Annotated in this window: 51 protein-coding genes and 1 pseudogene (1 of these 52 cut by a window edge); 41 read left to right on the top strand and 11 right to left on the bottom strand. The window is 67.9% G+C overall.

Annotated features, from left to right (window positions below; all coding sequences use genetic code 11):
• Positions 1 to 7 precede the first annotated feature (7 nt).
• Both VXD91_RS00495 and VXD91_RS00500 read left to right on the top strand, forming a co-directional pair.
• Positions 8 to 601 carry an ATP-dependent Clp protease proteolytic subunit gene (locus VXD91_RS00495; RefSeq protein ID WP_346414475.1) on the top strand — a complete coding sequence of 198 codons (594 nt, stop codon included), beginning with the start codon at positions 8 to 10 and terminating at the stop codon, positions 599 to 601.
• A gap of 11 nt (positions 602 to 612) precedes the next feature.
• Positions 613 to 1,248 carry an ATP-dependent Clp protease proteolytic subunit gene (locus VXD91_RS00500; protein WP_318985673.1) on the top strand — a complete coding sequence of 212 codons (636 nt, stop codon included), beginning with the start codon at positions 613 to 615 and terminating at the stop codon, positions 1,246 to 1,248.
• A gap of 57 nt (positions 1,249 to 1,305) precedes the next feature.
• Here the strand turns inward: VXD91_RS00500 and VXD91_RS00505 are convergent, their stop codons facing one another.
• Positions 1,306 to 2,658, bottom strand: a complete 1,353-nt coding sequence (locus VXD91_RS00505; protein ID WP_346414366.1) for a hypothetical protein — start codon at positions 2,656 to 2,658, stop codon at positions 1,306 to 1,308.
• A gap of 201 nt (positions 2,659 to 2,859) precedes the next feature.
• On the opposite strand from VXD91_RS00505, the gene VXD91_RS00510 reads away from it, so the two are divergent.
• From VXD91_RS00510 to clpX, 5 genes are all read left to right on the top strand, one after another.
• Positions 2,860 to 4,074, top strand: a complete 1,215-nt coding sequence (locus tag VXD91_RS00510) for a hypothetical protein (protein WP_346414367.1) — start codon at positions 2,860 to 2,862, stop codon at positions 4,072 to 4,074.
• Positions 4,071 to 4,565 (top strand): hypothetical protein, encoded by a 495-nt coding sequence (locus VXD91_RS00515; protein ID WP_346414368.1) that lies wholly within the window; start codon positions 4,071 to 4,073, stop codon positions 4,563 to 4,565. The genes VXD91_RS00510 and VXD91_RS00515 overlap by 4 nt, the downstream gene beginning before the upstream one ends.
• Before the next feature lie 19 nt (positions 4,566 to 4,584).
• Positions 4,585 to 5,706 (top strand): BTAD domain-containing putative transcriptional regulator, encoded by a 1,122-nt coding sequence (locus VXD91_RS00520; RefSeq protein WP_346414369.1) that lies wholly within the window; start codon positions 4,585 to 4,587, stop codon positions 5,704 to 5,706.
• A 44-nt stretch (positions 5,707 to 5,750) separates the two neighbouring features.
• Positions 5,751 to 6,404, top strand: coding sequence for an RsiV family protein (locus VXD91_RS00525; protein ID WP_346414370.1), 654 nt, complete (start codon positions 5,751 to 5,753; stop codon positions 6,402 to 6,404).
• 341 nt (positions 6,405 to 6,745) lie between these two features.
• The gene (clpX, locus tag VXD91_RS00530; protein ID WP_346414371.1) at positions 6,746 to 8,026 is read left to right on the top strand and encodes an ATP-dependent Clp protease ATP-binding subunit ClpX; all 1,281 of its coding nucleotides are present in this window, start codon (positions 6,746 to 6,748) and stop codon (positions 8,024 to 8,026) included.
• A 52-nt stretch (positions 8,027 to 8,078) separates the two neighbouring features.
• Here clpX and fdhD read toward each other — a convergent pair whose 3' ends face one another.
• Both fdhD and VXD91_RS00540 read right to left on the bottom strand, forming a co-directional pair.
• The gene (fdhD, locus tag VXD91_RS00535) at positions 8,079 to 8,903 is read right to left on the bottom strand and encodes a formate dehydrogenase accessory sulfurtransferase FdhD (RefSeq protein ID WP_212812326.1); all 825 of its coding nucleotides are present in this window, start codon (positions 8,901 to 8,903) and stop codon (positions 8,079 to 8,081) included.
• Positions 8,891 to 11,194: an FdhF/YdeP family oxidoreductase gene (locus VXD91_RS00540; RefSeq protein ID WP_212812325.1), complete on the bottom strand. Its 2,304-nt coding sequence runs from the start codon at positions 11,192 to 11,194 to the stop codon at positions 8,891 to 8,893. Before VXD91_RS00540 ends, fdhD begins: the two co-directional genes overlap by 13 nt.
• A gap of 330 nt (positions 11,195 to 11,524) precedes the next feature.
• Between VXD91_RS00540 and VXD91_RS00545 the strand changes: the two genes are divergently transcribed.
• The 24 genes and pseudogenes from VXD91_RS00545 to VXD91_RS00660 all read left to right on the top strand — a co-directional run bounded on the left by VXD91_RS00545 (position 11,525) and on the right by VXD91_RS00660 (position 39,528).
• Complete coding sequence (locus VXD91_RS00545; RefSeq protein WP_346414372.1) at positions 11,525 to 12,904, top strand: MBL fold metallo-hydrolase; 1,380 nt, start codon at positions 11,525 to 11,527, stop codon at positions 12,902 to 12,904.
• A 20-nt stretch (positions 12,905 to 12,924) separates the two neighbouring features.
• The gene (locus VXD91_RS00550; RefSeq protein ID WP_346414373.1) at positions 12,925 to 14,127 is read left to right on the top strand and encodes an FAD/NAD(P)-binding oxidoreductase; all 1,203 of its coding nucleotides are present in this window, start codon (positions 12,925 to 12,927) and stop codon (positions 14,125 to 14,127) included.
• Between the two features lie 34 nt (positions 14,128 to 14,161).
• Positions 14,162 to 14,524 carry a thioredoxin gene (gene trxA, locus VXD91_RS00555; protein ID WP_212812322.1) on the top strand — a complete coding sequence of 121 codons (363 nt, stop codon included), beginning with the start codon at positions 14,162 to 14,164 and terminating at the stop codon, positions 14,522 to 14,524.
• A 67-nt stretch (positions 14,525 to 14,591) separates the two neighbouring features.
• On the top strand, positions 14,592 to 15,371 hold the full coding sequence (locus tag VXD91_RS00560) for a sulfite exporter TauE/SafE family protein (protein ID WP_212812321.1): 780 nt from the start codon (positions 14,592 to 14,594) through the stop codon (positions 15,369 to 15,371).
• A 95-nt stretch (positions 15,372 to 15,466) separates the two neighbouring features.
• Positions 15,467 to 15,619: a hypothetical protein gene (locus VXD91_RS00565; protein ID WP_020102196.1), complete on the top strand. Its 153-nt coding sequence runs from the start codon at positions 15,467 to 15,469 to the stop codon at positions 15,617 to 15,619.
• A gap of 351 nt (positions 15,620 to 15,970) precedes the next feature.
• On the top strand, positions 15,971 to 17,926 hold the full coding sequence (locus tag VXD91_RS00570; protein WP_212812320.1) for a 2-oxoacid:acceptor oxidoreductase subunit alpha: 1,956 nt from the start codon (positions 15,971 to 15,973) through the stop codon (positions 17,924 to 17,926).
• Complete coding sequence (locus VXD91_RS00575; protein WP_212812319.1) at positions 17,923 to 19,005, top strand: 2-oxoacid:ferredoxin oxidoreductase subunit beta; 1,083 nt, start codon at positions 17,923 to 17,925, stop codon at positions 19,003 to 19,005. Before VXD91_RS00570 ends, VXD91_RS00575 begins: the two co-directional genes overlap by 4 nt.
• A gap of 7 nt (positions 19,006 to 19,012) precedes the next feature.
• On the top strand, positions 19,013 to 19,591 hold the full coding sequence (mobA, locus tag VXD91_RS00580; protein WP_212812318.1) for a molybdenum cofactor guanylyltransferase: 579 nt from the start codon (positions 19,013 to 19,015) through the stop codon (positions 19,589 to 19,591).
• Between the two features lie 965 nt (positions 19,592 to 20,556).
• Positions 20,557 to 20,778: pseudogene (locus VXD91_RS00585) on the top strand (transglycosylase family protein); the annotation flags it as partial.
• A 143-nt stretch (positions 20,779 to 20,921) separates the two neighbouring features.
• Positions 20,922 to 21,734: an alpha/beta fold hydrolase gene (locus VXD91_RS00590; RefSeq protein ID WP_212812316.1), complete on the top strand. Its 813-nt coding sequence runs from the start codon at positions 20,922 to 20,924 to the stop codon at positions 21,732 to 21,734.
• A gap of 40 nt (positions 21,735 to 21,774) precedes the next feature.
• Positions 21,775 to 23,754, top strand: coding sequence for an alpha/beta fold hydrolase (locus VXD91_RS00595; RefSeq protein ID WP_346414374.1), 1,980 nt, complete (start codon positions 21,775 to 21,777; stop codon positions 23,752 to 23,754).
• A 9-nt stretch (positions 23,755 to 23,763) separates the two neighbouring features.
• Positions 23,764 to 25,023 carry a trans-acting enoyl reductase family protein gene (locus VXD91_RS00600; RefSeq protein WP_346414375.1) on the top strand — a complete coding sequence of 420 codons (1,260 nt, stop codon included), beginning with the start codon at positions 23,764 to 23,766 and terminating at the stop codon, positions 25,021 to 25,023.
• Positions 25,024 to 25,121: 98 nt separating this feature from the next.
• Positions 25,122 to 25,754, top strand: coding sequence for a DUF937 domain-containing protein (locus VXD91_RS00605; RefSeq protein ID WP_212812313.1), 633 nt, complete (start codon positions 25,122 to 25,124; stop codon positions 25,752 to 25,754).
• 52 nt (positions 25,755 to 25,806) lie between these two features.
• Positions 25,807 to 28,476: a valine--tRNA ligase gene (locus VXD91_RS00610; RefSeq protein ID WP_212812312.1), complete on the top strand. Its 2,670-nt coding sequence runs from the start codon at positions 25,807 to 25,809 to the stop codon at positions 28,474 to 28,476.
• Positions 28,473 to 29,909, top strand: a complete 1,437-nt coding sequence (locus VXD91_RS00615; RefSeq protein WP_212812311.1) for a folylpolyglutamate synthase/dihydrofolate synthase family protein — start codon at positions 28,473 to 28,475, stop codon at positions 29,907 to 29,909. Before VXD91_RS00610 ends, VXD91_RS00615 begins: the two co-directional genes overlap by 4 nt.
• The gene (locus tag VXD91_RS00620; RefSeq protein WP_212812310.1) at positions 29,906 to 30,280 is read left to right on the top strand and encodes a DUF4233 domain-containing protein; all 375 of its coding nucleotides are present in this window, start codon (positions 29,906 to 29,908) and stop codon (positions 30,278 to 30,280) included. Before VXD91_RS00615 ends, VXD91_RS00620 begins: the two co-directional genes overlap by 4 nt.
• 49 nt (positions 30,281 to 30,329) lie before the next feature.
• Entirely contained in the window at positions 30,330 to 30,740 is a 411-nt protein-coding gene (ndk, locus tag VXD91_RS00625; protein WP_346414376.1) for a nucleoside-diphosphate kinase, read from the top strand.
• Between the two features lie 315 nt (positions 30,741 to 31,055).
• Positions 31,056 to 34,010, top strand: coding sequence for an Rne/Rng family ribonuclease (locus VXD91_RS00630; RefSeq protein WP_346414377.1), 2,955 nt, complete (start codon positions 31,056 to 31,058; stop codon positions 34,008 to 34,010).
• A 192-nt stretch (positions 34,011 to 34,202) separates the two neighbouring features.
• Positions 34,203 to 34,526 (top strand): 50S ribosomal protein L21, encoded by a 324-nt coding sequence (rplU, locus tag VXD91_RS00635; RefSeq protein WP_020102181.1) that lies wholly within the window; start codon positions 34,203 to 34,205, stop codon positions 34,524 to 34,526.
• A gap of 18 nt (positions 34,527 to 34,544) precedes the next feature.
• A complete protein-coding gene (rpmA, locus tag VXD91_RS00640) occupies positions 34,545 to 34,802 on the top strand; it encodes a 50S ribosomal protein L27 (protein ID WP_020102180.1) in 258 nt (85 codons plus the stop codon).
• An 80-nt stretch (positions 34,803 to 34,882) separates the two neighbouring features.
• Complete coding sequence (obgE, locus tag VXD91_RS00645) at positions 34,883 to 36,343, top strand: GTPase ObgE (RefSeq protein ID WP_346414378.1); 1,461 nt, start codon at positions 34,883 to 34,885, stop codon at positions 36,341 to 36,343.
• Positions 36,340 to 37,461 carry a glutamate 5-kinase gene (gene proB, locus VXD91_RS00650; protein WP_318985528.1) on the top strand — a complete coding sequence of 374 codons (1,122 nt, stop codon included), beginning with the start codon at positions 36,340 to 36,342 and terminating at the stop codon, positions 37,459 to 37,461. The genes obgE and proB overlap by 4 nt, the downstream gene beginning before the upstream one ends.
• 131 nt (positions 37,462 to 37,592) lie before the next feature.
• Entirely contained in the window at positions 37,593 to 38,216 is a 624-nt protein-coding gene (locus VXD91_RS00655) for a PIG-L deacetylase family protein (protein WP_020102177.1), read from the top strand.
• A gap of 4 nt (positions 38,217 to 38,220) precedes the next feature.
• Positions 38,221 to 39,528 (top strand): FAD-dependent oxidoreductase, encoded by a 1,308-nt coding sequence (locus tag VXD91_RS00660; RefSeq protein WP_346414379.1) that lies wholly within the window; start codon positions 38,221 to 38,223, stop codon positions 39,526 to 39,528.
• On the opposite strand, the gene VXD91_RS00665 is transcribed toward VXD91_RS00660, so the two are convergent.
• Positions 39,504 to 40,343, bottom strand: a complete 840-nt coding sequence (locus VXD91_RS00665; RefSeq protein WP_318985526.1) for an NAD-dependent protein deacetylase — start codon at positions 40,341 to 40,343, stop codon at positions 39,504 to 39,506. The two genes, VXD91_RS00660 and VXD91_RS00665, sit on opposite strands and share 25 nt — an antisense overlap.
• A 58-nt stretch (positions 40,344 to 40,401) precedes the next feature.
• Between VXD91_RS00665 and VXD91_RS00670 the strand changes: the two genes are divergently transcribed.
• Entirely contained in the window at positions 40,402 to 42,444 is a 2,043-nt protein-coding gene (locus tag VXD91_RS00670; protein ID WP_318985525.1) for an NAD(+) synthase, read from the top strand.
• A 306-nt stretch (positions 42,445 to 42,750) separates the two neighbouring features.
• Here the strand turns inward: VXD91_RS00670 and VXD91_RS00675 are convergent, their stop codons facing one another.
• From VXD91_RS00675 to VXD91_RS00690, 4 genes are all read right to left on the bottom strand, one after another.
• Positions 42,751 to 44,358 (bottom strand): DUF222 domain-containing protein, encoded by a 1,608-nt coding sequence (locus tag VXD91_RS00675; protein ID WP_346414380.1) that lies wholly within the window; start codon positions 44,356 to 44,358, stop codon positions 42,751 to 42,753.
• A gap of 92 nt (positions 44,359 to 44,450) precedes the next feature.
• Positions 44,451 to 45,629: a DUF2306 domain-containing protein gene (locus tag VXD91_RS00680; RefSeq protein WP_213020308.1), complete on the bottom strand. Its 1,179-nt coding sequence runs from the start codon at positions 45,627 to 45,629 to the stop codon at positions 44,451 to 44,453.
• A 113-nt stretch (positions 45,630 to 45,742) separates the two neighbouring features.
• Positions 45,743 to 46,993 carry a cytochrome P450 gene (locus tag VXD91_RS00685; RefSeq protein ID WP_212812299.1) on the bottom strand — a complete coding sequence of 417 codons (1,251 nt, stop codon included), beginning with the start codon at positions 46,991 to 46,993 and terminating at the stop codon, positions 45,743 to 45,745.
• A gap of 60 nt (positions 46,994 to 47,053) precedes the next feature.
• A complete protein-coding gene (locus tag VXD91_RS00690) occupies positions 47,054 to 47,920 on the bottom strand; it encodes a ribokinase (protein WP_212812298.1) in 867 nt (288 codons plus the stop codon).
• 56 nt (positions 47,921 to 47,976) lie between these two features.
• On the opposite strand from VXD91_RS00690, the gene VXD91_RS00695 reads away from it, so the two are divergent.
• The 9 genes from VXD91_RS00695 (at position 47,977) to VXD91_RS00735 (ending at position 55,315) form a co-directional block, all read left to right on the top strand.
• On the top strand, positions 47,977 to 49,224 hold the full coding sequence (locus tag VXD91_RS00695; protein WP_212812297.1) for a glutamate-5-semialdehyde dehydrogenase: 1,248 nt from the start codon (positions 47,977 to 47,979) through the stop codon (positions 49,222 to 49,224).
• 12 nt (positions 49,225 to 49,236) lie between these two features.
• Complete coding sequence (locus VXD91_RS00700; protein ID WP_346414381.1) at positions 49,237 to 50,127, top strand: MoxR family ATPase; 891 nt, start codon at positions 49,237 to 49,239, stop codon at positions 50,125 to 50,127.
• 10 nt (positions 50,128 to 50,137) lie between these two features.
• Entirely contained in the window at positions 50,138 to 51,583 is a 1,446-nt protein-coding gene (locus VXD91_RS00705; protein WP_318985520.1) for a VWA domain-containing protein, read from the top strand.
• 70 nt (positions 51,584 to 51,653) lie between these two features.
• The gene (gene nadD / locus VXD91_RS00710) at positions 51,654 to 52,268 is read left to right on the top strand and encodes a nicotinate-nucleotide adenylyltransferase (RefSeq protein WP_346414476.1); all 615 of its coding nucleotides are present in this window, start codon (positions 51,654 to 51,656) and stop codon (positions 52,266 to 52,268) included.
• The gene (gene rsfS / locus VXD91_RS00715) at positions 52,265 to 52,687 is read left to right on the top strand and encodes a ribosome silencing factor (RefSeq protein ID WP_064979345.1); all 423 of its coding nucleotides are present in this window, start codon (positions 52,265 to 52,267) and stop codon (positions 52,685 to 52,687) included. Before nadD ends, rsfS begins: the two co-directional genes overlap by 4 nt.
• Complete coding sequence (gene gpgP, locus VXD91_RS00720) at positions 52,684 to 53,352, top strand: glucosyl-3-phosphoglycerate phosphatase (protein WP_346414382.1); 669 nt, start codon at positions 52,684 to 52,686, stop codon at positions 53,350 to 53,352. Before rsfS ends, gpgP begins: the two co-directional genes overlap by 4 nt.
• The gene (octT, locus tag VXD91_RS00725) at positions 53,342 to 54,094 is read left to right on the top strand and encodes a diglucosylglycerate octanoyltransferase (RefSeq protein WP_346414383.1); all 753 of its coding nucleotides are present in this window, start codon (positions 53,342 to 53,344) and stop codon (positions 54,092 to 54,094) included. Before gpgP ends, octT begins: the two co-directional genes overlap by 11 nt.
• Positions 54,095 to 54,096: 2 nt before the next feature.
• The gene (locus VXD91_RS00730) at positions 54,097 to 54,933 is read left to right on the top strand and encodes a DegV family protein (RefSeq protein ID WP_212812291.1); all 837 of its coding nucleotides are present in this window, start codon (positions 54,097 to 54,099) and stop codon (positions 54,931 to 54,933) included.
• A 175-nt stretch (positions 54,934 to 55,108) separates the two neighbouring features.
• Positions 55,109 to 55,315, top strand: a complete 207-nt coding sequence (locus tag VXD91_RS00735) for a hypothetical protein (protein ID WP_318985516.1) — start codon at positions 55,109 to 55,111, stop codon at positions 55,313 to 55,315.
• An 11-nt stretch (positions 55,316 to 55,326) separates the two neighbouring features.
• On the opposite strand, the gene VXD91_RS00740 is transcribed toward VXD91_RS00735, so the two are convergent.
• The 3 genes from VXD91_RS00740 to VXD91_RS00750 all read right to left on the bottom strand — a co-directional run.
• Entirely contained in the window at positions 55,327 to 56,376 is a 1,050-nt protein-coding gene (locus tag VXD91_RS00740) for a dihydrodipicolinate reductase (RefSeq protein WP_064979341.1), read from the bottom strand.
• Between the two features lie 102 nt (positions 56,377 to 56,478).
• The gene (locus tag VXD91_RS00745) at positions 56,479 to 57,033 is read right to left on the bottom strand and encodes a DUF4865 family protein (protein ID WP_346414384.1); all 555 of its coding nucleotides are present in this window, start codon (positions 57,031 to 57,033) and stop codon (positions 56,479 to 56,481) included.
• A 130-nt stretch (positions 57,034 to 57,163) separates the two neighbouring features.
• A protein-coding gene (locus VXD91_RS00750; protein ID WP_346414385.1) for a helix-turn-helix domain-containing protein crosses the window boundary here: on the bottom strand, positions 57,164 to 57,671 show its 3' portion. The gene runs 65 nt beyond the window's last position; the window shows 508 of its 573 coding nt (coding positions 66-573); its start codon lies beyond the right edge, outside the window; the stop codon is at positions 57,164 to 57,166.

The following is a 57,671-nucleotide window of genomic DNA, read 5'->3' on the forward strand; positions in this document are numbered from 1 at the left end:
GACTGACATGCGTTCAAGCGCACCGGGGCTCAACCTCACGGACTCGGTCTATGAGCGTTTGCTTGCCGAGCGCATCATCTTCCTGGGCTCGCAGGTCGACGACGACATCGCCAACCGGCTGTGCGCCCAGATCCTGCTGCTGACGGCCGAAGACCCGTCCAAGGACATTCACATGTACATCAACTCGCCCGGTGGCTCGATCAGCGCCGGCATGGCGATCTTCGACACCATGGAGTTGTCGGAGTGCGACATCGCCACCTACGCGATGGGCATGGCCGCGTCGATGGGTGAGTTCCTGCTGGCCGCCGGTACCAAGGGCAAGCGACATGCGCTGCCGCACGCGCGCATCCTGATGCACCAGCCGCTCGGTGGCGTCACCGGCAGCGCAGCGGACATCGCCATCCAGGCCGAGCAGTTCCACGTCATCAAGAAGGAAATGTTCCGGCTCAACGCCCAATTCACGGGCAAGAGCATCGAGCAGATCGAGGCCGACTCCGACCGCGACCGCTGGTTCACCGCGCAGGAAGCGCTGGAATACGGCTTCGTCGACCACATCATCACCCGTGCAAACCTCAACGGCGGCAAGGGAGCCTCGAAGTGATCTCCAAGCATCTGAACCCGGAGCTGGCTCCGCAGGCCCGCTACATCCTGCCGCAGTTCAGCGAGCGCACCCACCTCGGTGAGCGCATCGTCGACCCCTACGCCAAGCTGTTCGACGAGCGCATCATCTTCCTGGGTGCCCAGGTCGACGACGTGTCCGCCAACGACGTGATGGCCCAGCTGCTGGTGCTCGAGTCGCAGGACCCCGATCGCGACATCACGATGTACATCAACTCGCCGGGTGGCTCGTTCACCTCGCTGATGGCGATCTACGACACCATGCAGTACGTCCGCGCCGACATCCAGACGGTCTGCCTCGGTCAGGCCGCCTCGGCCGCTGCGGTGCTGCTGGCCGCCGGTACGCCGGGCAAGCGCATGGCCCTGCCGAACGCCCGTGTGCTGATCCACCAGCCGTCGCTCGGTGGCGTCATCCAGGGGCAGTTCTCCGACCTGGAAATCCAGGCCGCCGAGATCGAGCGCATGCGCACCCTCATGGAGGAGACGCTGGCGCGGCACACCGGCAAGGATGCCGCGACCATCCGCAAGGACACCGACCGCGACAAGATCCTCACCGCGACCGGCGCCAAGGACTACGGGATCATCGACACGGTCCTGGAGTACCGCAAGCTCTCGGCCCAGAAGGCCTGAGTCCCACAACGTACGGCGGCCGCCAGCCTGTTCAGGCTGGCGGCCGCTGACGTTTGTTCAGCCCTTGGCTGCGGCAGTCTTCGCGCCGCCGGACGACGCGCCGCCCTTGGCGGCCTTCTTGTCCTTGGCCTTCTTGTCGGTCGCCTTCTTGCCCTTCGTCGAATCGTGTTGCGCTGACGACGAATTGTCGGTGCCGGACTCGGACTTCTCCGGCTTGGTGTCCGGCTTGGTGTCGGGCTTTTCCGGCTTGGTGGCCGGCGCCGGATCGCCACCGGGCTTGGTGGACGCATCGTCGGTCCCGTCCGTCGTCTTGGCCGGCGTCGACGGGGTGCTTGCGGTCGGCGTCGGAGAAGTCCGCTTGGTACGCGACTTGCTGACGGACTTGGTGGGCTTCTTCTCGGTCTGGGTGGACGGCTTCTCGGCGGCGGCGGCGTCGTTCGTGCCGGCGTTACCGGTCGCGGGGGAGTCCGGCTCCGACGCCTTGTCCGTCGCGGCCGTCGCGCGCGGCGTGGTCGACGCCACCGACACGGTGGACGGCAGCTCCGGCTTCACCACTTTGAACGGCAGCGCCTTGCCCGTCACCAGGACCGAGATGAAGTTCGCGACGGCGATGGCCGGTGACAGCGCCGCGAACGCCGCGCCGGCGATGGGCGCGAGCGGAGCGAGTGCCGACGGCAGCTGCAGTCCGGATGTCAGCGCAGACGGCACCGCCGCCAACGTCGAGCCGGCGGCACCGGCCGCATCGGTCACCCGCGTCTTGACGGTTTCGATGGCCTGCTGGACCGGGTTGGCCGCGGTCGGGGACGGGGTCGCGGCGGCGGACTCCGGGCTCGCGGTTGCCGCTGCCGGGGCGGCGGCAGCCGGGACCAGCGCCGTCACCACCTGAGTCAGGTTCGCGACCAAGTCGTATGCGAACGTTCCCACCACCTGGAACGGGAGGGTGAACGCATACGACACCAACGCGATCGGTAACCACGGAAGGTAGAAGGGATCGGTGGCCGCGCGATTCAGCATCACCAGCGGTATGGAGATCACGGATACCGCGGTGCTCTTGGCCGCCTCGACCACGGCCACCCCGAGGGCTTTGATCACGTCGACGACGAGACCGCCGGCAGTGGCCAGAGGGTCGGTGGCGGCCAGGGGCACCGGCCCCGCGAACGTGTCCGTCGCCGCGGCGGCCGTGATCTGCTCGCGCAACTCCTGCTCGCGGGTTGTCATCTCCTGGACGAACGCCGCGAACTGGACCGCGCGACTATCCAGGCGCGGGGCGCTGATGGGCGCGGCGTGCGACTGGATGGCGAGCTGCCCGTTCGGTGTCAGGACGCAGGCGGCCGCGACGACGCCCGCCAGCGGCAGGCATTGGAGCCGTCGGCGCGCGGTGGCGGTCGTGGCGGGGCTGGGGTGATTCATCGCGCGGTGGCCTTCCCGTATTCGATTGCGTGCGTTGATCGCCGGGGAGTGGTCCTCCCCGGCAAGAAGACTAATTGACGCAGCTGGAACATTATGTCGAATGTCGAAGGCCGCCGCTCGGCGCGCGCCAAGAATTCACCAAGACGACCACCGCACCCTGTGACACGACCACGAATTCCGGCCATTCGAACAGGACCTGCCATGAGTCGACACCCACACCGCACCGCCGCCGCTCTGGCCTCGGCCGCCCTGGCCGTGTCCCTGACGGTCGGATTGCCAGTGGCCCAGGCGAATCCGACTCCCGATGCCGCGATGCAGGTGCCGTGGAACCAGGTCGGTGACGGCTGGACCCTGGCCACCTGGAATCCGGTCGCCGCACGCCGTCCGGGTGAGCGGCCCGCGCCCGACGAGGCGCCGCCCGAGAAGGCCGCCGACACCCTGTACCTGATCGATCCGGCGGGGCACCGGTACGCCATCACGACGTTCGCGCCCAACGACAAGGGGTGGAAGCCGCATCTGCTGGACTGGTCGGGTGACGGCGGTCGGGCGCTGTTCTCGATGGGTGACGACACCGTCATCGTGGTCGATCTGCACACCGGCCACCAGACGTCCTTCCCGACGCGCGCCTCCGCCCGTTTCAGCCGCCCGAACGGCCAGGCGATCGTGCTGTCGAGCAGCAGCCAGGACCAGCCGAGCACCTTGCAGCGCGTCGACCTCGCCGGCAACGTGCAACTGACCTACCCGACCGAGAACCTCGCCGGCGCCGGCCGATTCGGCGGCGACTACCTGGAAACCCCCGACGGCACGACGCTCGTGCTGTCGACGGCCAACCGGCGCAACGACGCGGCCCCGCGAACGGACAACAGCTTCGTGCTCATGGGCAATGACGGCACCGTCGGGCGGGTGCTGCCGGTACCGATGCCCGGCGCCGTCTGCCGGACGACGCGGTGGCTGGCACCAACGGATTTCGTCGCCAGTTGCACGGCGCAGAAGTCCGCCGGAAGCCAGCTGTGGAAGGTGCCGATCGACGGCTCGGCGCCGACCGCGCTCACCGCCGTCAACAACGCGAAGAACGAACCGGGATTCGACGGCGACTACGGCGATATCGACGCCTGGCAGTTGCCCAGCGGCACCTTCGTGCAGTCGCTCGGTGCTTGTGGCGTCATCTTCCTCTCCCGCGTGACCGCCGACGGGCATACCGAACGGGTCCGGGTGCCGGGCGCGGGCAACAACATCGACGTCGTCGGGGCGTCCGGCGACTCGTTGATCCTGAAGTCGACGAGCGGCTGCAGCCCGTCGACGGCGCTGATGGCCTACGACCCAGCCGTCAACGCCACCAAGGTGCTGCTCGGCCCCACCGTGAACGACGGCCGCGTCGTCGACGCCATGACATTCGCGGAGGGCTACCGGTCATGAGGCGGTTCGCGTCCGCGCTGGTGGCCGTCGCTGCCGCGGCCACCCTGTCGCCGGCCGCGCACGCCGACGACCAGCTGACCGCCGAGGCCTGCGGCTGGGTGCACCCCGACGAAGCCGCGGTCTTTCTCGACGGTCCGGCGACGGCCGAACCGATCCGGACCCAACTGCCCGAATTGTCTTGTGTCTACCGGGCTTTCGACGAGCCACTGGGGCGGCGGAGCCTGGAATCCGACGTCCGGTTCGCCGATGCGTTCCCGTGGGACGCCGCGACGACATTCCGCCAGGTGGCCGAGTGGCCCAGGGCCACCGCGGTCGACGGCGTGGGCCTCAAGGCGGTCTGCACGTACGAACCGAATGTCACGCCGCCGTCGACGACGCTCACGGTGCTGTTGACGGGCGAACGGATCTATCGCGTCACGGGCAGTTACGTGTGGCGGTGCGAAACGCTGAAGACGTTCGCGGAACTGGCAATAGCCCGCATCGGCCGATAGCACCCGATACCCTCGGCCCATGCGGCCGACCGGAATCGATTTCGGTGTTCTGGGCACGCTGCGGATGGCCGTCGACGACCGCGTCGTCTCGCTGGGCGCACCCAAGCAGCGCGCGGTGTTCGCGATGCTGCTGCTGAGCCGCGGCCGCCCGGTGTCGGTGGACGCGTTGATCGACGCGGTATGGGAGCAGTCACCGGCCGCGGCCGCCCGCACCGCGCTGCACTCCTACATCTCCAATCTCCGAAAGATCCTGGCGGAGTCCGGAATGCCGCGGGAGACCCTGGCCGCCGCCCCGCCCGGATATCGACTCGACGTGCCGGAGGACGCGACCGACCTGGGGCGCTTCGAGAAGGAGAAGGTCGCCGGGGTACGGGCGGCGGCCGCCGGTCAGTTCCCGTCCGCGGCGGTACACCTGTCGGCGGCTCTGGCGCAGTGGCGGGGTCCGGTCCTCGGCGACCTGTCCGACTTCGCCTTCGTCGATGCCGTCGCGGCCGCGCTGGTCGACGAGCGCATTTCCGTGGAGACCGCCCGTGCGGAAGCCGAAATCGCCTGTGGCCAGGCTGCTCTGGTGATCGGCCCACTGGAGACCCTCGTCGCCGAACACCCGTACCGCGAACCCCTGTGGGCGCAGTTGATCACCGCGTACTACAGCTGCGGACGACAGGCGGACGCGCTCGACGCGTTCCGCCGCGTGAAGTCCATCCTGGCCGAGGACCTCGGTATCGATCCCGGCTCGGCGATAAGTGCCCTGCAGCAACGCATTCTGCGTCAGGAACCACTCGACGTACAGGGCGCCGCGCAGGCGACGGCGGTGCACACCATCGGCCGGCTGCGGTCCGGCTCGACCCGGTCGACCGCATCCCGGGCGGGGCTGCGCGACGCGTCCGGGCAATGGTTTGCCTTGCGCGCGATGGCGACCCGCATCGGTCGCCTGGCCGACAACGACATCGTGCTCGACGCGGCAGACGTCAGCCGCCACCACGCCGTCATCGTCGACGCGGGCACCGGACCGGTGATGGTGGACCTGCGCTCGGCCAACGGCGTGTACGTGCAGGGCACGCGCATCGAGGCCAACACCAACCTGTTCGACGGCGACCGTATCCGCATCGGCGCGCATGAATTCACCCTCGAACTCCGGTAGGGCACGCCAAGAATCTGCCAAGGGCTGCGGCGAACCATGTGGGCATGAGGATTTCGGTTCTTGCCCTGGCCGCGGTGGTGACGTTCCTGAGCGTCGCGCCGGCGGCGTCGGCGCAGCAGGCGTGTGGTGCCCTGGGCGGGACACCCGACGCCACCGGCATGTGCCGGATCCATGAGGTCGGTACCGGATACGAACGGACCGTCGCTTTCCCGGTCGACTATCCGGACCAGCGGGCGGTCGCGGATTTTCTGGCCCAGGACCGCGACGGTTTCGTCGGCTGGGTCGCCGACTTCGGCGGCGGCCGGGTGTACACGGAGACCGTGACGCGGACGGTGTACCGCTCGGCGCGGAGCCAGAGCCTGGTGCTCAAGGTCGTCGACCCGACGGGCCTGGCCCACGAAGGACATCCCGACATCCGGTACCGGACCTTCACGTACGGCGCCGGCGGACCGGTCACCATCGACTCGCTGTTCGGCCCGGGCTCCGATCCGGTGGCGATCCTGACGCCGGTGGTGCAGCGCGCGTTGAAGGCGCGCAACGCGGCGCTGATCGAACCGGACCGCGCCTCGTACCGGAACTTCGCGCTCACCGACGACGCCGTCACCTTCTTTTTCGGCGAGAGCCAGCTTGCGGGCAACGGTGGCCCGCTCACGGTGGCGGTGCCGGTCGACGAGCTGGGCGGTCGGCTCCAGGGATAGCCCGCACGGGTCGGGTGCTTGCGCTGGCCGCGAAATGCGTCGGCAGCTTCGATGTGCACACGGTAGGGTTGCGGATAGGTGAACAGCCCTGATCAGAGGCCTGCCGAGCCAACGCCACCCGGCGCCGGAAAGACACGCCAGAATCACGGTCAGCGCGCCGAGGGGTGGCAAGCCACCGATCGGGCTATGTTCTCCTGCACACGGATAAATACCACCGGAGCGATTCGACCCTTTCGGTCGCACCGCGACGGAGCGAACGGGTAGCGTCGGGATCACACCCGCAGTAACCCACTATCTGGTGTAACGACTGACGGCGACCGGAGAAAGTAGGGCCTCACCCCATGGCGCGCATCGGAGACGGCGGTGACCTGCTGAAGTGCTCGTTCTGTGGAAAGAGCCAGAAGCAGGTCAAGAAGCTGATTGCTGGACCTGGCGTCTACATCTGCGACGAGTGCATCGATCTCTGCAACGAGATCATCGAGGAGGAGCTGGCCGACGCCGACGACGTCAAGCTCGACGAGCTGCCCAAGCCCCAGGAGATCCGGGACTTCCTCGAGGGCTACGTCATCGGTCAGGACAACGCCAAGAAGACGCTGGCCGTGGCCGTCTACAACCACTACAAGCGCATCCAGGCGCAGGAGAAGTCGCGCGACTCCCGGGGTGAGCCGGTCGAGCTCGCGAAGTCGAACATCCTGATGCTCGGGCCGACCGGTTGCGGCAAGACCTACCTGGCGCAGACCCTCGCCAAGATGCTCAACGTGCCGTTCGCGATCGCCGACGCGACCGCGCTGACCGAGGCCGGCTACGTCGGCGAGGACGTCGAGAACATCCTGCTGAAGCTGATCCAGGCCGCCGACTACGACGTCAAGCGCGCCGAGACCGGCATCATCTACATCGACGAGGTCGACAAGATCGCCCGCAAGAGCGAGAACCCGTCGATCACCCGCGACGTGTCCGGCGAGGGCGTGCAGCAGGCCCTGCTGAAAATCCTCGAGGGGACGCAGGCGTCGGTACCGCCGCAGGGCGGTCGCAAGCACCCGCACCAGGAATTCATCCAGATCGACACCACCAACGTGCTGTTCATCGTGGCCGGTGCGTTCGCGGGCCTCGAGAAGATCGTGTCCGACCGGGTCGGCAAGCGCGGTCTGGGCTTCGGCGCCGAGGTGCACTCCAAGGCCGAGATCGACACCCAGGACCACTTCGCCGAGGTGCTGCCCGAAGACCTGATCAAGTTCGGCCTGATCCCCGAGTTCATCGGCCGTCTCCCGGTCGTGGCGTCGGTGACCAACCTGGACAAGGAATCGCTGGTGTCGATCCTGTCCAAGCCGAAGAACGCCCTGGTCAAGCAGTACGTCCGGCTCTTCGAGATGGACGGGGTGGAGCTGGAGTTCACCGGCGACGCCCTCGATGCCATCGCCGACCAGGCCATTCACCGCGGCACCGGTGCCCGTGGCCTGCGCGCCATCATGGAAGAGGTCCTGCAGCCCGTGATGTTCGACATCCCGAGCCGCGACGACGTCGCCAAGGTGGTCGTCACCAAGGAAACCGTGCAGGACAACGTGCTGCCGACCATCGTGCCGCGCAAGGCCCCGCGCTCGGAGCGTCGCGACAAGAGCGCATAGTTCTCTCCAATGGAAAAGCCCCCGCCGCGGCGGGGGCTTTTTCGTTTCACCGCTATCGGGCGATGCGGTCCGGCCGGGTGTAGACGTTCATCGACTCGCCGCGGAGGAACGCCACCAGGGTGAGCCCGGCCTGGCTGGCCAGGTCGACTGCCAACGAGGACGGTGCGGACACCGCGGCGAGCACCGGGATGCCGGCCATGACGGCCTTCTGCGTCAGTTCGAACGAGGCCCGGCCGCTGACCAGCAGGACGGTGCCGGTCAGCGGAACGCGGCCCTGCTCGAGCGCCCAGCCGATCACCTTGTCGACCGCGTTGTGGCGGCCGATGTCCTCGCGGGCGACGAACATCTCGCCGTCGGCGCTGAACAGCGCGGCGGCGTGCAGTCCGCCGGTGCTGTTGAACACCTTCTGGGCCTGCCGCAGCTGCTGGGGCAGGGCCGACAGCGTGGCGTTGGTGACCGTCGTCGGGTCGTCGCCGGGGGAGTAGTGGCTGACGGTCCGGACGGCGTCGATCGACGCCTTGCCGCACACGCCGCACGACGAGGTGGTGTAGAAATTGCGCGTCACGTCGACCGAGGGCGGCGGGACGTGCGGTGCCAACATCACGTCGAGCACGTTGTAGGTGTTGGTGCCGTCTTCGGTGGCGCCGCGGCAGTAGGCGACGCGGGCGATGTCGTCGCGGTGCGCGATGACGCCCTCGGTGAGCAGAAACCCTTGGGCCAGTTCGACATCCGAGCCCGGCGTCCGCATGGTGACGGTGAGGGGAGTGCCGTTGACCCGGATTTCCAGGGGTTCTTCGACAGCCAGGGTCTCCGGGCGGGAGACCGCGCCGCCGGCGGTGACGTGTTCGGCTCGGCGCCGTGCGGTTACCCGACCCACGGTTCCAGCCTGATCACCACGGCTTTGGACACCGGCGTATTGGATTTCCGGGCAGTGTGGTCCAACGGGATCAACGGGTTGGTCTCCGGGTAGTAGGCCGCGGCGTTGCCCGCGGGCGTCGAATAGGGCACCACCAGAAAGTCTTTCGCACGGCGCTCCTGGCCGTCGAACTCGGAGACCAGGTCGACACGGCTGCCCTCGGCCAGGCCGAGCGCCGCGATGTCGGCCGGGTTGACGAACACCACGCGCCGGCCGCCCTTGACGCCGCGGTAGCGGTCGTCCAGGCCGTAGATGGTGGTGTTGTACTGGTCGTGGCTGCGCAGGGTCTGCAGCACCAGCCGGCCCTCGGGCACGGGCACCCATTCGAGGGGCTCGATCGAGAAATTGGCTTTGCCTGTGTGCGTGGGGAATTCGCGGGAATCCCGGGGCGGGTGAGGCAGCTGGAAGCCGTCCGGCCGGCGGACCCGGGTGTTGTAGTCGGCGCAGCCGGGGACCACGTCGGCGATGGCGTCGCGGATGCCGTCGTAGTCGGCGTTGAAGGATTCCCACGGCACCGGGTGCGCCGGCCCGAGCAGGGTCCGGGCCAGCTGGCAGACGATCGCGACCTCGCTGCGCACCTGGTCACTGGGTGGGGTCAGGCCACCGCGCGACAGATGCACCATCGACATCGAATCCTCCACCGACACCACCTGTTTACCTCCGGCCTGGAAGTCTTTGTCGGTGCGGCCGAGGGTGGGCAGGATCAGTGCGGTGCGGCCGTGGATGACGTGGCTGCGGTTGAGCTTCGTCGAAATCTGTACCGTCAGAGCGCAATTGCGCATCGCCGCGGCGGTGACGTCGGTGTCGGGCGTGGCCGAGACGAAGTTGCCGCCCATGCCGATGAAGACCTTGGCGTGCCCGTCACGCATGGCCCGGATTCCGTCGACGGTGTCGTGACCGTGCTTGCGCGGGGAGGTGATACCGAACCGGGCGTCCAGCGCGGCCAGGAACTCTTCGGGCATCTTCTCCCAGATGCCCATGGTCCGGTCGCCCTGCACGTTGGAGTGGCCGCGCACGGGACACACGCCCGCCCCGGGCTTTCCGATCATGCCGCGCATGAGCAGCAGATTGGTGGCCTCACCGATGGTGGCCACGGCGTGCTTCTGCTGGGTCAGGCCCATCGCCCAGCAGATGATGGTGCGCTCCGAGCGGACCAACGCGTCGGCGACCCGCTGCAACTGGTCGCGGCTGATGCCGCTGGCCGCGGTGACGATGTCCAGATCGACTGCACGGGTTCGGGATTCGTAGTCGTCGAAGCCGGCGCAGTGCCGGTCGACGAAATCGCGGTCCACCACGGTTCCGGGCGCCCGATCCTCGGCCTCCAGCAGGAGCCGGCCCAGGCCGGCGAACAGCGCCATGTCGCCGCCGATGCGGATCTGTACGAACTCGTCGGCGATGGGCACCCCGTGGCCGACGACGCCGTGCACCTTCTGCGGGTCCTTGAACCGCATCAGTCCGGCCTCGGGCAGCGGGTTGATCGCCATGATCTTGGCGCCGCGTGCTTTTGCCTTCTCCAGCACCGACAGCATGCGCGGGTGGTTGGTGCCCGGGTTCTGTCCGGCGATGACGATGCAGTCGGCGTGGATGACGTCGTCGACGGTGACCGAGCCCTTGCCGATGCCGATCGACTCGACCAGCGCGGTGCCCGACGACTCGTGGCACATGTTGGAACAGTCCGGCAGGTTGTTGGTGCCGAAACTGCGCGCGAGCAGTTGGTACAGGAAGGCGGCCTCGTTGCTGGTGCGGCCTGAGGTGTAGAACAGCGCTTCGTCGGGGCTGGCGAGGGCGTTCAGCTCGTCGGCGATCAGTCGGTAGGCGTCGGCCCAGTCGATCGGACGGTAATGGCTGTCGCCGGGCGCCAGCACCATCGGATGCGTGAGGCGGCCCTGCTGGGACAGCCAGTATTCGGGCTTCTCGGCAAGTTCGGCGACCGAATGCCGGGCGAAGAATTCCGGGGTGACGCGGCGCCGCGTCGCCTCCTCGGCGACGGCTTTGGCGCCGTTCTCGCAGAACTCGGCCAGCTTGCGTCCGCCGTGTTCCTCCGGCCACGCGCAGCCCGGGCAGTCGAAGCCGTGCCGCTGGTTGATCTTGGTCAACGTTTCCGCGGTGCGCAGCGGCCCCATCTGCTCGATGGTGCGGCGCATGCTGACCATCACGGCCTTGACGCCGGCGGCCTCGTGCTTCGCCCCCGTGACCGCTACGTCGTGTTCGTCGTAGGTGGCATCGACGTCGTTGTCGCTGACAGTGGTCATTCTCCCAATCTAATCCTCACAATCGGCCGGATCAGGCCGAGAGACGGCGTTGGTGATCGGCATTTCAGATGCACCGATAGGCGGCACCTATCACTGGTCGGTACAGCGCCGGTGACCCGCAACGCTGAGGTAGCGCGGGCAGCAGGCAGCGGTGCGGGACCTAAGTCTCTAGGCCGGGCATATGGGTCGGGGTAGCTTTCAGGAGAGCGCGAAAAATACCCCCACCCGTATTTTCGTAAGTTGGAATAAGATACCCCCGGGGGTATATTGAATACCCGTGAGGGTATAGCTCAGAGTGGTGCTACCCAATGAGGAGAAAGAAGATCGACGATGATCCTGCAGCAGTACTACCTGGACTGTCTGTCGCACGCGTCCTACCTGATCGGTGACGAAACCACCGGCCGCGCAGTCGTTGTGGACCCGCAGCGCGATGTGGCCGGGTACCTTGCCGATGCCAAGGAGCTTGGGCTGACCATCGAATTGGTCATCGAGACCCACTTTCACGCAGACTTCCTCTCCGGTCACCTCGAGCTCGCCGAGGCCACCGGCGCGAAGATCGTCTACTCGGCTGTCGCCGAGACCGAGTTCGAGTCGGTCGGTGTCGCCGACGGTGAGCGGTACTCGCTGGGCGACGTGACGCTCGAGTTCCGGCACACGCCCGGGCATACCCCGGAGTCGATGAGCGTGGTGGTGTACGAGCACGCCGACGACCAGACGCCCTACGGCGTCATGACCGGGGACACTCTGTTCATCGGTGATGTCGGTCGCCCCGACCTGCTGGCCTCGATCGGTTTCACGCGAGAAGAACTGGCGGACAAGCTGTATGAGTCGCTGCACAACAAACTGATGACGCTGCCCGATGCGACGCGGGTGTATCCGGCGCATGGCGCGGGCTCGGCTTGCGGCAAGAATCTGTCGACCGATCTGTGGTCGACGATCGGCGACCAGAAGGCGACGAACTACGCACTACGTGCCGCCGATAAGGCGACGTTCATGAACCTCGTCACCGAAGGGCAGCCGCCCGCGCCGGGTTACTTCGTCTACGACGCGATCCTCAACCGCAAGGATCGCGAGCTGCTGGACGAGACCAAGATGCCGTCGGCCCTGACCTATGAGCAGGCTCGCGCGGCGATCGACGCCGGCGCTGTCCTCGTGGACGGCCGTGGCCCCGAAGAATTCGCGCAGGGTCACCTGCGCGGCGCGGTCAACATCGGCCTGCAAGGTCGTTACGCCGAGTTCGCCGGCTCAGTCCTGCCGTCCGACGTCGATATCGTGCTGTTCACCGAGCCCGGCGAGGAGCTCGAGGGTAAGAACCGGCTCGCCCGGATCGGCTTCGACCGGGTGATCGGCTACGTGGCAGAGCCGTACGCGGCGCTGGTCGCGCACCAGAATGACGTGCAGGTGGCATCGAGGTTGACCACCAAGGCATTTGGCGAAAGGGCCGCCGAGCTGCCGAACCTGCAGATCGTCGATGTCCGCAACCCCGGCGAGGTCGCGGCCGGCACCATCCCGAACGCCGTCGCCATCCCGGTGGGCCAGTTGCCCGCCCGGATCGGCGAGCTCGACCCCGCCAAACCGACCGTGGTCTATTGCGCCGGCGGCTACCGCTCGTCGGTCGCGGCAAGTCTGTTGCGGCGGAACGGATTCGACGACGTCAGCGACATCTTGGGCGGGTATGGCGCCTGGGCACAAGCCGTCGAGAACGCCTGAAGACAGGAGACATCACAGCTATGACCATCACTGCCAAACACCAGATCGTGATCGTTGGCGGCGGCACCGCCGGCATCACGGTCGCGGCCCGGCTGCGGCGTAAGGGCTACACCGGCGTCGCGGTCATCGAACCCTCGGACAAGCATTACTACCAACCGCTGTGGACCCTTGTCGGCGGCGGACAAGCCCGGGCTGCCGCCACCGAACGCGCCGAGTCCTCGGTGATGCCCAAGGGAGTGACGTGGATCCGGAAGGCCGCGAGCGCTTTTGATCCCGATGCCAACACGGTCACCTGTACCGACGGCACCACCTACGAGTACGACGCGCTCGTCGTCTGTCCAGGCATCCAACTCGATTGGGATCGCACCGAGGGACTGGCGGAGACCCTGGGACGTGACGGAGTCTCCTCGAACTATCGCTTCGACCTCGCACCCCGGACCTGGGATTTCATCCGGAACCTGCGTTCGGGCACCGCGGTGTTCACCATGCCTTCCGGAGCCATCAAGTGCGCCGGCGCTCCGCAGAAGATCGCGTATCTGGCCTCCGACTACTGGCGGTCACAGGGCGTGCTCAAGGACATTGACGTCCACCTGGTCATGCCGGGCGCGCGGCCGTTCGGGATTCCCGCGATCGCGGACAGTCTCGACAAGGTGATCGCCGACTACGACATCACCCTGCACACCAACTCCGAGGTGACCCTGGTCGACGCGGCGTCGCACAAGGTCGGCGTCACCAGTGTGGGGGAGGGCGGAACCGACGCCATGCTGCCGTACGACGTCCTGCACGCCGTGCCGCGGCAGTCCGCACCGGACTGGATCAAACGCAGCGCGCTGTCGACGGGTGACGCCATGGGCTACGTCGACATCGACAAGCACACCATGCAGCACGTGCGGTACCCCAACGTCTTCAGCCTCGGTGACGCCGGTTCGTCGCCGAACTCGAAGACCGGCGCCGCGATCCGCAAGCAGGCCCCGGTGGTGGTCGAGAACATCGACTCCTTCTTGACCGGCCGTCCGCTGGGGGCGTCGTACGACGGCTACTCGTCGTGCCCGATCGTCACGTCGTCGGACGCGATGCTGCTCGCCGAATTCGACTACGACTTCAACCTGAAGCCGTCGTTCCCGCTGCTCGATCCGGTCATCCCGCACCGGGCGTACTGGTACCTGAAGAAGTACGGACTGCCGTTCATGTACTGGAATCTGATGTTGAAAGGCCTTGCTTAGCAAGGTAATTGCTCGACCATGAAAGGAATTCGTCATGACCACCAAAACCCTGACCGCCGCCGACTTCGAGGCGACCATCACCGGCAATCCCATTGTTCTCATCGATTTCTGGGCGTCGTGGTGCGGTCCGTGTCGTGCATTCGCTCCGGTTTTCGACCGATCGGCGCAGTCGCACCCTGATGTGGTGCACGCCAAGGTCGACACCGAAGCGCAGCAGCAGCTTGCCGCGGCGCTCGAAATCCAGGCGGTCCCAACGATCATGGCGTTCCGCGACGGCATCCTCGTGTACCGCCAGCCCGGTGCGATGCCGGCCGCGGCGCTCGAGGATCTGATCACCCGGGTCAAGGCGCTCGACATGGCCGATGTGCGTGCCCAGATCGCAGCCAAGACGCACTGACCGAGATGTCGTCGCGCGCATGCGCGCGACGCGTCCCGCCGTTTCCGTTTGAGGAGAGTGACGTTCCGTGAATATCGTTCTCGCCCTTGGCCTGGGCGCCGTCATCGGCGTCCTGCTCGGCCTGCTCGGCGGCGGAGGTTCCATTCTGGCGGTACCGGCGTTGGTCTATGTGCTGGGGCTCGGCATCGAGCAGGCGATTCCGATGTCGCTATTGGTCGTCGGCATCGCCTCGGCGGTGGGCGCGCTGCCGAAGATTCGGGCCGGCCACGTCCAATGGCGGTTGGCCGCAGTCTTCTCGGCGGCCGGTATCCCGGCGACCTTCATCGGCAGCGCCATCGGCCGCCACCTGCCGCAGCCGGTGCTCCTCGTCGGCTTCGCCGCGGTCATGGTGCTCGCCGGAATCCGGATGCTGCAGGACAACGGCGGCACCGGTACCGCCTGCAGAGTCGGTGATTCCGGCATCGACTGGCGCCGCTGTGCCTCCAGATCGATTCCTGCGGGTTTCCTCGTCGGGCTGCTCACCGGACTCTTCGGCGTCGGCGGCGGCTTTCTGATCATTCCGGCGCTCGTGTTGATGCTCGGGGTGGAGATGCCCATCGCGATCGGTACCTCGCTGCTCATCATCGTCGCGAACTCGTTGGCGGGCCTGCTGTCCCACCTCAGCGGCACCAGCATCGATTGGACGGTCACCGCGGCGTTCGTCGGTACCGCGATCGTCGGTTCGCTGGTCGCCGGCCACCTGGGCACCCGGCTCGACACCGGGCGACTGCAGCGCTGGTTCGCCTACCTGGTCTTCGCGATCGCCGCGTATGTGCTCATGGACACCGTCGCCGTGAGCTTCTTGTGACGTGACCAGCGGTGTCCGCAAATCTTCACCGGACCGACATGTCGGCGTCCCGTCGCGTGACGTGCGCGGTTGCCCAGCTTCTGGACAATGGCCGTATGGATACCGATACCGGACGTGGTACGCCGGGTCGCCGCGCCTGGGCCGACCCGCTGGCGTTGGGGTTCCAGGCACACCGGCAGCTGATGTTGCTCCGCCTGCGGTGGCACGGCCGCCGTCTGGACACCCGTCCAGACGGGCAACCGGACTGACGCCTAATCGCTTGTGCCGCCGGATGTTTCCGATGCGGCCGAGTGCTAGCGCGGACCGCTACCGATCGGTAACCGCGTTCTTAGGAATTCCACCTGCCGGAACGTGATGAAAGCCACATTTTGACAGGTGTCAAGCGGCCGCAATCGATTTGACGTGCGCATTTGTGGGGCCGCCACACCGCCTGCAATGGCGCGTCCTGGCGAGTGCACCCTAAGAGAAGTGCAATAATCGGTACTAGCAGTGACATCAAAATTTTGGCGGGCGCCGGGCTGGCGATCGTGAGCACCGTTCTGCGGCGTCTCCGAAACAGTGCGACGGACGGTCGAAACAGAGTGTGAAAGGCAGGCGTCGTGGGTCTCAACGACGACGACAACGGCACCGGCGCCGGGAGTGGCGCAGCCTCGCGGCAGAAGCTCGAGAAGGTCGTCATCCGCTTCGCCGGTGACTCCGGCGACGGTATGCAGCTGACCGGTGACCGGTTCACTTCGGAAGCCGCGCTCTTCGGCAATGACCTTGCGACGCAGCCGAATTACCCCGCCGAGATCCGCGCACCACAGGGCACTCTGCCCGGTGTGTCGTCGTTCCAGATCCAGATCGCGGATTACGACATCCTCACCGCCGGTGACCGTCCCGACGTGCTGGTCGCCATGAACCCGGCCGCACTCAAGGCCAACGTCGCCGACCTGCCGCGCGGCGGCATGATCATCGCCAACTCCGACGAGTTCACCAAGCGCAACCTGGCCAAGGTCGGGTACGAGGAGAACCCGCTCGAGAACGACGAGCTGTCCGAGTTCGTCGTCATCCCGGTGGCGATGACCACGCTGACCCTGGCCGCCGTCGAGGCCATCGGCGCGACCAAGAAGGACGGTCAGCGCGCCAAGAACATGTTCGGGCTCGGCCTGCTGTCCTGGATGTACGGCCGCGAGCTGGAGCACAGCGAGGCCTTCATCCGTGAGAAGTTCGCCCGTAAGCCCGAGATCGCCGAGGCCAACGTGCTGGCGCTCAAGGCCGGCTGGAACTACGGCGAGACCACCGAGGCCTTCGGCACCACCTACGAGGTGGCCCCGGCCAAGCTCAAGTCCGGTGAATACCGCCAGATCTCCGGCAACACGGCCATGGCGTACGGCATCGTCGCCGCCGGTCAGCTGGGTGACATCCAGGTGGTGCTCGGCACCTACCCGATCACCCCGGCCAGCGACATCCTGCACGAGCTGTCCAAGCACAAGAACTTCAATGTCCTGACCTTCCAGGCCGAGGACGAGATCGCCGGTATCGGCGCGGCCATCGGTGCCTCGTACGGCGGCGCGCTCGGCGTGACCAGCACGTCGGGCCCCGGTGTCTCGCTGAAGTCGGAGGCCATCGGCCTCGCGGTGATGACCGAGCTGCCGCTCATCGTCATCGACGTGCAGCGCGGTGGCCCGTCCACCGGTCTGCCGACCAAGACCGAACAGGCCGACCTGCTGCAGGCGCTGTACGGCCGCAACGGCGAATCGCCCGTCGCGGTGCTGGCGCCCGCCTCCCCGTCGGACTGCTTCGACGTCGCGGTCGAGGCCGCGCGGATCGCCATCACCTACCACACGCCGGTGATCATCCTGTCCGACGGCGCCATCGCCAACGGTTCGGAGCCGTGGCGGATCCCGGACATCGCCGGCTACCCGGCCATCGAGCACACGTTCGCCAAGGCGGGCGAGCCGTTCCAGCCGTACGCGCGTGACCCCGAGACGCTGGGCCGCCAGTTCGCCATCCCCGGTACCGCGGGTCTGGAGCACCGCATCGGTGGTCTCGAGGCGGCCAACGGCTCGGGCAACATCTCCTACGAGCCCAAGAACCACGACCTCATGGTCCGGTTGCGCCAGCTCAAGATCGACGGCATCAAGGTGCCCGACCTCGAGGTCGACGACCCGAGCGGCGAAGCCGAGCTGCTGATGCTCGGTTGGGGCAGCTCGTACGGCCCGATTGGCGAAGCCTGCCGCCGCGCCCGGCGCAACGGCGTCAAGGTTGCCCACGCGCAGCTGCGCCACCTCAATCCGTTCCCGGCGAACCTCGAAGAGGTGCTGCGTAGGTACGACAAGGTCGTCGTGCCGGAGATGAACCTCGGCCAGCTGGCGCTCCTGCTGCGCGGCAAGTACCTGGTCGACGTCCAGTCGGTGACCAAGGTCGAGGGCATGGCGTTCCTGGCCGACGAGGTCGAGGGCATCATCAGCGCGGCGCTGGACGGATCGCTGCGCGAGAAGGAAACTGACAAGGCCAAGTTCGCACGGCTGGCAGCCGCCACCGTGGAAACCGGTGTGGGAGCAAACGCATGACGGATCTGATCGGTGCTGATCTGGGCCTGACCGAAGCCCTCAGCAAGACTGCCCTGGTTCCGACCACGGACCAGCCGCAGAAGGGCAAGGACTTCACCAGCGACCAGGAGGTGCGCTGGTGCCCGGGTTGCGGTGACTACGTCATCCTCAACACCATCCGCAACTTCCTGCCGGAGCTGGGCCTGCGCCGCGAGAACATCGCGTTCGTCAGCGGCATCGGCTGCTCGAGCCGGTTCCCGTATTACCTGGAGACCTACGGCTTCCACTCGATCCACGGTCGTGCCCCGACCATCGCCACCGGTCTGGCGCTGGCGCGCCCGGACCTGTCGGTGTGGGTCGTCACCGGTGACGGTGACTCGCTGTCGATCGGTGGTAACCACCTGATCCACGCGCTGCGCCGCAACATCAACATCACGATCCTGCTGTTCAACAACCGGATCTACGGTCTGACCAAGGGTCAGTACTCGCCGACCTCCGAGGTCGGCAAGGTCACCAAGTCGACCCCGATGGGCTCGCTGGATCAGCCGTTCAACCCGGTGTCGCTGGCCCTGGGTGCCGAGGCGACGTTCGTCGGCCGCGCGCTGGACTCCGACCGCAAGGGTCTGACCGAGGTGCTCAAGGCCGCGGCCCAGCACCGCGGTGCCGCCATCGTCGAGATCCTGCAGGACTGCCCGATCTTCAACGACGGTTCGTTCGACGCGCTGCGCAAGGAAGGCGCCGAGGAGCGCCTGATCAACCTGCAGCACGGCCAGCCGATCACCTTCGGCGCGGAGAACGAGTACTGCGTGACCAAGTCCGGCTACGGACTGGAGATCGGCAAGACCGCCGACGTCGATCCGTCGGACATCGTGGTGCACAACGCTCACCTCGACGACCCGGCGTACGCCTTCGCGCTGTCGCGCCTGTCGGAGCAGAACCTCGAGCACACCGTGATGGGCATCTTCCGTCAGGTGAACCGCCCGACCTACGACGACGAAGCGCGGGCTCAGATCGCCTCTGCGCGGGAATCCAAGGCGCACGACACCGCCGCTCTGCAATCCTTGCTGCGTGGCAAGGACACCTGGACCGTCGAAGAGTAACGACACCTTGAACGAAGACGCCCCGCTGGCCGCAGTTGTACTGGCCGGCGGGGCGTCTCGTCGTATGGGGCGCGACAAGGCCACCGTGCGGTTCCGCGGGCCGGCGGGGGAGATCACGTTCGTCGAGCAGACGGTGGCGACGCTGCGGTCCCGCTGCCAGGCGGTGTTCGTCATCGCCGCCCGCGGCCAGGCGCTGCCTGACCTGGACGCGGAAGTGCTGCGCGACGCGACCCCGGGGGTCGGACCGCTGCTGGCCACCGCCCGTGGTTTGCGCGCCGCGGCCGACGCCGGATACCCGCGCGCGTTCGTATGTGCCGTCGACATGCCGTATCTGACGGCCGAGCTGATCGACGAGCTCGCCGAACACGCGGCCCGGGTCGACGCCGACGTGGTGCTGCCCTGGGACGGGCGGGACCACTACCTGGCGGGCATCTACCGGACCGCACTGGCCACTCGGGCCGACGAGCTGGTGGCCCACGGGCGGCGCAGCATGCGGGCCCTGGTCGACACCTCCGACACCCAGCGCGTGGTGATGGACCGGCAGCGGGCACTGGTCAACGTCAACAGCCCGGACGATTTCGTCTGACCCACAGCAAAGGTCCATCGCCCGGCTGTGAATCCCTGAATTCCTCGCTGTTCCACGAATTCGAATAACTGCGATTTCCGCGCTCTGCGCCCAATTCGGAAATTCATCGTCGCAATTCCGAACAATTCGTCGCCTGGGGCATTCGCGAATTCGAAACCTGTTGCAGTGCAACAGGTTTAGTTGTTCACCAGCGTAGGTGGTCGGTTAACGCTGCTCGAACAGTGCGCATCGGACGCATGAAAAGTGCTGATTGGCGGCGGTGTCGAGCGGCCCTAGCGAGTCCCGCCGGGTTTGACGCGTCCGTCGGCAGCGAACTGCGGCGCCGGCGCAACTGGATTTCACCGGGCGACACGCCGGATGTTTAGCGGCGGCGCTGCCGAAATGTGCCGCTGACCTGCGACGACTGTGACTCGTGTGAATTGAATTCTGTGTGCCACGCCACAATTTCATGGTGACCTCTATCACGAAATGTTGCCGAACCGTGATTTGTTAGGGGTGCTTTATATATCGCGTGACCTGCTTATGTTCCTCTCAGGTTCGGCTGTGATCTGCTTGTTATCTGGCTGGGACCGGTTCGACATTGCCGCGCGAATTCTTGCTACGGTCCTCGTGCTGCTCCAAGAGAGCAAACAACTGAAAAACCATGAACCTGCGTGTGAGCGGGATCGCGGTGGGACCAGAGCAGATGGCCTGTTGCCCGTGGCGTCCGCCGGCCTCGAGCCCGGACCGATCAAACCGCCCCCGCTGTCGTGTCCGACCGAGACGACACGATTCAGCCCCCTAACGCCTGCCCGGCAGGCAGCAGTTCGCACCGCCTATGCGCGGGCGATGTTTGGCGCGCGCTCGGCGAGAGGAACAACGTGAAGAACATCCGCACAACGCTTGGACTGGTTGCCGTTGCTGGGGCAGTTGCTGTGGCCCCGATGGTCATCGGAACCGGTACCGCGAATGCGGACGGCGGCCACAACTGGGACGCCGTTGCAGCCTGTGAGTCTGGTGGCAACTGGTCCATCAACACCGGCAACGGTTACTACGGCGGGCTGCAGTTCAACCTCGGCACCTGGCGTGCCAACGGTGGTTCGGGCATGCCCCACACCGCCAGCAAGGACGAGCAGATTCGAGTCGCCGAGAACGTCGCCGCCCGTCAGGGCATGGGCGCTTGGCCGGTCTGCGGCCGTCGGGGCTGATTCCCGAAGGCTCAGGGCGCCACAACCGCGCCGACGAGACAAGCAGAGGGCGCCGGACCACAAGGTCCGGCGCCCTTTGTCGTCGTCACCGCCGTTGCCCCGGCGTCCACGGATGATCCGTCACTTGATGAAACTATGGGGACATGGCGACGCATGACATCGCGACCGGCCTCGGCACCCTGCAGGTCCACGTCAGCGGCTCCGGTGCCCCGATTCTCCTGATGCCGAGCCTGCTGACCGATCACACGCTGTACGACGCTCAGGTGGCGCACCTCTCCGCCCGATACACCACGATCGCGGTCGACCCGCCGGGGCAGGGGCGCAGCGAACCGCTGCGCAGCGCCTTCACCTTCGCGGACAGCGCCAGGGCGTACATCGACGTCCTGGACGCGCTGGGGCTGCCGTGGGCGCACCTCGTCGGCAATTCGTGGGGCGCCATGATCGGCGGCACGATGTCGGCGACGTTCCCCGACCGGGTCGGGTGTGCGGTCCTGCTCAACGGCACGGCGTCCGAGGGGCCTCGCTGGGACCGTCTGCAGCTCGCGCTCGCGGCCCGGATGACCCGGCTGGCCGCGCGCCCACTCTTCGTGCGGTCGACGGTCGTGCCGCGCTTCCTCGGGAAGACGACGCGGCGGCGGCGGCCGGATCTGGTCGCCGGGCTGGTGACGATGATCAAGCGCAACGATGCCCGGTCCGCCAGCTTCGCGGTGGAGAGCATCGTGGTCAGGCGTCCCGACCAGCACGCGCTGTTCGGCCACATCGCCGTCCCGACACTGGTGGTGGCCGGTCGCGAGGACGCGAGCTTCCCCGTCGCCGAGGTGCGCCGGATGGCCGAGGCGATTCCGGGCTCGGAGTTGGTGGTCCTGGATCGGATCGGCCACCTGGCCGCCTATGAGGCGCCCGACACCGTCAATGCCCTCATCGACGACTTCCTCGACCGCCACCCCAGGCAATGATCGCGCGAGGCGGCGCCCCGTCATGTGCTAACAACGGAGCATGGCCCTGACACCGTTCGACGACCTGGATACGTACTTCTCACTGCCCCGGGTGTCCGGGCTCGCGGTCTCACCCGACGGCCGTCGCGTCGTCACGATGATCAGCGAGCTGAACGCCAAGGGCACCGAATTCGTCACCGCGGCTTGGGAACTCGACCCCGACGGTCAGCGCGAGGCGCGCCGGCTGACGTACGGAGCCAAGGGGGAGTCCCAGCCGGCCTTCACCGCGGCCGGTGACCTGCTGTTCGTCGCGGCCCGTCCCACCGACACCGACGACGACCCGCCGGCGGCGCTGTGGCAACTGCCCGCCAACGGCGGTGAGGCACAACGACTTCTGGAGCTGGCGGGCGGCGTCACGGGCGTGCACGCCGCCCGCGCGGCCGACGTCGTCGTGGTGACGGCGCCGATGCTCCCGTCGGCCGGCACGCCCGAGGACGACAAGCGGCTGCGCACCCTCCGCAAGGACAAGAAGGTGTCGGCAATTCTGCACACCGGGTACCCGGTGCGGCACTGGGACCACGACCTGGGTCCCGATCACGCGCACCTGCTCCGCGTCGAATCGGGTGCGGCCCATGACATCACGCTGCAGCCGGGGATGGCATTGAACGAGGCCACCGTGGCGGTCAGTGCGGACGGCAGCTTCGCCGTCGCGTCGTGGCAGGTCCCCGCTGCGGGGGCCGCACTGCGCAGCGTGCTGGTCCGCATCGACATCGCGACGGGGGAGCGCACCGTGATCGCCGACGACCCGGCTGCCGACCTGGGGCACCCGGCGATCTCGCCCGACGGCACCACCGTCGCGTACCTGCGGGAGACGCACTCGACACCCGAGCAGGCGCCGCGGATCACCCTGTGCCGCCAGGTCTTCGGTGCCGAGCCGGTGGAGCTCACCGCGCACTGGGACCGCTGGCCGGCCTCGGTGACCTGGTCGCACGACGGGTCGAACCTGCTGGTCACCGCGGACGACAACGGCCGGGCGCCGATCTTCGCCGTCGACCCGTCGAGCGGCGTCGTTACCCAGCTGACGCACGACGACTTCGCGTACGGCGAGGTGCGGCCCGTCGCCGGCGGTGCGCTGTATGCCCTGCGCAGCAGCTACCTGACGCCGCCGCATCCGGTCCGCGTCGACGCCGACGGATCCGTCACCGTGCTGCCGGGCGTCGAATTTCCGGCACTGCCAGGCGAATTGGTCGAGCTGACGGCGACCGCGGACGACGGCACGCCCGTTCGTTCCTGGCTGACACTGCCGGCCGGCGACGCGCCCGCGCCACTGCTGTTGTGGGTGCACGGCGGGCCGCTGGGCAGCTGGAACACCTGGCACTGGCGGTGGAATCCCTGGCTGCTCACCGCGCTCGGCTACGCGGTGCTGATGCCGGACCCGGCGCTGTCCACCGGCTACGGTCAGGACTTCATCCAACGTGGCTGGGGCGCTTGGGGTTTCGCGCCGTATACCGACCTGATGGCGGCCGTCGACGCGGCCTGCGCGCACCCGCGCATCGACGCCGGCCGGATCGCCGCCATGGGCGGCTCGTTCGGTGGCTACATGGCCAACTGGATCGCCGGGCACACCGACCGGTTCGCCGCCATCGTCACGCACGCCAGCCTGTGGGCGCTCGATCAGTTCGGGCCGACGACCGACGGCGCCTACTGGTGGGCCCGTGAGATGACACCCGAGATGGCCGAACGCAATTCGCCGCACCGCCATGTCGAGAACATCAGGACGCCGATGCTGGTGATCCACGGCGACAAGGACTATCGCGTCCCCATCGGCGAAGGACTGCGGTTGTGGAACGACCTGGTGACCCGGTCGGGGCTACCGGCCGACGACACCGGTGAAACTGTGCACCGCTACCTCTATTACCCGTCCGAAGGTCATTGGATCGCCGCGCCGCAGCACGCCAAGATCTGGTACCAGGTGGTGACGGCATTCCTGTCCGAGCACGTGCGCAAAGAACACGTCGACCTGCCGGAGACCCTCGGTTAGGTTGGCAGCATGACCGCACCGCAGCGCGAATTCGACATCGTCCTCTATGGCGCCACCGGCTTCGTCGGGAAGCTCACCGCCCAATACCTGGCCGAGAACGGAGGGCAGGCGCGGATAGCGCTGGCGGGCCGGTCGATGGACAAACTGGCCGCGGTCCGCGACTCGCTCGGCGCGGCCGGGCAGAACTGGGGCCTGATCCAGGCCGATGCCGCGTCGCAGCACACCCTGGATGCCATGGCCGAGCGGACCCAGGTGGTCGCCACCACGGTCGGGCCGTACCTCAAATACGGCCTGCCGCTCGTGGCAGCGTGTGCCGCCGCCGGCACCGACTACGCCGACCTGACCGGCGAGAGCCTCTTCATCCGCGAGAGCATCGACCTGTTCCACAAGCAGGCCGCCGACACCGGTGCGCGCATCGTGCACTCGTGCGGATTCGATTCCATCCCTTCGGATCTCACCGTCTACGCGCTGTACAAGGCCGCCGCGGCGGACGGCGCCGGCGAGCTCACCGACACCGACTACGTGCTCCGCGGATTCTCCGGCGGGGTATCCGGCGGCACCGTCGCCTCGATGCTCGAGCTGTTCACGCGGACGTCCGGTGACGAAGAACTGCGCCGGACCATGATGGACCCGTACACGCTGACGACCGATCGCGGTGCGGAGCCCGACCTCGGCCACCAGACCGACACCCCGTGGCGCCGGGGCCGCGACATCGCCCCCGAACTCGCCGGCACGTGGACCGGTGCCTTCGTCATGGCGGTGGCCAACACCCGCATCGTGCGGCGCAGCAACGCACTGCTGGGCTGGGAGTACGGGCGCCGCTTGCGGTACTCGGAGCACATGAGCCTGGGGTCGTCGCCCATCGCGCCGGTGGCCTCGGCGCTGGGTACCGCGGCCAACGCGGCCGTCATGAACCTCGGCAGCCGCTTCTTCAACAAGCTGCCCCGCGGCCTTATCGACCGTGTCGTGCCGAAGCCCGGGACCGGCCCCAGCGAGCAGGCGCGGGACAAGGGCTACTACCGCGTCGAGACCTACACCCGCACCACCAGCGGCGCCCGGTACCGCTCGGTCATGGCGCAGCAGGGTGACCCGGGCTACAAGGCGACCGCGGTGCTGCTGGGCGAGAGCGGGCTGGCGCTGGCCCTCGACCGCGACCGGCTGTCGGATCTGAAGGGCGTGCTGACGCCGGCCGCGGCGATGGGCGATGTGTTGATGACGCGGCTGCCGGCCGCCGGCGTCACGTTCGAAACCGAGGCGCTGGGGCGCTGATTCGCGCAGCAAGCGCCGAAGTGCTGTGCCTCGCCGCCGACCCGGCTAGTGTCGGCGGCGAGGCGCTTCACACACATCGGTGACGAGGGGAACATGCCATGGCTGGTCTTGACGAACTGCTCAATCAGATTCCGACACAAGAGATTGCGGCCAAGCTCGGCGCTGATGAAGGGGAGGTGAACAGCGCCGTACAACAGCTGGTGCCGTTGCTGCTCGGCGGTGTACAGCAGACCGCGCAGGACCACCCCGACACCGCGGCCGGCCTCGAAAGCGAAGCCGCCGATCACGCGGCGAGCGGGCTGCTCGACGGTGGGGTGACGGTCGACCAGGTCAACCAGGACCAGGGCGCCGACGCCGTCGCGAAGATCTTCGGCGGCAACGACAGCGGCCAGGTGGCGTCGGCGCTGGCCGGCGGTGGCGCGGGTAACAGTGAGCTGATCCAGAAGCTGCTGCCGATCCTGGCGCCCATCGTGCTGGCCTACATCGGCAAGCAGCTCACCGGCGGCGGCGCAGCGTCCACGCCCGCGGCGTCCGGTGGCGGTGGTCTCGGCGACGTGCTGGGCAACATCCTCGGCGGCGCGCTGGGCGGTAACAACGCCGGCGGCAATACGAGCTCCGGTGACAACCCGCTCGGCAGCATCCTGGGCAGCGTCCTCGGCGGTGGCGGCAACCAGGGCGCCGGCGGCGTGCTCGGCAGCGTCCTGGGCGGGCTGTTCGGCAACAAGAAGTAGGCCCCGAGGGGCAGTTTTACGTCCGGTCACCGGGTTTACCTAGAATTGGCCGGTGACTGCCAGCGATACGCCTGATCCCACGACCGTGAACGCGGCCGATGCCCTGCCCAAAACGTGGGATCCGAGCGCGGTAGAAGCTGACATGTACCAGGGCTGGGTCGACGCCGGGTACTTCACCGCCGACCCGACCAGCGACAAGCCGCCGTACTCCATCGTGCTGCCGCCGCCGAACGTCACCGGCAGCCTGCACATGGGCCACGCGCTCGACCACACCCTGATGGACGCGCTCACCCGGCGGAAGCGCATGCAGGGTTACGAGGTGCTGTGGCTGCCCGGCATGGACCACGCTGGTATCGCCACGCAGACCCTGGTCGAGAAGCAGCTTGCCGCCGACGGCAAGACCAAAGAGGACTTCGGCCGCGAGGGCTTCGTCGAGAAGGTCTGGGAGTGGAAGCGCGAGTCCGGCGGCACCATCGGCGGCCAGATGCGCCGCCTGGGCGACGGCGTCGACTGGAGCCGGGACCGCTTCACCATGGACGAGGGCCTGTCGCGCGCCGTCCGCACCATTTTCAAACGGCTGTTCGACGCCGGCCTGATCTACCGCGCCGAGCGGCTGGTGAACTGGTCGCCGGTGCTGGAGACCGCGATCTCCGACCTCGAGGTGAAGTACGACGACGTCGAGGGCGAGTTGGTCTCGTTCCGCTACGGCTCGATGAACGACGCCGAGCCCCACCTGGTCGTGGCCACCACGCGACTCGAGACGATGCTCGGTGACACCGCCATCGCGGTGCATCCCGACGACGAGCGCTACCGCGCGCTGGTCGGCAAGACCCTGCCGCACCCGTTCCTGGACCGCGACATCATCATCGTGGCCGACGAGCACGTCGACCCCGAATTCGGTACGGGCGCAGTCAAAGTCACGCCGGCCCACGATCCGAACGACTTCGAGATCGGACTGCGGCACAACCTGGCGATGCCGACCATCATGGACACCAAGGGCGCCATCGCCGGTACCGGAACCGAATTCGACGGCATGGATCGGTTCGAGGCCCGCGTCAAGGTGCGCGAGAAGCTGGCCGCCGAGGGGCGGATCGTTGCCGAGAAGCGGCCGTACCTGCACAGCGTCGGGCACTCGGAGCGCAGCGGCGAGGCCATCGAGCCGCGGCTGTCGATGCAGTGGTGGGTCAAGGTCGAATCGCTGGCCAAGGCCGCCGGTGACGCAGTCCGGAACGGCGACACCGTGATTCACCCGACCAGCCTGGAGCCCCGCTGGTTCGCCTGGGTCGACGACATGCACGACTGGTGCATCTCCCGGCAGCTCTGGTGGGGACACCGCATCCCGATCTGGCACGGCCCGGACGGCGAGACCGTGTGCGTCGGCCCCGACGAGGAGCCGCCGGCCGGCTGGGAGCAGGACCCCGACGTGCTCGACACGTGGTTCTCCTCGGCGCTCTGGCCGTTCTCGACCATGGGCTGGCCCGACAAGACGCCGGAGCTCGAGAAGTTCTATCCGACAACGGTTCTGGTCACGGGCTACGACATCCTGTTCTTCTGGGTGGCCCGCATGATGATGTTCGGCACCTTCGTCGCCGACGATCCGGTGCTGGGCGGCGCGAAGGTGCCGTTCGAGAACGTCTTCCTGCACGGGCTGATCCGCGATCAGTTCGGGCAGAAGATGAGCAAGTCCAAGGGCAATGGCATCGACCCGCTGGACTGGGTCGAGACGTTCGGCGCCGATGCGCTGCGCTTCACCCTGGCCCGCGGTGCCAGCCCCGGTGGCGACCTGTCGATCGGTGAGGACCACGCCCGCGCGTCCCGCAACTTCGCGACCAAGCTGTTCAACGCAACGCGTTTCGCGATGATGAATGGTGCGGCGCCGGCTCCGCTGCCGGAAGCCGCTGAGCTCACCGACGCCGACCGCTGGATTCTGGGCCGTCTCGAAGAGGTCCGGGCCGAGGTGGACAACACGCTCGAGCGCTACGAATTCAGCCGGGCCTGCGAGGCGCTGTACCACTTCGCGTGGGACGAGTTCTGTGACTGGTACCTCGAGCTCGCGAAAGCCCAACTGTTCGAAGGTGGTTCGCGCGCCGAGCACACCAAGGCGGTCCTGGCCGCGGTGCTCGACGTGCTGCTCAAGCTGCTGCACCCGGTGATGCCGTTCGTCACCGAGGCGCTGTGGAAGTCGCTGACCGGTGGCGAGTCGCTGGTCATCGCGGAATGGCCGCAGGCCTCCGGTGTCGCGCTCGATCAGGATTCCGCGCAGCGGATCACCGACATGCAGAAGCTCATCACCGAGGTCCGCCGGTTCCGTAGTGACCAGGGCCTCAACGACCGGCAGAAGGTGCCCGCCCGCCTGGTGGGCATCAGCGAGGCCGACCTGGATGCCCAGGTGGCCGCGGTGACCTCCCTGGCCTGGCTGACCGAGCCGGCCGACGGCTTCAATCCCTCGGCGGCGGTGGAGGTCCGGCTGTCCAAGGGCACCGTCGTCGTCGAGGTGGACACCTCGGGCACCGTCGACGTCGCCGCCGAGCGGCGCCGGCTGGAGAAGGACCTGGCCGCCGCGCAGAAGGAACTCGCCCAGACCGCAGGCAAATTGGGTAACGAGGCGTTCCTCGCGAAGGCGCCGGAGGATGTGGTCGCCAAGATCCGGGCCCGCCAGCAGCTCGCCCAGGAAGAGGTCGACCGGATCAACACCCGGCTGGCCGGCCTGCCGTCCGCATGAGCACCCCCACACCCGACGAGATCGCCGAACTGCTGCAGGTCGAGTATCTGCTCGACCAGCGGTGGCCGGAGACCAAGATCGAGCCGAGCACCGTCCGGATCGAGGCGCTGCTGGAGATGCTCGGTTCGCCGCAGCGCGGCTATCCGAGCATCCACGTGGCCGGCACCAACGGCAAGACCTCGGTCACCCGGATGATCGACGCGCTGCTGACGGCGTTCTCGCGGCGCACCGGCCGGACGACGAGCCCGCACCTGCAGGCCGCCACCGAACGCATCGCGATCGACGGAAAGCCCATCAGCCCAGCGCAATACGTCGCCACCTACACCGAGATCGAGCCGTTCGTCGAGATTGTCGACCGGCAGTCGGAAGCGGGTGAGCTGGGTGAGCCCGGCCCCAAGATGAGCAAGTTCGAGGTGCTCACCGCCATGGCGTTCGCCGCGTTCGCCGACGCACCCGTGGACGTCGCCGTCATCGAAACCGGCCTCGGCGGACGGTGGGATGCCACCAACGTCGTCGACGCCCCGGTCGCCGTCATCACGCCGATCGGCCTGGACCACACCGATTATCTCGGCGACACCATCGCCGCGATCGCGGGGGAGAAGGCCGGCATCATCGCCCGCCAGCAGCCCGACCTGGTGCCCGCCGGCACCGATCCCAGCACTGTCGCGGTGATCGCCCGCCAGGTTCCCGAGGCCATGGAAGTGCTGATGGCGCAGGCGGTTACGGCCGACGCCGCCGTCGCCCGTGAGGAGTCCGAGTTCGCCGTCCGCGCCCGGCAGGTCGCCGTCGGGGGGCAGCTGCTGGAACTGCAGGGCCTCGGCGGTGTCTACACCGACATCTTCCTGCCACTGCACGGCGAGCATCAGGCGCACAATGCCGTCCTGGCGCTGGCTGCCGTCGAGGCGTTCTTCGGCGCCGGTGCCGACCGTCAGCTCGATGTCGACACCGTCCGTCAGGGCTTCGCGTCGGTGACCACCCCCGGCCGCCTGGAGCGGATGCGCAGCGCCCCAACGGTGTTCATCGACGCCGCGCACAATCCGGCCGGCGCCGCGGCGCTCGCCGACGCATTGCAGACCGAGTTCGAGTTCCGGTTCCTGGTCGGCGTCATCTCGGTCATGGCCGACAAGGACGTCACCGGCATCCTGGCCGCGCTCGAGCCGGCGTTCGACCTGGTGGTGGTGACCCACAACGGGTCGCCGCGCGCCATGGACACCGAGACGCTGGCGTCCCTGGCCGAGGAGACCTTCGGCCCCGAACGCGTCGTCACCGCACCGAACCTGCCCGACGCCATCGAGGCGGCGACGGCGCTGGTGGAGCAGTCGGGCAACGACTACGGCTCCTCCGACGGGTTCTCCGGCGCGGGCATGGTGATCACCGGTTCGGTCGTGACGGCCGGTGCGGCCCGCACCCTGTTCGGAAAGGACCCGGCATGACCGCCCCGAACCAGCCCGACCCCTGGAAGAGCTTCCGCGGCGTGATGGCCGGCACCCTGATCCTGGAAGTCATCGTGGTGCTGCTGGCGCTGCCGGTGGTGTCGGTGTTCCACGGCGGCCTGACGCCGCTCAGCAGCGGCTACCTCATCGGCATGGCGGTCGTCCTGGGCCTGTTGTCGGGGATGCAGGGCCGGTCGTGGGCGCTGTGGGTCAACATCGGTATGCAGTTCGTGCTGATCCTCGGTGCGTTCATCGACGTCACCATCGGCATCGTCGGCATCATCTTCCTGCTCGTCTGGGTCCTGATCGCGTACCTGCGGTCCGAGGTCAAGCGCCGCCAGGACCGCGGCCTGCTGCCCGGCCAGCAATGACCTGCGCCCGAATCGCTCCATTCGGTTACTGACTAGTACGCTGTCCGCCGTGACTGAGCAGACCCTTGTTTTGATCAAGCCCGACGGCGTCAAGCGCAACCTGATCGGCGAAATCATCAGCCGGATCGAGCGCAAGGGCCTGACCTTCGCTGCACTGGAGCTGAAGACCGTCAGCGTGGAGCTGGCGACCAAGCACTACGCCGAGCACGAGGGCAAGCCTTTCTTCGGTGACCTGCTGGAATTCATCACCTCCGGCCCGGTGGTGGCCGCCATCGTCGAGGGCCCGCGGGCCGTCGCCGCTTTCCGGCAGATCGCCGGCGGCACCGACCCGGTGGAGAAGGCCGCGACCGGCACCATCCGTGGTGACCTGGCCCTGGTCACCCAGGACAACCTGGTGCACGGCTCGGATTCCCCGGAGTCCGCGGCCCGTGAAATCGCCTTGTGGTTCCCCGGTAGCTGACACTGTGGTCCGCCGGTAGCTGAGCTACCGGCGGCACCTCGTCGGAGATTGGCCGACGATGTGGGATACTGGCCTACGGGTGACCTGCTTCATACCAGGAGCGGACGCCCGGATGAAGACTTAGACGACGCGACCACCCGGAGTAATCCGGGTGCGGCGCCGACCGTCCAGCCATCATTCAGCCAGGCACCGAGGGCTCCCCGTGGGCCGCTAGGTGCGAGACCACAACAATCTCGGGAGAAGTTCCCCGAGCCAATACAAGAAGCCCTCGCGTGGCCGCGTCGCACGACGCGCCCGGGGGCTTGAGGAGAATACGTGGCCGACGATGCCCAACTTGAAGCCCGATCCGAAGACGCCAGCAGCGCAGCGGAGCCGATAGAGCTCCCCGAGCGCCTGCGGATTTTCTCGCTCGCCCGGATCCTCGGGACGACCAGCAAGAAGATCACCGAGACCCTCGCCGGGGTCGACGGTAGGCCCCGCAACCCGGCGTCCACGGTGACGCGCGCCGAGGCCGAGCGGGTCCGTGACCTGCTGGGACTCGGTGGCGAGGCGACGCAGGACCCCGCACCGGCCGCGACCGTCGAGCCGGCGGCCGAAGTGCTGGTCGAGGTCGTCAGCGAAAGCACCGAAGTGACCGCCGAGGTCGCCGTCGAAGCCGTCGACGTCGCCGAAGCCGCCGTCGAGATCGCCCGCGAGGCGGCCGATGCCGGTGCCGCGGAGCCCGACGAAGACGAGCCCGAGTCCCGCCTGCTACTCGAGACGGTCCCGGCGCCCGCTGCCGAGCCCGCCGACTACCTGCCGCTGTTCGTGGCGCCGCAGCCCGTGACATTCCGGCCGCCCGCCGAGCCCGACGACTTCGCCGACGACGACACCGCCGACGATGCGGCCGACGCCGCCGACGAGGGCGGCGAGGACGGCACCGACGAAGACGGCGAGCGGCCCGCCAACCGGCGCCGCCGTCGTGGCCGCCGGGGTCGTGGCCGCGGCCGGGGTGAACAGAGCAGCGACGACGCCACCGACGGTGACGCCGAAGGCGAGACGCAGGATGCGTCGGCCGAAGGTGACGAGGACACCGACGGCGAGGCCGACGAAGACGCCGGTGACGACGACGCGAACGCGTCCGACGGTGCCAGCCGCCGTCGCCGCCGTCGTCGCCGCCGCAAGTCGGGCGGTGCCGGCGGTGACGATGCCGATGGTGAGGCCGGTTCGCCCGACGATCCGCCCAACACCGTCGTCCACGAGCGCGCCCCGCGCACCAAGTCGGACAACAACGAAATCCAGGGCATCACCGGGTCCACCCGGCTCGAGGCCAAGCGTCAGCGCCGTCGTGACGGCCGGGACGCGGGCCGGCGCCGGCCGCCGATCCTGAGCGAGGCCGAGTTCCTGGCCCGCCGCGAAGCCGTCGAGCGCGTGATGGTGGTGCGCGACAAGATCCGCACCGAGCCGCCGCACGAAGGTGCCCGCTACACCCAGATCGCCGTGCTGGAAGACGGCGTGGTGGTCGAGCACTTCGTGACGTCCGCCGCGTCGGCCAGCCTGGTCGGCAACATCTACCTCGGCATCGTGCAGAACGTGCTGCCCTCGATGGAGGCGGCGTTCGTCGACATCGGCCGGGGCCGCAACGGTGTGCTCTACGCCGGCGAGGTCAACTGGGAGGCTGCCGGCCTCGGCGGCAACAACCGCAAGATCGAGCAGGCGCTCAAGCCCGGCGACTACGTCGTCGTCCAGGTCAGCAAGGACCCGGTCGGGCACAAGGGCGCGCGCCTCACCACGCAGATTTCGCTGGCCGGTCGCTACCTGGTGTACGTGCCGGGGGCGTCGTCGACCGGCATCAGCCGCAAGCTGCCGGACACCGAGCGCCAGCGCCTGAAGGAAATCCTCAAGGAGGTCGTGCCCGCCGACGCCGGTGTGATCATCCGCACCGCGTCCGAGGGCGTGAAGGAAGAGGACATCCGCGCGGACGTCAACCGGTTGCAGGAACGCTGGACCGAGATCGAGACGACGGCTGCCGAGACCAAGGCCAAGGCCGCCGGCGCCGCCGTGGCGCTGTACGAGGAGCCCGACGTCCTGGTCAAGGTCATCCGCGACCTGTTCAACGAGGACTTCTCCAAGCTCGTGGTGTCGGGTGACGAGGCCTGGAACACCATCAACGGCTACGTGAACGCGGTTGCGCCCGAACTGCTCTCGCGCATCTCGCAGTACGAGCCCGCCGGCGGGCCCACGGGTCCGGACGTGTTCTCCGTGTACCGCATCGACGAGCAGCTGGCCAAGGCGATGGACCGCAAGGTCTGGCTGCCCTCGGGTGGCACCCTGGTGATCGACCGCACCGAGGCCATGACCGTCGTCGACGTCAACACCGGCAAGTTCACCGGCTCGGGCGGCAACCTGGAGCAGACGGTCACCCGCAACAACCTCGAAGCGGCCGAGGAGATCGTCCGTCAGCTGCGGCTGCGGGACATCGGCGGCATCATCGTCATCGACTTCATCGACATGGTGCTCGAATCCAACCGTGACCTGGTGCTGCGCCGTCTGACCGAGGCGCTGGCCCGGGACCGGACCCGCCACCAGGTGTCCGAGGTCACCTCCCTCGGACTGGTGCAGCTGACCCGCAAGCGGCTCGGCACCGGCCTGATCGAGGCGTTCTCCACGACGTGTCCGCACTGCGCGGGCCGCGGCATCATGCTGCACGGCGATCCGGTGGACACCGCGTCGGCGAACGGCCGGAAGGCCGAGGCCGCCGGCGGCGCCGGTGGTGGCGGCCGGCGCAGCAAGCGCGCCAAGAAGGCCGCGCCGCGCGCCGAGGAGACGCCGGTGGCCAAGGTGCCGTCGCATCCGCAGGGCGAGCACCCGATGTTCAAGGCCATGGCGGCCGCGAACGGCAAGCACGAGGACGAGCTCGACGACGAGGACGCCACCGAGGACACCGAGGGTCTGGCCGACGAAGCGGCCGACGGCGACGCCGTCGAGTCCGCCGAGGTGCTGACCGAGCTGGACACCGACGAGGACTCGGAAGACGATGAGCTCGAAGTCGAGCTCGACGAGGACTTCGAGGACGGCGACGACGACAGCGACGAGCTGGACCTCGACGACGACACCGACGAAGACGACGACTCGGACGAGGACGACTCGGATGAGGACGACGACGAAGACGACGAGGACGAGGCTGATCAGCCCGCTGAACCGGTCGTCGCCCAGGTTCCCGTCGTCCGGCAGCGGCGCCGCGCTGCGGCCCGTCCCGCCGGTCCGCCGGTCGGAGGTGTCGATGGCTGATGCCGTGAGGGTCCACGCGGTTTGACCCTCGATTAACTGGTCACGTACCCTTGACCAGTTGTCGCCTGGCCGACACCGGCGACATGGAGAGCTGCGGACGCCCGCGCCGCTCCAACCTAAGACCCGCGCTCGCAGCCTTCGGGTGGCGCGCGCCCCGCAGTAGACGAAACGAAGAACAGAGGAACACCAACGATGGCAGCCGATAACGCCACGTACGCAATCGTCAAGACTGGTGGCAAGCAGTACAAGGTTGCCGTCGGTGACGTGGTCAAGATCGAGAAGCTCGACGCTGAGCAGGGCGCCTCGGTGTCGCTGCCCGTCGCTCTCGTGGTCGAGGGTGCGAAGGTCACCACCAGTGCCGACGCGCTGGCCAAGGTCGCTGTCACCGGTGAGGTGCTCGAGCACACCAAGGGCCCGAAGATCCGTATCCACAAGTTCAAGAACAAGACCGGCTACCACAAGCGCCAGGGCCACCGTCAGCAGCTGACGGTCGTCAAGGTCACCGGCATCAAGTAAGTAAGGGAGCGAACAGACATGGCACATAAAAAGGGCGCGTCCAGCTCTCGTAACGGTCGCGATTCAGCCGCCCAGCGACTGGGCGTCAAGCGTTTCGGCGGCCAGGTCGTCAAGGCCGGCGAGATCCTCGTCCGTCAGCGCGGCACTCACTTCCACCCGGGCGTGAACGTCGGTCGCGGTGGCGACGACACCCTGTTCGCCACGGCCGCCGGCTCGGTGCTCTTCGGCTCCAAGCGTGGTCGCAAGACGGTCAACATCGTCCCGGTCGAGGCTTAACCTTTTCCCACGAGGTGTGAAGCTGCCACGAGGTTTCGCCTCGTGGCAGCTTTTCTTTTTCTTGAGGGAGAGGACGTCAGATGGCACCCCGGTTCGTTGACCGTGTGGTGATCCACGCACGCGCCGGTAACGGCGGCAATGGCTGTGCATCGGTACACCGGGAGAAGTTCAAGCCGCTCGGTGGGCCGGACGGGGGCAACGGCGGCAAGGGCGGCAGCATCGTCCTGGTCGTCGACCCGCAGGTGCACACCTTGCTGGACTTCCACTTCCGCCCGCACGTCGATGCGCCGTCCGGTAAGCCCGGCGCCGGCAGCAACCGCGACGGCGCCGCGGGCGCCGATCTCGAGGTCCACGTGCCCGACGGCACCGTCGTGCTCGATGAGCAGGGCCGCATGCTGGCCGACCTGGTGGGCGCCGGTACCCGCTTCGAGGCCGCCGCGGGTGGCCGCGGTGGGCTGGGCAACGCCGCGCTGGCCTCGCGGGCCCGCAAGGCGCCCGGTTTCGCGCTGCTGGGGGAGAAGGGCGAGATCCGGGATCTCACCCTCGAACTCAAGACGGTCGCCGATGTGGGCCTGGTCGGTTTCCCGTCGGCCGGTAAATCCTCTCTGGTGTCGGCCATCTCGGCCGCCAAGCCGAAGATCGCGGACTACCCGTTCACCACACTCGTGCCCAACCTGGGTGTGGTGTCGGCGGGCGACAACACCTTCACCGTCGCCGACGTCCCGGGCCTAATCCCCGGTGCTTCGGAAGGCCGTGGCCTGGGCCTGGACTTCCTGCGGCACATCGAGCGCTGCGCCGTGCTGGTGCATGTGGTCGACTGCGCGACCCTCGAACCGGGCCGCGACCCGATCTCCGACATCGAGGCGCTCGAGGCCGAGCTGGCCGCGTATACGCCCACGCTGCAAGGGGATTCGACCCTGGGCGACCTGGCCGAGCGCCCCCGCGCGGTGCTGCTCAACAAGATCGACGTGCCCGACGCCCGCGAACTCGCCGACTTCGTGAAGGACGAGGTGGCGGCCAAGTACGGCTGGCCCGTCTACGAAATCTCGACCGTGAGCCGAGATGGCCTGCGCCCGTTGACCTTCGCCCTGTGGGACATGGTCGCGGCATACCGCGCCGCGCAGCCGGTCGTGGCCCCGCGCCGGCCGATCATCCGGCCCGTCGCGGTCAACGAGACCGGCTTCACCGTCGAATCGGACGGCTCGGGCGGCTTCATCGTGCGCGGCACCCGGCCGGAACGCTGGATCGCCCAGACGGCCTTCGACAACGACGAGGCCGTCGGCTATCTCGGTGACCGCCTGGCGCGCCTGGGCGTCGAGGACGAACTGCTCAAGATGGGCGCCCGCGCGGGCTGTGCCGTGACCATCGGCGACGTCACCTTCGACTGGGAGCCGCAGACGCCCGCGGGTGTCGACATGCAGATGTCCGGTCGCGGCACCGACATTCGCCTGGAACAGACCGACCGTGTCGGGGCCGCGGAACGCAAGGCGGCCCGTAAGGAGCGCCGTCGGTCAGCGGAGGATGCCGAGGACGACCTGTGACGCAGGGCTCCGGCACGGTCTCGGCGCATCGCGAGGCCGTGCGCACCGCACGCAGCGTCGTCGTCAAGATCGGTACCACGGCGCTGACCGCGCCCAACGGCATGTTCGACGCCGGCCGGCTGGCTACGCTGGCCGACGCCATCGAGAAGCGGATGAAGGCCGGATCGGACGTCGTGATCGTGTCGTCCGGCGCCATCGCCGCGGGGATCGAGCCGCTCGGCCTGAGCCGGCGCCCGACGGACCTGGCCACCAAGCAGGCCGCGGCCAGCGTGGGGCAGGTGGCCCTGGTCAACTCGTGGAGCGCGGCGTTCGGCCGGTATGACCGGACCGTCGGGCAGGTACTGCTCACCGCCCACGACATCGCCCAGCGCGCGCAGCACAACAACGCGCAGCGCACGCTGGACCGGCTCCGGGCGTTGCACGCGGTGGCGATCGTCAACGAGAACGACACCGTGGCCACCAACGAAATCCGGTTCGGCGACAACGACCGGCTGTCGGCACTGGTGGCGCAGCTGGTGGGGGCCGACGCGCTGATCCTGCTGAGCGACATCGACGGCCTGTATGACTCCGATCCCCGCAAGGGCAACGCGCGCTTCATTCCCGAGGTCGCCGCGTCGGGTGACCTCGACGGCGTATCGGCGACCGGGGGCAGTCACCTGGGCACGGGCGGTATGGCCTCCAAGCTGTCGTCTGCGCTGCTGGCCGCCGATGCTGGTGTGCCGGTCCTGCTGGCGGCCGCCAGCGACGCTGCTGCCGCGCTGACCGACGCGTCGGTGGGTACGGTCTTTGCGGCGCGTCCCGAGCGGATGTCGGCGCGGCGGTTCTGGGTGCGCTATGCGGCCGAGACGACGGGGACCCTGACGCTGGACGCCGGTGCGGTGCGGGCCGTCGTCGGGCAAAGAAAATCGTTGCTGCCCGCCGGGATCACCGCGGTCGCCGGGCGCTTCCACGGCGGCGACGTCGTCGAGCTGCACGGTCCCGACGGCACCGCGGTGGCGCGGGGCGTCGTGGCCTACGAAGATTCCGAGCTCGCGGGCATCATCGGCCGGTCCACGCCCGAACTGCCCGTCGAGCTGCGCCGACCCGCGGTGCATGCCGATGATCTGGTAGCAATTTGACGTCGACTTCGTGTGTATTTGGCTAGAATCGACGCCTCGTTCGGTGTTTTCCCTGCTGGAGAAGGCCTACCCATTAAATTAGGGTTATGCTGCCTTCGACACCTGACGCAGCAAACAGAATTGAGGGGGCGATGGCGAGACAGTCCGTGCTGGCGGTCGGCGCGCATCCCGATGACATCGAACTGGGCTGCGGGGGTGCGCTGGCAAAGCATGTCGCGGCCGGCGACCGGGTCACGATGTTGGTGGTGACCCGCGGCGAGGAGGGGCCCGGCGACTCGCAGGAGCGGGTGCGTGAACAGCTCCGCGCGGTGGAGGTGCTCGGCGTCCACGAACTGCTGTGGGGTCAGGGCTTCGGCGACTGCCGCGTTTCGCTGCAGGAGTTCGAGCTCGTCCACCTGATCGAAGACGCCATCGAAAAGTCTTCTGCCACAATCGTTTACACCCACACGGCCAACGACAGTCACCAGGACCACCGGGTGGTCTCGCGGTGTACCCTCGGTGCGGCGCGCTGGGTGTCGTCGATCATGACGTACGGCGGGCCGTCGGCCATCGGTTTCAATCCGACGGCGTTCGTCGACATCTCTGACTCGCTGGACAAGAAGATCGAAGCCCTGATGTCGCACGTGTCGCAGGCCGAGGCCAGCGAGAAGGTCAGTGCCTCGTGGGTGCGCAGTTCCGCTGAGCACTACGGCTTCCTGTGCCGCCGGGCATTCGCCGAGGGCTTCGAACCGGCCCGACTGGTCGTCGATTTCTGACCCTGTGCCGACCTTTCTCATTGTCGGCGCCGGCCCGACGGGTTTGGGCGCTGCCGTCCGGCTGACCGAACTCGGGGTCGACCATCTGGTGGTGGATGCCGGTGATCAGGTCGGCGGCATGGCCACGTCGGTGCGCGACGAACACGGTTTCACCTGGGATCTCGGCGGCCACGTGCTGCACAGCCACTTCGCGGAATTCGACCGTGCGGTCGACGCCTCGGGCGTGAAGATGAACGACGTCGCCCGCAACGGCTGGGTGTGGCTCGACGGCAGCGGGCCGCAGAGTCTGGTGCCCACGCCCATCCAGCAGCAACTCGCCGAGATGCCGACCGACCTGTACCCGGACGCACCGCTGCACAACCTCGCCGACTATTACCGCAACAATTTCGGTGGCAAACTTTTTGACGAGTTTTTCGGCCCCTACAACTACAAGATGTGGACGGCCCCGCTCGAACACATCGACCACGAATGGACATCGTTGCGCAGCGGCAGCGCCGCGCCGAACGTACCGCGCCTCGGGCTGGCCGGCTCGGCGCCGGCCCCCGCGGGCAGTTTTCCGTATCCGATCGGCGGCACCGGTGCCCTGTGGCAGGGCGTGCACGACCAGATGCTGGCGCCCGGCACGGTGCGGCTGAATACCCGCGTCGTCGACATCGATGTGGCCGGGCGGGTCGCGACGCTGGACGACGGCTCGACCGTCTCCTACGACCACTGCGTCAGCTCGGCGCCGCTGACGACGGCCTGGGGCTGGCTCGGTGGCGCCGGCGCACACGGGACGGCCGAGCGAAACACGTTGTGTGCCAGTCGGATCTACGCGGTCGGGCTGGGCTACCGGGGTGCGGCGCCGGACGCGCTGGCCGACAAGACCTGGCTGTACTGCCCGGACCTGGGCGTGCCGTGGTACCGGGCCACGATGCTGAACAACTACGACCCCACCAACGCCGGCGACGGCCGCTGGAACGTGCTGTGCGAGGTGCCGCTGCTGCCCGGACAGCCACTGACCGCCGACGACGCGGTGCGGCGTACCGAGGAATCACTGCGGGCGCTGGGGGCCGAGTCGGAGTACGTGGTGAGCCGGTTCGTGCGGGAAGTGCCGATGGGCTATCCGGTGCCGACCCTGGGCCGTGACGACATCGTGCGGACCGTCGACGAGCGGCTGCGCGCGCACGGCTTCTACAGCCGCGGCCGGTTCGGTGGCTGGCGCTACGAGTCGTCGAACCAGGACTACGGCTATCTGCAGGGCCGGGAGGCCGTGGACAACGCGCTGTCCGGTACTCCGGAGGATGTCTACTGGCACCCGGAGAGGTTCTGAGCGGCCAATTCGCCGGACAGCAGCGCGAGCATTTCCGAACAGCCACTCTCGATCTTCACCGTGGCCAGGTCGTCGCCGCGGGTGGTGCCGCGGTTGATGATCGCGACGGGCTTGCCGGCGGCGGCCGCGTACCGGACGAAGCGGTAGCCCGAGTACACCGTCAGCGATGATCCCGCGACCAGCAGCGCGTCGGCGGCGTCGACCAGGGCGTACGCCTGTTGCACGCGGTCTTTCGGCACGCTGTCGCCGAAGTACACGATGTCGGGTTTGAGGATGCCGCCGCAGCGTGGACAGTCCAGGTACCGGAATGTCGCGGTGTCCTCGACGGTGGCGTCGGCGTCGGGGGCCACGCCGATACTTCCGACCTCGGCCCGTTCGGTGAAACCGGGATTGAGCCGTTCCAGTTCGACGGCCAGCGCGGCCCGGGTCATGGTGTGTCCGCAGCTCAGGCAGACGACCTGGGCGTACGTGCCGTGCAGGTTCACCACCGTCTGGGAGCCGGCCTTGGTGTGGAGCAGGTCGACGTTCTGGGTGATGACGCCCGTCACCAGGCCCGCGCGTTCCATGGCGGCCACGGCGCGGTGGCCGGCGTTGGGCCGGCGTGCGGCCATGTGCCGCCAGCCGATGTGGTTGCGGGCCCAGTACCGCTGCCGGAAGGCCGGCCCGGACAGGAACTGCTGGATGGTCATCGGATTGCTCGGCGGCGAGTCCGGCCCGCGGTAGTCCGGGATGCCCGAGTCGGTGGAGATGCCGGCGCCGGTCAGCACGGCGAGACGCCGGTCGGCCAGCAGATTGACCAGTTCAGGAGCCTGCACGTCATCGAGGGTAGGCCGTCCACGGAGTTGCACCACGTGTCGATGCAACAATCGAGACGTGGACTTCTACTCCGCCTACCGACACGGATTCGTCCGCGTCGCCGCGTGCACGCACCACACCGCACTCGCGGACCCGGCGACCAACGCCGCGTCGGTGCTGCGCCTGGCCCGCGAGTGTCACGACGACGCCGTCGCATTGGCGGTGTTCCCGGAACTGACCCTCTCGGGGTACTCGATAGAGGACATCCTGCTGTCGGACACGCTGCTGGAGTCGACGACCGAGGCGCTGGCGTCGATCGTCGAGGCATCGGCCGACTTGCTGCCGGTTCTGGTGGTGGGCGCGCCGCTGCGGCACCGGCACCGCATCTACAACACCGCGGTGGTCATCCACCGCGGTTCGGTACTCGGCGTGGTGCCCAAGTCGTACCTGCCGACCTACCGCGAGTTCTACGAATCGCGTCAGATCGCGGCCGGCGATGATGCCGAGGGCACGATCCGGCTGAACGGTATCGACGTGCCGTTCGGCCCCGACCTGTTGTTCGCCGCCGCTGATCTGCCGAATTTCGTGCTGCACGTGGAGATCTGCGAGGACATGTGGGTGCCGGTGCCGCCGAGTGCGACGGCCGCGCTGGCCGGTGCGACGGTGCTGGCGAACCTCTCCGGCAGCCCCATCACCATCGGCCGGGCCGACGACCGCAAGCTGCTGGCCCGCTCCGCGTCGTCGCGATGCCTGGCGGCGTACGTGTATGCCGCCGCGGGGGAGGGTGAGTCCACAACAGACCTGGCCTGGGACGGCCAGACCATGATCTACGAAAACGGCGTGCTGCTGGCCGAATCCGAGCGTTTTCCGTGCGGCGAGCGACGGTCGGTGGCCGACGTCGACACCGAGCTGCTGGCCGCCGAGCGGTTGCGCATGGGGACGTTCGATGACAACCGGCGCACCTTCGCCGACCGGACATCGGATTTCCGCCGCATCGAGTTCACGCTCTCGCCGCCGGCGGGCGACATCGGCCTGCTCCGGGAGGTCGAGCGCTTCCCGTTCGTGCCGGCGGATCCCGCGCGGCTGCAACAGGATTGCTACGAGGCGTACAACATCCAGGTGTCCGGTCTGGAGCAGCGCCTGCGGGCGCTGAACTTCCCGACCGTGGTGATCGGCGTGTCCGGCGGGCTGGACTCCACGCACGCGCTGATCGTGGCGGCCAAGGCGATGGACCGCGAGGGCCGTCCGCGCAGCGACATCCTGGCCTTCACCATGCCGGGTTTCGCGACCGGCGATCGCACCAAGAACAACGCGACCGCGCTGGCGAAGGCGCTCGGAGTTACGTTCTCGGAGTTGGATATTCGGGACACCGCGCGGCAAATGCTGGGCGAGATGGGGCATCCGTTCGCCCGCGGTGAGGCCGTCTACGACGTGACGTTCGAGAACGTGCAGGCCGGCCTACGGACGGACTTCCTGTTCCGGTTGGCCAACCAGCGCGGCGGCATCGTGCTGGGCACCGGCGACCTGTCCGAGCTCGGCCTGGGCTGGTGCACCTACGGCGTCGGCGACCAGATGTCCCACTACAACGTCAACGGCGGGGTGCCGAAAACCCTGATCCAGCATCTGATCCGGTGGGTGATCTCCTCGGGTCAGTTCAACGCCGACGTCAACGAGGTGTTGCAGTCGGTGCTGGACACCGAGATCACCCCGGAGCTCGTTCCGGCGACCGACGGTGAGGCAGTCCAGAGCAGCCAGGCCAAGGTGGGACCGTATGCACTGCAGGACTTTTCGCTGTTCCAGGTGTTGCGGTACGGCTTCCGGCCGTCGAAGATCGCATTCCTGTCCTGGCATGCGTGGCACGACGCCGACGCCGGTGACTGGCCGGCCGGCTTCCCGGACGACGAGCACGTCGCCTACTCGCTCGCCGACATCCGGCACTGGCTGAAAGTCTTCGTCCAGCGGTTCTACTCGTTCAGTCAGTTCAAGCGGTCGGCGCTGCCGAATGGTCCGAAGGTGTCCGCCGGCGGCGCGCTGTCCCCGCGCGGGGACTGGCGGGCGCCGTCGGACATGTCGGCGCGCATCTGGCTCGACGAGATCGACCGTAACGTGCCGGAGGCCTGAACGGGCCGGCGTTCCTGACCCCGCAGCAGAAAACCTACCCTGATCATCCACGGCACGGTCGACGACCTCATCACGCTCGATCCGGCGAGCCCCATCCAGAACCAGCTCCTGACGAGCGAGACCTCAACTGACTGGACCGCTTCCAATGGGTCGACCAGGATGGGCAGTTCTACACATCCGACGTGATGCCGACCGACCCGAGTTTCCACGGCACCCCGATCAACTCGCCTCGACCACGCCGTACCAGAGCTTCACGTCGGCCGGGGTCATCAACGTGTCCTCGGTGGCCGTGTAGCCGCACCGGCTTCAGAACGGTGGCGAGCTGTCGCCGTCGATGAGTTGTTGGGCGAGTTGGAGTTTGGCTTCGGCGGTCGACTCCGACGCCAAGAGCTCGGCCCAATTGAGTTTGCGCTCGTGCCGGGTACGTCGAGCGCGGTCGTCGATGCGGGTGCGCCGGCGGGTGGGCATCATGAGGTCGCGACCGGGTTGATCGCTGGTGGTCGCCGTAGCCGATGGTGGCGGCGCTGCCGATGGTGGCGGCGCTGTGGTAGGGAAGTGCCTGTCGGGAAACAGGATTCGGCTACCGGGCACGGTCGTGTATGTATGCCCGGTGGGTGCGGTCCACACGATGGTGCCGTCCGGGTTCTGGCGGGTGTGCCATCCGGTTGCGCCGCTGTAGAACGTTTTGACCAGGTGGTGCTTGCGGCACTTCGGGCTGAGATTGCCGGGATGCGTGGCTCCGGCCGGCCAGGGGATGGTGTGGTCGAGGTCGGCGTCCACGGCGGGGCGGTCGCAGCCGGGGTGCATGCAGGTGATGTCCCGCATCCGCACGTAGCGGTCGAGCGCGGTCGACGGCCGGTACCGCGGTTGCCCGTCGGCCGGAACCTGCGGCGTGGTAACCATTTTCACGCTCGCACCCCGGGCGGCCAGGTCTGCCATGACCACCGCGGGTATCACCGGCCCGCCGGACAGATAGCCGACCACGCTCTGGTCGACGACAGGCTCGGGCTCAGGCAGAGGCGCGAGTGCCTCGGCGACCGGAGTGTTTGCCGTCACCGGCGGTGCGGCCTCCGGCGCATCGAGCAGAGGATCGCTGATCGGTTGTGGCGCAGCGCCAGTCAAGACATTTATGACGACGGCTGCGGCGCGCGGATCGGCTCCGGCTGCCGGGCAGTCGGGTTTGCCGCAGTGACAGGGCAGCCGATCGCCACGGACGGCCAGGATGCCCAACGCGTCGGCGCGGCGCTGGGCGAGGCTGCGGGGATCGTCGTCGCAGACCTCGTAGGCCATGGCGGTGAGGGTGCGCTTGAGCAGTTCGGCGTCGGTGGTCAGTAACAGACCCCAGACCGAGGTGACGCCTGCGGGGTCACCCGGCTTGCCGAACTCGACATCGCGACCGCGGACGGCGTTACGGCTACGACGCACCGCGGCCGGGTCGAACTTCTCGATCCAGCTGTCGATCTGCCGGATCGTGTCGGCCTTCGACAACGGTCCCCATTCGCGCGCGCTGCCGGCCATGGCGGTGTCGATGAGGGCGAGCGCTGCGGGGTCTTGCACGAACTCGGTGTGCCAGCAGATCAGGGTGACCAACGGAAGTGATAGGTCCCCGCGCGCCAGCAGGGCGCCGACGTGTGGGAGCCGGTCACGCAGTGCGAGCGCGAGGTGCATCTGACTGGCGGCTTGCCAGCGATTGATCGTCAGGGCCGCGCCGATCTCGCACGCCGCGGCGTCCCAGCCGTCGCACGCCCACAGGTCGCGGTCCTCGTGGTCGATGCAGCGGCGGTGGGTGAGTTCGGCGATGGCAGCCAGCCGGCGGGCGGCACTCTGGGCTTCGGCCCGTGTTGCGCTGGTCATCGTGTCGACCAGGGAAGCGTCGTCGGCTTCCCTGGTTTCGATCACCAGTTCCTCGTACATATGTTCGATTTTAGCGATCTCGACCGCTTCAAACTACGTGGCAGGCGCAGATTGTGGATGAATCGCGTTCTGTGGATAACTTGCCGCCGCGCTCACGCGGCGGCGAGCACGTTCGGCTCATCAAGGTCGTCGTCGGTCCGACGCTGAGACCGCGCGGCCGCACGCACCACCAGCGCGAAGGCGACGGTGATCGGGATGACCGGGCCGTCCATGCCGCCGGCGAGAACGGCGTCGGCCGTCGTGAAGGCCGGCGGCACGATCTGCGCGTACAAGGCGGCCGCCGTCGGGGCCGCGGCGAAGCCCCACAACAGCCAGCGCCACTGCCGTTCGCGCGCCACATCTCCCGCGGCGCGGGCACGGAACACCCCACGTGCGGCGATTGCGATGCTGATCCAGGCCGGTACGAGATGAAAGAGCGCGAGGCCGTGCGGTATCGGCGCCGGCAGCCGCACCACGAGGCCGGCGTAGGCGAGTGAGCCGGCAATCGCCAATCCCACGGCAGCGCCGTACGTCCACCTTGGAGCCGAACACCTTGGAGCCGAACCGATTTGGGTGTCGGGTGACGATCGTTGCGTCAGCATGAACGCGAACACCGCGCTGCCGGGCGCGACGACGCCGAGGACGATGGAGCCCACGCCGATGTTGGTCAGCAGATCGTGTTGGGGGATCAGCGGCTGAATCCCGATCCAGATCACGCGCAGCAACGGCGCCGTCATCATCAGGGCGATGCCGTAGGTCATCCAGGCCCGGTGCGTGATCACGTCGCGGCGGCGGATCGCGTAGACCGCGTACCACGCGCTGCCGAGGGTGCCGATTGCCAAGGCGCGCAACTGGGTTTCGAATGCCGGGCCGATGAAGTGCTGGGCCGGCGGCGTGACGTACAGGAACACCAACGCGGTCAGCATGCTGATGGACATCAGTGCCAGATAGCTGCGGCCGATCCAGCGATGCACCGCCGGCCGGCGGTTGCGCAGCCGCGACGAGAACTGAAACAGCCCCAGAGTCAAGGCAAGTCCGGCCAACGTGGTGTGCACCATGAGAACCACGCGATGCTCGGCGTAGGCGCCGTGGCGTACCGACTCGACGGACCCGTCACCGATCGCGTAGTGATCACCGTTGATGACGGTGTTGACGGCGTCCTGCCAGCGCGCCAAGCCAGGGGCGAAAAGTGGCCAGGTGTAATTGAGTGCCAGCGGTACATAGAAGACGGCGATGGCGACCGTGAGCACGAAGAATCGCCGTGACACCGCGATTCCCTTGTGACCGTCCATTTGAACGTCAGATTCTAGGACCACCCACGGCAAACCCGCAGTATTTGCTGAATCGCAACGTCTGTGTGGTTTTGGGCGGTGGCACCCTCACTCGGCGCGCGCAGACAGCTCGCTCAGGAAGCCGCCCGCCATGACTGATCGACGGGGTCGAAGGCGATGGGCAGGGTGAGCGGTCCGCTCAGGCCCACCAACGGTTTCCACGGCACCGGCCCGGTCACGCGGGCGTTGGGCATGCGCTGGGTCATGAGGGCGAGCGCTTCGGCCAGCTCCATCTTGGCCAGGTGCACGCCGAGGCAGTAGTGCATCCCGGCGCCGAAGGTCTGCATCGCCGGGGCGCCCGCGCGGGTGATGTCGAGGCGGTCGGGATCGTCGTACACGGCGGGGTCGCGGTTGGCCGCGCCGGTGTTCACCTGCAGGAAAGTTCCTGCGGGAAACAGCATTCCGGCGAGTTCGACATCCTCGCGGGCCATCCGCAGCGAGCTGATCACGATGGGGGAGTGCCGCATGGTCTCTTCGACGGCACGGTCGGCCATATCCGGGTGCGCCCCCAGGAGCGCCCACTGGTCCGGGTGCTCACACAGGACCTGTACCGAAGCGGCCACCTGGTTGCGGGTGGTGTCGGTGCCGGCCGCCAGCAGGCCGGTGGACAGCATGCGCAGTTCGTCGGCACTGAGCCGGTCACCGTCCTCCTCGGCGCGGATGAGATCCGAGATCAGATCGTCGGTGAGATTGTCGCGCCGACGGGCAACCATGTCGTCGATGTAGTCATCAAGCGCGTCCCACGCGGTCAGGATCGCGGTCTCGTGTTCGGCGACGTGCCAGTCGAAGGCCTGCATGAAATCGTCCACCCAGGCCGACAATTGTGCCCAGTCCTCGGCGGGGGCGCCGAGCAGCGCACAGATGACCGGGGTCGGGTACTGGCGCGCGATATCGGTCACCACGTCGCAGTGCCCGCGGGCCACCTGGCGGTCGATCAGATCGCTGACGACGTCGACGACCGTGGTGCGCAGGCGTTCGATGGCGCGGCGGCTGAAGGCCGTCGCGATCAGTCGGCGCAGGCGGGTGTGTTCGGGACCGTCGATGCTGATGATCGATGCGCTGACGCGGTCCCACACCGGGCCCGACGTGATGCCCTGCGCCACGAGGAACATGCCCTGGGGTATCCGGAATCGCGGATCGCGCAGCACTTCGTGCGCGAGGTCGTAGGTCAGCACCTCCTGCCCGTGCGGCCCCATCGCGATCGGCGACTGCGCCCGCGCCGGCGCGAGGATCGCCTGCGCTTCGTCGGGGCTTTGCGCGCCCGAATAGTCGATCGCCGGAAGCGTGACGTCGAAGACGCTCGGAATACCGCTGGCAATGGTCATGCGTCGACTATCCGGCGTCGCGGCCGGCAGATCATCCGCCAAGTGGCGTATATCTGCGCGTCAGTTTGACGCGTCGTCTTCCAGCGCGTCCTCGATGACCTCGTCTCGCGGTGCGCAATCGCCGGCACCGGGTGTCAGGGTGGCGAGCGCGCCGGCTGTGACGGCCCGCCGGAGGGCATGCGCGGGGTCCGCGGTCCAACCCGCAGCCAGAACGCCGGCGAAGACATCACCCGCGCCGGTGGTGTCGACGGCTTCGACCCGGGGCGCCGGGACCTGTGTCTCACCGTCCGCCGTGCGGTGCTCCGCGCCGTCGGCGCCCCGCGTGATCACCAGGTGTGGGACGGGCCAATGCCATTGGGCGGCTTCGGTTTCGTTGACGATCACAACGTCGGTGACGGCGGCCAGCGCGGCGAGCACCTCCGGATCGGTGCCGGCAGGAGAGGCGTTCAGCACGACCGTCGCGCCGGCGTCCTTCGCCAGCCGCGCCGCCGCCAGCGCGGTGGCCGGCGGGATCTCCAGCTGCAGCAACAGCACGTCGCAATCGGCGACCACCGCGCGAACGTGTGCGGAGTCCAGGGTCAGGTGTCCGTTGGCGCCCGGCGCCACCACGATCATGTTTTCGGCGTTGTGGCCGACCATGATCGCCGCGGTACCACTCGGGACCGGCAGGCTGACGGTCGCGACCAGACCGACGCCGTTGTCCTGCAAGTGCTTTCGCAGCGCGCCGCCCGTGGCGTCGGCTCCGAGCGCGGCGACGAGCTGGACATCGGCACCCGCCCGGGCCGCCGCGACGGCCTGATTGCCGCCCTTGCCGCCGGGCTCCGAATGCAATGACGACGCCAGCACCGTCTGCCCCGGTCCCGGCAGGTCGGCCAAATCGAAGACCAGGTCCATGTTCACGCTGCCCACGACAGTGATGCGAGTCACCGGGCCACCGTAGCCCCGACCGGCCCGGACCGCCGATACCTCGTTACCCTGGGTTAATGAGTGTGCACGCAGCTACGGACACCGATCTGCGTCAGCAGGTGCATGACGCCGCCCGGCGGGCCCGCGTCGCGTCGCGCGTGCTGGCCACGCTGACCACCGAAGCCAAGAACCGCGCGCTGCACGCCGCGGCCGATGCCGTGCTCGCCGCCGCGGACCTGGTGCTCGCCGCCAACGCCGAGGACATCGACGCCGCACGCGCCGCCGGCACCGCCGAGGCGATGATCGACCGCCTGGCCCTGAACCCCCAGCGCCTCGACGGCATCGCCGCCGGATTGCGGCAGGTCGCCGGGCTGCCGGACCCCGTGGGTCAGGTGCTGCGCGGCAGCACGCTGCCCAATGGTCTGCAGATTCGTCAGCAGCGGGTGCCGCTCGGCGTGGTCGGCATGGTCTACGAGAGCCGGCCCAATGTGACGGTCGACGCCTTCGGGCTGGCGCTGAAGTCCGGCAACGCGGCGCTGCTGCGCGGCAGCTCGTCGGCAGCCCGGTCGAACGCGGCTCTGGTCACCGCACTGCGGGCGGCGCTGGCCGCCGAGGGCCTGCCCGAGGACGCGGTGCAGCTGCTGCCCAGCGAGGACCGCGCCAGCGTCACCCACCTGATCCAGGCTCGCGGGCTGGTCGACGTCGTGATCCCGCGCGGCGGCGCCGGCCTGATCGACGCCGTGGTGCGCGACGCCACCGTGCCGACCATCGAGACCGGTGTCGGCAACTGCCACGTCTACGTTCACGAGGCCGCCGATCTCGACATGGCCGAGAGCATCCTGCTGAACTCCAAGACCCGCCGTCCCAGCGTGTGCAACTCGGCCGAGACCCTCCTGGTGGACCGGGCCATCGCCGACACCGCGCTGCCGCGGCTGGTGACCGCGCTGCAGGACGCCGGGGTGACGGTGCATCTGGACCCGAGCGAAGACGAGCTGCGCGCCGAGTTCCTGTCGCTGGACATGGCGGTGGCCGTGGTGGACGGTGTCGACGGCGCCATCGCGCATGTCAACGAGTACGGCACCGGGCACACCGAGGCGATCGTCACGACCAATCTTGCTGCGGCCCAGCGGTTCTCCGAGCAGGTGGACGCTGCCGCCGTGATGGTCAACGCGTCGACGGCCTTCACCGACGGTGAGCAGTTCGGCTTCGGCGCCGAGATCGGCATCTCGACCCAGAAGCTGCACGCGCGCGGTCCGATGGGGCTGCCGGAACTGACCTCCACCAAATGGATCGTGTGGGGCGACGGCCAGACCCGGCCCGTGTAAGAGGAGAAGAACTTGAGTACACCCGCTCGTTCGGTGCCGCTGTTCGGCGAAAATGCCGCCATCGATGACGTCGCCAAGCGACTCACCGAAACCGGATACCTGCCCGACACCGCAACGGCCACAGCGGTTTTCCTGGCGGACCGGCTGGGCAAGCCGCTGCTGATCGAAGGACCGGCGGGTGTCGGCAAGACCGAACTGGCCCGGGCCATCGCCCAGTGCACGGGGTCGGAGCTGGTGCGGCTGCAGTGCTACGAGGGCGTCGACGAGGCCCGCGCGCTGTACGAGTGGAACCACGCCAAGCAGATCTTGCGCATCCAATCGGGTCAGCAGTCTGGTGACTGGGACCAGACCAAGATGGACGTGTTCAGCGAGGAGTTCCTGCTGAGCCGGCCGCTGCTGACGGCCATCCGCCGCACCGAGCCCACCGTGCTGCTGATCGACGAGACCGACAAGGCCGACATCGAGATCGAAGGCCTGCTGCTGGAGATCCTGTCCGACTTCGCCGTCACCGTGCCCGAACTCGGCACCATCACGGCGCAGCAGACACCGCTGGTCGTGCTGACGTCGAACGCCACCCGTGAACTGTCCGAGGCGCTCAAGCGTCGCTGCCTGTTCCTGCACATCGACTTCCCTGACCCCGATCTGGAACGGCGCATCCTGCTGTCCCGGGTGCCCGAGCTGCCGGAGAAGATCGCCGACGAGCTGGTCCGGATCATCGGTGTGCTGCGCGGCATGCAGCTCAAGAAGCTGCCGTCGGTCGCCGAGACCATCGACTGGGGCCGGACGGTGCTGGCGTTGGGCATGGACACCATCGATGACGAGATGATCGCCGCGACGCTGGGTGTGGTGCTCAAACACCAGTCAGATCAGCAGCGCGCCATCGGCGAGTTGAAGCTGAACTAGGGGAGTCCGCATGGCCGTCGCCCGCACGCCCGCGCAACCGCTTGCCCCGCATGGCATTCCGGGCCACCTCGTGGGGTTCGTGGAGGCCCTGCGCAAGGTGGGCATCAACGTCGGGCCGTCGGAGACCGTCGACGCCGGCCGGGTGATGGCCACCCTGGGACTGGGTGACCGCATGGTGCTGCGCGAGGGTCTGGCGTGTGCGGTGCTGCGCCGGCCCGACCACCGCGAGACGTACAACGCGCTGTTCGACCTGTGGTTCCCCGCGGCCATGGGGGATCGGGCGGTCTTGGAACTCGACGACGACGAGGATCCGGAGAACCGGCCCGACCGGATCCCGCCCGAGGACGTCGAGGGCATGCGCGCGGCGCTGATCGACCTGCTGTCCGACGCGGACATGGCGAACCTTGACGACCGCCTGATGGCGATGATCGCGCAGATCGTCGACGCCTACGGCAAGTACAACTCGAGTCGCGGCCCGTCGTACTCGTCGTATCAGGCGCTCAAGGCCATGGGGCTGGACCAGCTCGAAGGCAAGCTGCTGGCCGGACTGCTGGCGCCGTACGGCGACGAGCCCACGCCCACGCAGGAGCAGATCGCCAAAGCGATTGCCGCCAAGCGTATTTCGCAGCTGCGGCACATGGTCGAGTCGGAGACCAAGCGGCGCACCGCCGAGCAGATCGGCCGCGACCACGTGCAGACCTACGGTATTCCGCAGCTGGCCGAGAACGTCGAATTCCTCAGGGCGTCAGGCGATCAGCTGCGGCAGATGCGTAATGTCGTTGCGCCGCTGGCCCGTACGCTGGCCACCCGGCTCGCGGCGCGTCGGCGTCGTTCCCATGCCGGCCAGATCGACCTGCGCAAGACACTGCGCAAGTCGATGTCGACCGGCGGCGTGCCCATCGAGGTCGTCCTCAAGAAACCGCACCCGGCCCGTCCCGAGCTGGTGGTGCTGTGCGACGTGTCCGGCTCCGTCGCGGGCTTCAGCCACTTCACGCTGATGCTGGTGCATGCCCTGCGTCAGCAGTTCTCGCGGGTGCGGGTCTTCGCCTTCATCGACACCACCGACGAAGTCACCGAGCTGTTCGGCCCCGACGCCGACCTGGCCGTCGCGGTGCAGAAGATCACCCGCGAGGCCGCCGTCTACACGCGGGACGGGCACTCGGACTACGGCCACGCGTTCGTCTCGTTCATGGACAAGTGGCCCAATGCGCTCTCGCCCCGCACGGCCCTGCTGGTGCTCGGCGACGGCCGCAACAACTACCGCAACCCGCAGGCCGACCTGCTGGCACACATGGTGAACGCCAGCCGGCACGCGCACTGGCTCAACCCCGAGCCCAAGCACCTGTGGGGCAGCGGCGACTCGGCGACGGCCAAGTACCAGGACGTCATCACCATGCACGAATGCCGGTCCGCGAAGCAGCTCGCGTCGGTGATCGACAACCTGCTGCCCGTCTGATTCCCGCAAACACGCACGTTCGCGGGTATCAGGGGCTCCAGTAAGCTGGCCAATCGTGACTCGACGCAGGCTGGGCGTGATGGGTGGGACGTTCGACCCCATCCACCATGGACACCTCGTCGCGGCCAGCGAGGTGGCCGACCTGTTCGAACTCGACGAAGTGATCTTCGTGCCGACCGGGCAGCCCTGGCAGAAGCGCGATCGGCACGTCACCGCCGCCGAGGACCGGTACCTGATGACGGTCATCGCGACGGCCGCCAACCCACGGTTCTCCGTGAGCCGCGTCGACATCGACCGTGGTGGCCCGACCTACACCAAGGACACTCTGCGCGACCTGGCCCGGCAGAACCCGGACACCGACCTGTTCTTCATCACCGGCGCCGACGCGCTGGCCTCGATCCTGTCGTGGCAGAACTGGGAGGAACTGTTCTCCACGGCCCGGTTCATCGGGGTCAGCCGGCCCGGCTACGAGCTGGACGGGAAACACATCGAGGCGGCACAGAAAGAACTGCCGCTCGACGCCCTGACCCTGGTCGAGGTGCCTGCGCTGGCCATCTCGTCGAGCGACTGCCGTCGCCGCGCCCAGGCCAACCGGCCCATCTGGTACCTGGTGCCCGACGGCGTCGTCCAATACGTGTCCAAACGTGGCCTCTATCAAGCCACGAACAAGCAGGAGAGTTCATGACCGCCACCCCCGAAGCCCTGAGCATGGCGACGGTCGCCGCCCGCGCGGCGTCCGCCAAGCTGGGCGAGAACATCAGCGTCATCGACGTCTCGGATCAGTTGGTCATCACCGACTACTTCGTCATCGCTTCCGCGTCCAACGACCGCCAGGTCAACGCCATCGTCGACGAGGTCGAGGAGAAGATGCGCTGGGCGGGCCACAAGCCGGCCCGTCGCGAGGGTGCCCGCGAGGGCCGCTGGGTGCTGCTCGACTACGTCGACATCGTGGTGCACATCCAGCACCAGGAGGAGCGCGAGTACTACGCGCTCGACCGGCTGTGGCGGGACTGTCCGGCCGTCGAGGTCGACCTCGACGGTGAGCTGCCGGTCAACCCCGACGGAGACGACGCATCCGACGAGTCCGCCGAGGGCCGAGAGTGAGGAACCGCCGCCTCCTGCTGCTGCGTCACGGTCAGACGGAGTACAACGCCACGAGCCGGATGCAGGGCCAGCTCGACACCGACCTCAGTGATCTGGGCCGGGCGCAGGCGGTGGCGGCGGCCGAGGTGCTGGCCAAGCGTCAGCCCCTGGTGATCGTGTCCTCCGATCTGCGCCGCGCCCTCGACACCGCGACGACGCTGGGGGAGCAGGCCGGGATGCCGGTGTCGATCGATGAGCGGCTACGCGAGACACACCTCGGGGACTGGCAGGGCCTGACCCATCACGAGGTCGACGACATTGCGCCCGGTGCGCGGCTGGCCTGGCGTGACGATGCCCGCTGGGCGCCGCACAACGGCGAGAGCCGGGTGGACGTGGCGAACCGCGCCCTTCCGGTGGTGCAGGAGCAGCTGCGCAATCTGCCCGAATGGGGTGTCGACGAGGTCGACCGCCCCGTGGTGCTCGTCGCGCACGGCGGGCTGATCGCCGCGCTGACCGCGGCCCTGCTGGAGCTGCCGGTCGACAACTGGCCGATCCTCGGCGGCATGGGCAACGCCAGCTGGGTGCAGCTGTCGGGGCACAGTGCCGGACTGGCCGACGACGATCCGGTGAAGTGGCGCCTGGATGTGTGGAACGCCTCGGCTCAGGTGGCCAACGATGTCCTCTGACACGCCGACTGCCTCGCAGAAGCCTGTCCTTCTCGTCTTCTGCGACTCGCTGTCCTACTACGGGCCGACCGGCGGGCTGCCGTCCGACGATCCACGCATCTGGCCCAACATCGTTGCGTCCCAACTCGGTTGGGACCTCGAGCTGATCGGCCGCATCGGCTGGACCTGCCGCGACGTGTGGTGGGCCGCGACGCAGGATCCGCGGTCGTGGGCGGCGTTGCCGAAGGCCGGCGCGGTGATCTTCGCGACGTGCGGCATGGACTCGCTGCCGTCGCCGTTGCCGACGGCACTGCGGGAACTGATCCGCTACGTGCGGCCGCCGTGGCTGCGCCGCATCGTGCGCGACGGTTACGGCTGGCTGCAGCCGCGGCTGTCACCGATCGCGCGGCCCGCGCTGCCGGCGCACCTGACGGTCGAATATCTCGAAGAGACCCGCGGGGCAATCGATTTCAACCGCCCGGGCATTCCGTTCGTCGCCACCATCCCGTCGGTGCACATCGCGGAGACCTACGGCAGCTCGCACCGCTGGCGCGACGCCACCGTCGCGGCGATCACCGATTGGGCTGAGGGGAAGCAGATTCCGGTCGTCGACCTCAAGGCCGCCGTCGGTGACGAGGTGATGTCGGGCCGCGCCAACCCGGACGGTATCCACTGGAACTTCGAGGCGCACCGTGCCGTCGCCGAACTGATGCTCAAGGGGCTGGCCGAGGCCGGTGTGGTGTCGCAGCGGACCGACGACTAGCCATGGCAGTGGTGGTGGTCACCGACTCGTCGGCTCGGCTTGACCCAGATGAGTTGAAGCGCTGGGACATCCGGGTCGTGCCGCTGCATGTGCTGCAGGACGGCACCGACTACCAGGACGGGATCGACCCGATTCCGCAGGACATCCAGGACCGGTCGCATGTGTCCACCTCGGGCGCGGCGCCCGCGGATCTGACCGACGTCTACAAGCAGGCGCTGGCCGACAGCGGCGGCGACGGCGTCGTGGCGGTGCATCTGTCGGCCGGTCTGTCGAGCACGTTCAGTTCCGCCGCGGCCGTGGGCCGTGAGCTGGGTTCGTCTGTGCGCGTGGTCAATTCGCGATCGGCGGCGATGGGGGTCGGCTTCGTCGCGCTGGCTGCAGCCCGCGCTGCAGCGGCCGGCGCGGATCTGGATGCCGTTGAGGCGCTGGCGCGTGCGGAATCCGGGCGGCAGCACGGGTTCATCGTCGTCCACCGTTTGGACAACCTGCGGCGTAGTGGCCGCATCGGCACCGCCGCGTCCTGGCTCGGCACCGCATTGTCGCTGAAGCCGTTGCTGCAGTTGGACATCGACGGCCGGCTGGTGCTCGATCAGCGAATCCGAACCGTGGCCAAGGCTCATGCCGCGATGATCGAACGGGTGGTCGCGCTGGTCGGTGAGCGGCCCGCAGCGATCGCCGTACACCACGTCGACAACCACGACGACGCCGCGCAGATCGGCGCCGCACTGACTTCCCGCCTGCCCCAGGTCGATTCACTTGTCGTGACCGACATGGGGCCGGTGCTGGCGGTGCATGTCGGCTCCGGCGCCGTCGGCGTCATCGTCAATACGCAGGACTAGCGGCCCCGGCAGCGGGGAGCTTTTCCGGCAGTCGGCCAACAACTACGCGGGTAAGCGCGCGGCGCTGGTCGGTTTTCGAGTACCCGTCTACTCGCGATCCGGCGCCGTCGTCGTCGCACTCTGAAATCCCGCGCGGCACTCCGTCGCCGCGAACCCCGATTGAAAGGTGACGACGATGAGCCACACACTGAACCTCGGCTGGACCCACGCCCTGCCGTTTCACGCACCCACGGTGCCCCAGTGGATCACCAACATGGAGCGCTCCGTCGGCCAGGCCATGCACCGGCTGGCCGACGAGCACCACCCGGAGAACCCGGTCTACGAGACACACTTCGACTTCATCGAAGACGCGCTCATGGCGCGCGAAATGTACCGGCTGTGAATGCTTTTGGACTAGCCGGCGAACCGGCCGGTGACCGGCGGCAGATCTTTTAGCGTCAGGATGCCCGGCGCTGCCGCCACCACCGCAGGTACTGCGTTGGTGGCCGGCAGCGCGGTGTAGATCATGCCGAGACCGTTGAGGCTCACCTCGCTCCAGTCCTTCGACGGCAGGCAGTACACGACTGTGCGCATGTTGGGCACGCCGAACACCTGGATCACGTGACCGTGCGCCACGGGCTTCGGCGGGGTGACGTGCTCGCCCATGATCCAGTTGAAGCCGACGCTGACGACGTTCTTGTCGCCGACCCAACCGCGGTGATAGCCGTAGACGCTGGCGACCGTGCCCTTGGGGATCTGCATGAACCCGAGGTCGGAATCCTCGGTCGCCGGGGTGAAGGTGACGTCGAAGGTGATCCGGTCCAGCTTGGCTCCGATGGCATCGGCCATCATCGCGGCTGACTCGGCGAACACCTCGCTCTCCAGGCGCACGCTCTCGGCCAGGCCCGGTGTCTCGGGGTCCTTGCCGAAACCCATCGCGGCCATGGTGCCGGCCGATTCGTAGACGCCGCAGTCGACCGACTCGGTGATACGGATTTCGTCGACGCTCTCGCACGCGCTGGACAGCACCATGCCCATCATGTTCGTCAGGCCGGGGTGTGCGCCGCTGCCGAAGATCGTGGAATTGCCTGCCTCGCAAGCCTTCTGGATGCGCGCGAGGTCCTCTGGGCTCTGCTTGCCGCCGGTGATCCAGGCTGCGGTCGAACACACATTGATGCCCGATTCGAGCAGGCGGACCAGCTCGTCGACGCTGGGCCAGATCGGGTTGTAGCAGCAGGCATCCGGCTTGAGCGCCACCAACTCTTCGATGTCGTTGGTGGCCTTGATTCCGGTGGGTTCGGGCCAACCGGCCAGTTCGGCGGCGTCCACCCCGACCTTCTCGGCGCCGTACGCGTAGACGCCGACCAATTCCATGTCGTCACGGGCGATGATGGCGTGCAGGGATCGCTTGCCGATGTTGCCGGTGGTCCACTGGATGACGCGGAGCGGGCGGTCGGTGGTCATGGAGGCCTCCTCGTTGGGGCTGTGCTTTCGCTAGACACTATGCCGCAGGTGTCTACCCGGTGGTCCCGGTGGTGGGCTGGAGCCGGCGGCGGTGCGAACCCGTCAGGCCGCGGAGACGTGCAGGACTTCGTAGGCGGCCATGTGGGTCAAGGTCTGATCGGGCTCCTCTGTCGAGAGTTCGACCTGGATGAGGGTCCAGCTGGTTATATCGACAGCGGTCACGAGGGCCACAGTGGTGTCTTCGACGTGCTCGAGAAACCGTTGGGTGATCGGATCCAGGCAATCGGACGGTGCGGCAGCGGAAGGCAGCGACGCAGACTTCACGGTGAGGCTGCGGGCTTGTGCGTAGGCGGCGGGGCCGTGGACGATCTTGTGAAGCGTCCAGTCTTGGATCGGTTGCCGGCCGAAGTCTCGAACGATGGCGGAATAGCCCGGCTCGCCCCAGCAAAAGTTGCGCATGCCGTCGATGTCGCGCCAGACATAGAACGGGGCGTACGCGTTTCGGGGAGCGCCTTGGGATTTCTCCTGGATCAAGTAGGCCTTGAACTCGAGGCTGGCGAAGCCGTCGAAGAGGTGGCCGGTCCTGCGCACCCGGTTCCGGATGATGCCCATGTCGTAGTCGGTGGGCAATGCGATCTGATATTGCATGGCGTACATCAGTGATGCCTCTTGGTCGCCTGGACGTGGGCCCGGTCAGCAACAGGCTCGTACCACGTTGTGGTGGTTCCGTCGGTTGCGGTCTCCTGATGGGCCACGTGGGTCATGGCGGCATGCCCAGCTACGGCGGTCATCGCAGATTCCGGCTCTGTAGGAGGCCTGCAGCTCCTTGTACCGCCGCCTCGAAAGCAGCTGGGTCCTGTTGCGCCCGCGCGAGGACGTAGCCTCCCTGGACGGTCGCGACCACCATGGATGCGAGCTGATGTGCGTCTGTGGCGGCGGGGAACTCGCGCTCGTCAATGCCCTGGCCAATGACCTGAGCGATGCGGTCGACCAACCAGCCGAGGGTCTCTGCAACCGGGCGGAGAAGATCTGGTGTCGCCAAAACATCGGCGTCGTAGGTCATGCGCCCCATGCGGCAGCCCCGCAACGAATCGCGCTGGCGTTCTAGGTAAGCGATCACCCGCTCGAGTGCCGTCCCGTCACCCGAGAGTAGAAGGTCAGCTTCGGCGCGCATCGTGGCTGCGCTCTCTGCCAAGGCTGTGGCCGCGAGCTCCTGTTTTCCGGCGAAGTGGTGGTACATGCTGCCCTGCCCTGCTTCCGCGCGGCTCAGGATGTCCTTTGGGCTGGTTGCCGCA

Source organism: Mycobacterium sp. SM3041, from assembly GCF_039668335.1.
Classification (GTDB): domain Bacteria; phylum Actinomycetota; class Actinomycetes; order Mycobacteriales; family Mycobacteriaceae; genus Mycobacterium.

Coding starts and splice junctions, on each gene's coding strand:
- VXD91_RS00495 (WP_346414475.1), top strand. CDS start 8: ATGCGTTCAAGCGCACCGGGGCTCAACCTCACGGACTCGGTCTATGAG.
- VXD91_RS00505 (WP_346414366.1), bottom strand. CDS start 2,658: ATGAATCACCCCAGCCCCGCCACGACCGCCACCGCGCGCCGACGGCTC.
- VXD91_RS00510 (WP_346414367.1), top strand. CDS start 2,860: ATGAGTCGACACCCACACCGCACCGCCGCCGCTCTGGCCTCGGCCGCC.
- VXD91_RS00515 (WP_346414368.1), top strand. CDS start 4,071: ATGAGGCGGTTCGCGTCCGCGCTGGTGGCCGTCGCTGCCGCGGCCACC.
- VXD91_RS00520 (WP_346414369.1), top strand. CDS start 4,585: ATGCGGCCGACCGGAATCGATTTCGGTGTTCTGGGCACGCTGCGGATG.
- VXD91_RS00525 (WP_346414370.1), top strand. CDS start 5,751: ATGAGGATTTCGGTTCTTGCCCTGGCCGCGGTGGTGACGTTCCTGAGC.
- clpX (WP_346414371.1), top strand. CDS start 6,746: ATGGCGCGCATCGGAGACGGCGGTGACCTGCTGAAGTGCTCGTTCTGT.
- VXD91_RS00540 (WP_212812325.1), bottom strand. CDS start 11,194: ATGACCACTGTCAGCGACAACGACGTCGATGCCACCTACGACGAACAC.
- VXD91_RS00545 (WP_346414372.1), top strand. CDS start 11,525: ATGATCCTGCAGCAGTACTACCTGGACTGTCTGTCGCACGCGTCCTAC.
- VXD91_RS00550 (WP_346414373.1), top strand. CDS start 12,925: ATGACCATCACTGCCAAACACCAGATCGTGATCGTTGGCGGCGGCACC.
- trxA (WP_212812322.1), top strand. CDS start 14,162: ATGACCACCAAAACCCTGACCGCCGCCGACTTCGAGGCGACCATCACC.
- VXD91_RS00565 (WP_020102196.1), top strand. CDS start 15,467: ATGGATACCGATACCGGACGTGGTACGCCGGGTCGCCGCGCCTGGGCC.
- VXD91_RS00575 (WP_212812319.1), top strand. CDS start 17,923: ATGACGGATCTGATCGGTGCTGATCTGGGCCTGACCGAAGCCCTCAGC.
- VXD91_RS00590 (WP_212812316.1), top strand. CDS start 20,922: ATGGCGACGCATGACATCGCGACCGGCCTCGGCACCCTGCAGGTCCAC.
- VXD91_RS00595 (WP_346414374.1), top strand. CDS start 21,775: ATGGCCCTGACACCGTTCGACGACCTGGATACGTACTTCTCACTGCCC.
- VXD91_RS00600 (WP_346414375.1), top strand. CDS start 23,764: ATGACCGCACCGCAGCGCGAATTCGACATCGTCCTCTATGGCGCCACC.
- VXD91_RS00605 (WP_212812313.1), top strand. CDS start 25,122: ATGGCTGGTCTTGACGAACTGCTCAATCAGATTCCGACACAAGAGATT.
- VXD91_RS00615 (WP_212812311.1), top strand. CDS start 28,473: ATGAGCACCCCCACACCCGACGAGATCGCCGAACTGCTGCAGGTCGAG.
- VXD91_RS00620 (WP_212812310.1), top strand. CDS start 29,906: ATGACCGCCCCGAACCAGCCCGACCCCTGGAAGAGCTTCCGCGGCGTG.
- rplU (WP_020102181.1), top strand. CDS start 34,203: ATGGCAGCCGATAACGCCACGTACGCAATCGTCAAGACTGGTGGCAAG.
- rpmA (WP_020102180.1), top strand. CDS start 34,545: ATGGCACATAAAAAGGGCGCGTCCAGCTCTCGTAACGGTCGCGATTCA.
- obgE (WP_346414378.1), top strand. CDS start 34,883: ATGGCACCCCGGTTCGTTGACCGTGTGGTGATCCACGCACGCGCCGGT.
- VXD91_RS00655 (WP_020102177.1), top strand. CDS start 37,593: ATGGCGAGACAGTCCGTGCTGGCGGTCGGCGCGCATCCCGATGACATC.
- VXD91_RS00675 (WP_346414380.1), bottom strand. CDS start 44,358: ATGTACGAGGAACTGGTGATCGAAACCAGGGAAGCCGACGACGCTTCC.
- VXD91_RS00680 (WP_213020308.1), bottom strand. CDS start 45,629: ATGGACGGTCACAAGGGAATCGCGGTGTCACGGCGATTCTTCGTGCTC.
- VXD91_RS00685 (WP_212812299.1), bottom strand. CDS start 46,993: ATGACCATTGCCAGCGGTATTCCGAGCGTCTTCGACGTCACGCTTCCG.
- VXD91_RS00695 (WP_212812297.1), top strand. CDS start 47,977: ATGAGTGTGCACGCAGCTACGGACACCGATCTGCGTCAGCAGGTGCAT.
- VXD91_RS00705 (WP_318985520.1), top strand. CDS start 50,138: ATGGCCGTCGCCCGCACGCCCGCGCAACCGCTTGCCCCGCATGGCATT.
- rsfS (WP_064979345.1), top strand. CDS start 52,265: ATGACCGCCACCCCCGAAGCCCTGAGCATGGCGACGGTCGCCGCCCGC.
- octT (WP_346414383.1), top strand. CDS start 53,342: ATGTCCTCTGACACGCCGACTGCCTCGCAGAAGCCTGTCCTTCTCGTC.
- VXD91_RS00730 (WP_212812291.1), top strand. CDS start 54,097: ATGGCAGTGGTGGTGGTCACCGACTCGTCGGCTCGGCTTGACCCAGAT.
- VXD91_RS00735 (WP_318985516.1), top strand. CDS start 55,109: ATGAGCCACACACTGAACCTCGGCTGGACCCACGCCCTGCCGTTTCAC.
- VXD91_RS00740 (WP_064979341.1), bottom strand. CDS start 56,376: ATGACCACCGACCGCCCGCTCCGCGTCATCCAGTGGACCACCGGCAAC.
- VXD91_RS00745 (WP_346414384.1), bottom strand. CDS start 57,033: ATGTACGCCATGCAATATCAGATCGCATTGCCCACCGACTACGACATG.